This is a genomic window from Desulfovibrio oxyclinae DSM 11498, from assembly GCF_000375485.1.
Classification (GTDB): domain Bacteria; phylum Desulfobacterota; class Desulfovibrionia; order Desulfovibrionales; family Desulfovibrionaceae; genus Pseudodesulfovibrio; species Pseudodesulfovibrio oxyclinae.
Genome location: NZ_AQXE01000006.1, coordinates 1 through 57,671 on the forward strand (window position 1 = coordinate 1; position 57,671 = coordinate 57,671).

The 57,671-nt window shown below is 57.2% G+C and carries 50 protein-coding genes and 1 tRNA gene (1 of these 51 running past the window's edge); 35 read left to right on the forward strand and 16 right to left on the reverse strand.

Features of this window, described 5'->3' with window-relative positions:
• Positions 1-593: 593 nt before the first annotated feature.
• The 3 genes from B149_RS0107460 to B149_RS0107470 all read right to left on the reverse strand — a co-directional run bounded on the left by B149_RS0107460 (position 594) and on the right by B149_RS0107470 (position 2,932).
• Complete coding sequence (locus B149_RS0107460; RefSeq protein WP_018124561.1) at positions 594-1,241, reverse strand: CBS domain-containing protein; 648 nt, start codon at positions 1,239-1,241, stop codon at positions 594-596.
• A gap of 84 nt (positions 1,242-1,325) precedes the next feature.
• The gene (locus B149_RS16725; RefSeq protein WP_018124562.1) at positions 1,326-1,826 is read right to left on the reverse strand and encodes a hypothetical protein; all 501 of its coding nucleotides are present in this window, start codon (positions 1,824-1,826) and stop codon (positions 1,326-1,328) included.
• A gap of 65 nt (positions 1,827-1,891) precedes the next feature.
• Positions 1,892-2,932, reverse strand: a complete 1,041-nt coding sequence (locus B149_RS0107470; RefSeq protein WP_018124563.1) for an OmpA family protein — start codon at positions 2,930-2,932, stop codon at positions 1,892-1,894.
• A 229-nt stretch (positions 2,933-3,161) separates the two neighbouring features.
• Between B149_RS0107470 and rfaD the strand changes: the two genes are divergently transcribed.
• From rfaD to amrB, 10 genes are all read left to right on the forward strand, one after another.
• Positions 3,162-4,139 carry an ADP-glyceromanno-heptose 6-epimerase gene (rfaD, locus tag B149_RS0107475; protein ID WP_018124564.1) on the forward strand — a complete coding sequence of 326 codons (978 nt, stop codon included), beginning with the start codon at positions 3,162-3,164 and terminating at the stop codon, positions 4,137-4,139.
• Between the two features lie 45 nt (positions 4,140-4,184).
• Positions 4,185-6,539: an LPS-assembly protein LptD gene (locus B149_RS0107480; protein WP_018124565.1), complete on the forward strand. Its 2,355-nt coding sequence runs from the start codon at positions 4,185-4,187 to the stop codon at positions 6,537-6,539.
• A gap of 1 nt (position 6,540) precedes the next feature.
• Positions 6,541-8,433 carry a DNA mismatch repair endonuclease MutL gene (mutL, locus tag B149_RS0107485; RefSeq protein WP_018124566.1) on the forward strand — a complete coding sequence of 631 codons (1,893 nt, stop codon included), beginning with the start codon at positions 6,541-6,543 and terminating at the stop codon, positions 8,431-8,433.
• Between the two features lie 8 nt (positions 8,434-8,441).
• Entirely contained in the window at positions 8,442-9,575 is a 1,134-nt protein-coding gene (gene alr / locus B149_RS0107490) for an alanine racemase (RefSeq protein WP_018124567.1), read from the forward strand.
• A 13-nt stretch (positions 9,576-9,588) separates the two neighbouring features.
• Positions 9,589-9,795: a hypothetical protein gene (locus tag B149_RS0107495; protein ID WP_018124568.1), complete on the forward strand. Its 207-nt coding sequence runs from the start codon at positions 9,589-9,591 to the stop codon at positions 9,793-9,795.
• A 201-nt stretch (positions 9,796-9,996) separates the two neighbouring features.
• Positions 9,997-11,397, forward strand: coding sequence for an NAD(P)/FAD-dependent oxidoreductase (locus B149_RS0107500; protein ID WP_018124569.1), 1,401 nt, complete (start codon positions 9,997-9,999; stop codon positions 11,395-11,397).
• A 73-nt stretch (positions 11,398-11,470) separates the two neighbouring features.
• A complete protein-coding gene (locus B149_RS0107505) occupies positions 11,471-12,223 on the forward strand; it encodes a substrate-binding periplasmic protein (protein WP_026167506.1) in 753 nt (250 codons plus the stop codon).
• 224 nt (positions 12,224-12,447) lie between these two features.
• Positions 12,448-13,473 (forward strand): sigma-54 interaction domain-containing protein, encoded by a 1,026-nt coding sequence (locus tag B149_RS0107510; protein WP_018124571.1) that lies wholly within the window; start codon positions 12,448-12,450, stop codon positions 13,471-13,473.
• 51 nt (positions 13,474-13,524) lie between these two features.
• On the forward strand, positions 13,525-16,866 hold the full coding sequence (locus tag B149_RS0107515) for a tetratricopeptide repeat protein (RefSeq protein ID WP_018124572.1): 3,342 nt from the start codon (positions 13,525-13,527) through the stop codon (positions 16,864-16,866).
• A gap of 13 nt (positions 16,867-16,879) precedes the next feature.
• Positions 16,880-17,689: an AmmeMemoRadiSam system protein B gene (gene amrB, locus B149_RS0107520; protein ID WP_018124573.1), complete on the forward strand. Its 810-nt coding sequence runs from the start codon at positions 16,880-16,882 to the stop codon at positions 17,687-17,689.
• A gap of 279 nt (positions 17,690-17,968) precedes the next feature.
• Here amrB and B149_RS0107525 read toward each other — a convergent pair whose 3' ends face one another.
• Positions 17,969-18,187: a hypothetical protein gene (locus tag B149_RS0107525; protein WP_018124574.1), complete on the reverse strand. Its 219-nt coding sequence runs from the start codon at positions 18,185-18,187 to the stop codon at positions 17,969-17,971.
• A 484-nt stretch (positions 18,188-18,671) separates the two neighbouring features.
• On the reverse strand, positions 18,672-19,601 hold the full coding sequence (locus B149_RS0107530; RefSeq protein ID WP_018124575.1) for a hypothetical protein: 930 nt from the start codon (positions 19,599-19,601) through the stop codon (positions 18,672-18,674).
• A 177-nt stretch (positions 19,602-19,778) separates the two neighbouring features.
• Here B149_RS0107530 and ybgF point away from each other — a divergent pair, with 177 nt between their 5' ends.
• The 4 genes from ybgF to B149_RS0107550 all read left to right on the forward strand — a co-directional run bounded on the left by ybgF (position 19,779) and on the right by B149_RS0107550 (position 23,209).
• Positions 19,779-20,645: a tol-pal system protein YbgF gene (gene ybgF, locus B149_RS17900; RefSeq protein WP_018124576.1), complete on the forward strand. Its 867-nt coding sequence runs from the start codon at positions 19,779-19,781 to the stop codon at positions 20,643-20,645.
• Between the two features lie 6 nt (positions 20,646-20,651).
• Positions 20,652-21,866 (forward strand): DNA-processing protein DprA, encoded by a 1,215-nt coding sequence (gene dprA, locus B149_RS0107540; protein WP_018124577.1) that lies wholly within the window; start codon positions 20,652-20,654, stop codon positions 21,864-21,866.
• Positions 21,867-21,965: 99 nt separating this feature from the next.
• The gene (locus B149_RS0107545; RefSeq protein ID WP_018124578.1) at positions 21,966-22,373 is read left to right on the forward strand and encodes a hypothetical protein; all 408 of its coding nucleotides are present in this window, start codon (positions 21,966-21,968) and stop codon (positions 22,371-22,373) included.
• A 2-nt stretch (positions 22,374-22,375) separates the two neighbouring features.
• Positions 22,376-23,209, forward strand: coding sequence for an HDOD domain-containing protein (locus B149_RS0107550; protein ID WP_018124579.1), 834 nt, complete (start codon positions 22,376-22,378; stop codon positions 23,207-23,209).
• Between the two features lie 3 nt (positions 23,210-23,212).
• On the opposite strand, the gene B149_RS0107555 is transcribed toward B149_RS0107550, so the two are convergent.
• From B149_RS0107555 to B149_RS0107565, 3 genes are all read right to left on the reverse strand, one after another.
• Positions 23,213-23,698, reverse strand: coding sequence for a hypothetical protein (locus B149_RS0107555; RefSeq protein ID WP_018124580.1), 486 nt, complete (start codon positions 23,696-23,698; stop codon positions 23,213-23,215).
• 13 nt (positions 23,699-23,711) lie between these two features.
• Complete coding sequence (locus B149_RS0107560; protein WP_018124581.1) at positions 23,712-23,933, reverse strand: hypothetical protein; 222 nt, start codon at positions 23,931-23,933, stop codon at positions 23,712-23,714.
• An 87-nt stretch (positions 23,934-24,020) separates the two neighbouring features.
• Positions 24,021-24,287, reverse strand: a complete 267-nt coding sequence (locus tag B149_RS0107565) for a GIY-YIG nuclease family protein (protein WP_018124582.1) — start codon at positions 24,285-24,287, stop codon at positions 24,021-24,023.
• Positions 24,288-24,379: 92 nt separating this feature from the next.
• Between B149_RS0107565 and B149_RS0107570 the strand changes: the two genes are divergently transcribed.
• From B149_RS0107570 to B149_RS0107590, 5 genes are all read left to right on the forward strand, one after another.
• Positions 24,380-26,401: an ABC-F family ATP-binding cassette domain-containing protein gene (locus B149_RS0107570; protein WP_018124583.1), complete on the forward strand. Its 2,022-nt coding sequence runs from the start codon at positions 24,380-24,382 to the stop codon at positions 26,399-26,401.
• 2 nt (positions 26,402-26,403) lie between these two features.
• Positions 26,404-26,808 (forward strand): NUDIX domain-containing protein, encoded by a 405-nt coding sequence (locus B149_RS0107575; protein WP_018124584.1) that lies wholly within the window; start codon positions 26,404-26,406, stop codon positions 26,806-26,808.
• 116 nt (positions 26,809-26,924) lie between these two features.
• Complete coding sequence (metF, locus tag B149_RS0107580) at positions 26,925-27,797, forward strand: methylenetetrahydrofolate reductase [NAD(P)H] (protein WP_018124585.1); 873 nt, start codon at positions 26,925-26,927, stop codon at positions 27,795-27,797.
• 19 nt (positions 27,798-27,816) lie between these two features.
• A complete protein-coding gene (locus tag B149_RS0107585) occupies positions 27,817-28,845 on the forward strand; it encodes an aspartate-semialdehyde dehydrogenase (RefSeq protein WP_018124586.1) in 1,029 nt (342 codons plus the stop codon).
• Positions 28,846-28,915: 70 nt separating this feature from the next.
• Positions 28,916-29,860, forward strand: a complete 945-nt coding sequence (locus B149_RS0107590) for an aminotransferase class IV (RefSeq protein WP_018124587.1) — start codon at positions 28,916-28,918, stop codon at positions 29,858-29,860.
• Positions 29,861-29,956: 96 nt separating this feature from the next.
• Here B149_RS0107590 and B149_RS17905 read toward each other — a convergent pair whose 3' ends face one another.
• Positions 29,957-32,263 carry a sensor histidine kinase gene (locus B149_RS17905; RefSeq protein ID WP_083909179.1) on the reverse strand — a complete coding sequence of 769 codons (2,307 nt, stop codon included), beginning with the start codon at positions 32,261-32,263 and terminating at the stop codon, positions 29,957-29,959.
• 178 nt (positions 32,264-32,441) lie between these two features.
• Here B149_RS17905 and B149_RS16740 point away from each other — a divergent pair, with 178 nt between their 5' ends.
• Positions 32,442-33,692, forward strand: coding sequence for an EAL and HDOD domain-containing protein (locus B149_RS16740; protein WP_018124589.1), 1,251 nt, complete (start codon positions 32,442-32,444; stop codon positions 33,690-33,692).
• Here the strand turns inward: B149_RS16740 and B149_RS0107605 are convergent.
• Genes B149_RS0107605 through B149_RS0107615 form a run of 3 tightly spaced genes read right to left on the reverse strand, consistent with a single transcriptional unit; the run spans position 33,686 to position 37,595 of the window.
• A complete protein-coding gene (locus B149_RS0107605) occupies positions 33,686-34,372 on the reverse strand; it encodes a response regulator (RefSeq protein WP_018124590.1) in 687 nt (228 codons plus the stop codon). The genes B149_RS16740 and B149_RS0107605 overlap by 7 nt on opposite strands.
• Positions 34,369-36,375 (reverse strand): ATP-binding protein, encoded by a 2,007-nt coding sequence (locus tag B149_RS0107610; protein ID WP_018124591.1) that lies wholly within the window; start codon positions 36,373-36,375, stop codon positions 34,369-34,371. The genes B149_RS0107605 and B149_RS0107610 overlap by 4 nt, the downstream gene beginning before the upstream one ends.
• Entirely contained in the window at positions 36,372-37,595 is a 1,224-nt protein-coding gene (locus tag B149_RS0107615; protein WP_018124592.1) for an ABC transporter substrate-binding protein, read from the reverse strand. Before B149_RS0107615 ends, B149_RS0107610 begins: the two co-directional genes overlap by 4 nt.
• A gap of 156 nt (positions 37,596-37,751) precedes the next feature.
• Between B149_RS0107615 and B149_RS0107620 the strand changes: the two genes are divergently transcribed.
• The 6 genes from B149_RS0107620 to B149_RS0107645 all read left to right on the forward strand — a co-directional run bounded on the left by B149_RS0107620 (position 37,752) and on the right by B149_RS0107645 (position 46,089).
• Positions 37,752-37,827 (forward strand) — tRNA-Thr (locus tag B149_RS0107620).
• 254 nt (positions 37,828-38,081) lie between these two features.
• On the forward strand, positions 38,082-41,111 hold the full coding sequence (locus B149_RS0107625; protein WP_018124593.1) for a type I restriction endonuclease subunit R: 3,030 nt from the start codon (positions 38,082-38,084) through the stop codon (positions 41,109-41,111).
• The gene (locus tag B149_RS0107630; protein WP_026167508.1) at positions 41,101-42,387 is read left to right on the forward strand and encodes a restriction endonuclease subunit S; all 1,287 of its coding nucleotides are present in this window, start codon (positions 41,101-41,103) and stop codon (positions 42,385-42,387) included. Before B149_RS0107625 ends, B149_RS0107630 begins: the two co-directional genes overlap by 11 nt.
• The gene (locus B149_RS0107635) at positions 42,384-43,556 is read left to right on the forward strand and encodes an ATP-binding protein (RefSeq protein WP_018124595.1); all 1,173 of its coding nucleotides are present in this window, start codon (positions 42,384-42,386) and stop codon (positions 43,554-43,556) included. The genes B149_RS0107630 and B149_RS0107635 overlap by 4 nt, the downstream gene beginning before the upstream one ends.
• Positions 43,557-43,598: 42 nt before the next feature.
• A complete protein-coding gene (locus tag B149_RS0107640; protein WP_018124596.1) occupies positions 43,599-45,218 on the forward strand; it encodes a type I restriction-modification system subunit M in 1,620 nt (539 codons plus the stop codon).
• A 16-nt stretch (positions 45,219-45,234) separates the two neighbouring features.
• Positions 45,235-46,089: a GIY-YIG nuclease family protein gene (locus tag B149_RS0107645; RefSeq protein WP_018124597.1), complete on the forward strand. Its 855-nt coding sequence runs from the start codon at positions 45,235-45,237 to the stop codon at positions 46,087-46,089.
• 116 nt (positions 46,090-46,205) lie between these two features.
• Here B149_RS0107645 and B149_RS0107650 read toward each other — a convergent pair whose 3' ends face one another.
• Positions 46,206-46,529 carry a DUF2958 domain-containing protein gene (locus B149_RS0107650; protein WP_018124598.1) on the reverse strand — a complete coding sequence of 108 codons (324 nt, stop codon included), beginning with the start codon at positions 46,527-46,529 and terminating at the stop codon, positions 46,206-46,208.
• A gap of 136 nt (positions 46,530-46,665) precedes the next feature.
• Positions 46,666-47,109, reverse strand: coding sequence for a Ros/MucR family transcriptional regulator (locus B149_RS0107655; RefSeq protein ID WP_018124599.1), 444 nt, complete (start codon positions 47,107-47,109; stop codon positions 46,666-46,668).
• Between the two features lie 383 nt (positions 47,110-47,492).
• Between B149_RS0107655 and B149_RS0107660 the strand changes: the two genes are divergently transcribed.
• A complete protein-coding gene (locus tag B149_RS0107660) occupies positions 47,493-49,202 on the forward strand; it encodes a primase-helicase family protein (RefSeq protein ID WP_018124600.1) in 1,710 nt (569 codons plus the stop codon).
• Between the two features lie 61 nt (positions 49,203-49,263).
• Here B149_RS0107660 and B149_RS0107665 read toward each other — a convergent pair whose 3' ends face one another.
• Together B149_RS0107665 and B149_RS0107670 are read right to left on the reverse strand one after the other, a co-directional pair.
• Positions 49,264-51,000, reverse strand: coding sequence for a hypothetical protein (locus B149_RS0107665; RefSeq protein ID WP_018124601.1), 1,737 nt, complete (start codon positions 50,998-51,000; stop codon positions 49,264-49,266).
• A gap of 121 nt (positions 51,001-51,121) precedes the next feature.
• Entirely contained in the window at positions 51,122-51,334 is a 213-nt protein-coding gene (locus B149_RS0107670) for a TM2 domain-containing protein (protein ID WP_026167509.1), read from the reverse strand.
• Between the two features lie 220 nt (positions 51,335-51,554).
• Between B149_RS0107670 and B149_RS0107675 the strand changes: the two genes are divergently transcribed.
• The 8 genes from B149_RS0107675 to B149_RS0107710 form a co-directional block, all read left to right on the forward strand.
• Positions 51,555-51,881: a helix-turn-helix domain-containing protein gene (locus B149_RS0107675; protein ID WP_018124603.1), complete on the forward strand. Its 327-nt coding sequence runs from the start codon at positions 51,555-51,557 to the stop codon at positions 51,879-51,881.
• Positions 51,882-51,980: 99 nt separating this feature from the next.
• Positions 51,981-52,571: a hypothetical protein gene (locus B149_RS0107680; RefSeq protein WP_018124604.1), complete on the forward strand. Its 591-nt coding sequence runs from the start codon at positions 51,981-51,983 to the stop codon at positions 52,569-52,571.
• A 611-nt stretch (positions 52,572-53,182) separates the two neighbouring features.
• Entirely contained in the window at positions 53,183-53,782 is a 600-nt protein-coding gene (locus B149_RS0107685) for a tyrosine-type recombinase/integrase (protein WP_018124605.1), read from the forward strand.
• A 105-nt stretch (positions 53,783-53,887) separates the two neighbouring features.
• Positions 53,888-54,124 (forward strand): helix-turn-helix domain-containing protein, encoded by a 237-nt coding sequence (locus B149_RS0107690; protein WP_018124606.1) that lies wholly within the window; start codon positions 53,888-53,890, stop codon positions 54,122-54,124.
• 140 nt (positions 54,125-54,264) lie between these two features.
• Positions 54,265-55,146 carry a tyrosine-type recombinase/integrase gene (locus B149_RS0107695; RefSeq protein ID WP_245533205.1) on the forward strand — a complete coding sequence of 294 codons (882 nt, stop codon included), beginning with the start codon at positions 54,265-54,267 and terminating at the stop codon, positions 55,144-55,146.
• A gap of 65 nt (positions 55,147-55,211) precedes the next feature.
• Positions 55,212-56,420, forward strand: coding sequence for a hypothetical protein (locus B149_RS0107700; RefSeq protein WP_018124608.1), 1,209 nt, complete (start codon positions 55,212-55,214; stop codon positions 56,418-56,420).
• A 133-nt stretch (positions 56,421-56,553) separates the two neighbouring features.
• The gene (locus B149_RS18530) at positions 56,554-57,450 is read left to right on the forward strand and encodes a hypothetical protein (RefSeq protein WP_156816777.1); all 897 of its coding nucleotides are present in this window, start codon (positions 56,554-56,556) and stop codon (positions 57,448-57,450) included.
• Between the two features lie 130 nt (positions 57,451-57,580).
• A protein-coding gene (locus B149_RS0107710; protein WP_018124609.1) for an ATP-binding protein crosses the window boundary here: on the forward strand, positions 57,581-57,671 show its start. The gene runs 1,136 nt beyond the window's last position; only the first 91 of its 1,227 coding nucleotides appear in the window; it begins with the start codon at positions 57,581-57,583; its stop codon lies off the right edge, out of view.

The following is a 57,671-nucleotide window of genomic DNA, read 5'->3' on the forward strand; positions in this document are numbered from 1 at the left end:
CCGCCTGAAGGGCCCGCCGGAGGCATTGTCGTTTATACCAGTTGCAGGTTTCGGCCTGTTGGCCGACCTTCTTTTTTGCTTGCGCAGAAAAAAGAAGGCAAAAACTGCGCTTTTGTGGGTGCTCCGCCGCTCTCGGCGAGAGGCTCTATGACGCGGTCACTGCTCCGGGAGAAATGTTTGTGCCTACAAACATCACCCGGACCTGCGTGACCGGTCAAAAGAGCCTCTATGCCTCGATCGGCATTGCTGCGGTACTTGGTTGGCGGGAGTGGATGGTCCGTTGGAGTTTCTAGTGGGGAGCTTGTGCACCGAAAAAGCTCTTCGGGATGTAGTTTGGTTAACAGAGTTCGTCAGCCAAGAACCACAGAACATAGATTCCCGTCAGCGGGGTTGCAGCTGGGACGCGGGTTGTGCGGCCGCATGGAACCGGCAGCTGCAACCCCGCTGACAACCCAGGGATTCCAAAGGGGGCCCGCCCCTTTGGTCCCCCTGAAAGGGGCCGCCTGAAAGGCCCGCCGGAGGCGTCTCTCATCAAAAAAAGGCCGGGCCGCATTGTTGTGCGGTCCGGCCTTTGGGGTGTCTTGGAGGTGGAATCAGACTTCTAGCAGGTCTTNGGGGCCGACGAGCTTGTAGCCTCTTTCCTTGAGTACGTTGTTGATTTCGGTGGGGTCTTCGGTGGCGACGCGGACGACGATGATTCTGCGCGGTCCGTGGAAGAAGGTGGAGGTGGAGATGATGGAATATTTCATGTTGGCGATGATGCCGGCCACTTCATAGAGGACGCCGAAGCGGTCTTCGGTTTCTATGGTGATTCGGCTTCCGCCTTCGCGGTACCCCATTTCTTCCACGAGTACTTCGAGCATGCTGGAGCGGTTGATGTATCCGATGAGTTTGCCGTGGTCGTCGATGACGGCGAGACCGGCGAGGTTCATTTCGTACATCATGTCGGCGGCGGCTTCGATGTCGGTCTGCGGGGTGACGGTCCGGATGTCTTCGCGGACCACTTCGCTGATCGTGAGCTGGCTCATGAGGTAGTTGAGCTCGTGTTTATCGAGCGAGTTGACGACGCTTGGCATGGCGGCGCAGAGGTCTTCCTTGCGCACGTAGCCTACGAGATCGTCACCATCGACGACCAGCAGCATCCAGAGCTTGCTGGCTTCGATCATTTTCTGAGCGTCCTTGACCAGCGTGTCCGGAGTGACCGTGACGAAATCCTTGAGCATTTTCAGCCCGACAAACATGCGAAATCCTCCTTGAAAGACAGAAACCGTGCAACACGACCTTCCACGGGAAGGCCTGCTTGAAAACTATAGTATAAGGGAGTTCTACTTCCAGGAGCCGTTCTGGAACCTGAAGATGACGTAGTTGGGTTTGCGTTCGACAACGCTGAAATCGCCGGTCCTGCATTCTGTGCGGGTTTCGGCGACGGATTCGTAGACGCGTTCTTCGAGGATCATGGTCCCGGTGTAGGGGACCTGCTTGCTCGACTTCTTGCGGACGCGGCAACGCTCGGTGTTGGTGGCGTATTCGTGGTAGCGTGCCCGCCAGTGTCCGTTGGGCATCTGCTCCACTTTCATGCGGGAGCGGGAATGGAGATGGTTTCTGTTGAGTGATGCGATGCGTTTCTTGGCGAAGCGCTTGAAGTGGGCGTGCATCTTGACGAGTTCGTCCTTGACGCGCGGCTGGAGCGCCTCGCCCTGTGCTTTCCCGGGGTCTGCGGCGGCTACGTCGAGCGTAGCGGTCTTCCCCTCGTCCGCGTGTGCGGTGGGAACCAGAAGAATCGCAACCAGAATTGCGGCGAATGCCATGCCAGCCGTGGATTTCATACCAACTCCGCGAAATGAAAAGCCTTGCCGGGAGCGACGTGCACCCGGCAAGGCCCACAATACGGTTATTTGCTCAGGAGATCAACCCTACGGTTGAGCCTGCGGCCTTCGCGGGTGCCGTTGTCGTACTTGGGATTGAGCTCTCCGTAGCCCTTGGTGGTCAGGCGGTCGGAATCGATGCCGTTTTCCACGAGCCAGTCATGAACGGAACCGGCGCGGCGTTCGGAAAGACCCTGGTTGTACGCTTCGGTACCGATGGAGTCGGTGTGACCGGCGATCTCGAATTCGAGGGACTTGTTCTCATCGAGCAGCATCTTCACTTCTTCAAGCACGGGGACCATCTCGTCGGTGATCTTGTACTTGTCGAAGCCGAAGTGCAGGTCGAAGGAAATGGTCATGGCTGCGGGCGCGGGCATGGGTTCGGGCTTCTTCTCTTCCTGCACTTCCTTGTAGAAGACGTTGTTGGCGTAGTTACTGAGGAAGGCGGGCTCGAAGAACTGGGTCACCTCGGCATTGACGGAGCAGCCGTCAAGGGCGCGGATCTGGTCGATGACCATGCGCCCGTGGTCGTTGGTGGCCAGGCTCACGATGTGCAGGCACAGGTTGGAACCGTACTTGGCGTACAGCGCCTTGGCCTGCATGACCGGGTCGGCGCCGATGTTGGAGTTGCCGTCGGTGAACATGATCACCGCGGTCTTCCCGGAAAGTCCGGAGAGCACGGGATCAAGGTCCATGAAGCCGTTGCCCATAGGGGTGTTGCGGTCGAAGATGTCGAAGTCGTCCGGCAACGCAGCGATGCCGTCGGCAAACGCGCCGGTGCTGTAGCCCGTGGGCTGGATGCGCGCTTCAAACGGGGCAAAGCAGAAGATCGCGGCGGTATAGTCCAGATCGGGCACCTCATCGTTCATGGCGGCAGCGGCCTTCTTGGCGAGGTCGATCTTGGTTTTGCCCATTGCGGTGTACTGCTGGGCCATGGAGCCGGACTGGTCCATGAAGATGATGAAGTTGTCCACCTTCTTGACCATCTTCGCATTGGCGATGCCGACGCCGAGGAGCATGGTTGCGGCCATGGCGAGGCACAGGGCGATGATACGGGTCTGTTTCATGACGATCTCCTTGTATCCGGTTGAAACGGTAAATTATTCGACACAGTTTTCAGTCAAGCCAAACGTTAGAACAGAAAATGCGATGAATCAAGCGGGTGTTCGAAAAAATCACATTCAGTATGCGGTTTCTGCATGAGGCCCGCGGTTGCGCCCCGGAGCATAACAAAGTATAAAACCGTGTTTTGCCTTGAACGGCAGTAAATGAAAATCGCTTTCCGGGAGTTGCGGAATGTACATAGTGACCGGCGGCGCGGGCTTCATCGGCAGCGCCATGATTTGGAAGCTCAATACCATGGGCATCACGGATATCCTCGTGGTGGACAACCTCTCCACTTCTGAAAAGTGGAAGAATCTCGTCAACCTGAGGTATGAAGACTACCTGCATCGCGATCAATTCCTCAAGATGATCATCAGCGGCGAGGACCCGTTCGAGACCGAAGGGGTCATCCACATGGGCGCCTGCTCGGCCACCACGGAACTGGATGCGGATTTCCTCATGGAAAACAACTACCGCTACACCCAGCACCTGTGCCGCTTCAGCCTCTCGGCCGGGGCGCGATTCATCAACGCTTCCAGCGCGGCCACCTATGGCGGCGGCGAGCACGGCTTCTCGGACGACGAGGACGGCATCGACGTGCTGCGGCCGTTGAACATGTACGGCTACTCCAAGCAGCTGTTCGACCTCTGGGCCAAGCGCGCCGGGGTTCTGGATCACCTCGCGAGCCTGAAATTCTTCAACGTCTTCGGTCCCAACGAATACCACAAGGGCGACATGATGAGCGTGGTCTGCAAGGCGTTTTCGCAGATCGGCGAGAACGGCAAGCTCAAGCTGTTCCGTTCCCACAGGCCCGACTACGAGCATGGCGGCCAGTCGCGTGACTTCGTTTACATCAAGGACTGCGTGGACATCATGGGCTGGCTGCTGGAGAACCCGGACGTGGGCGGCATCTTCAACGTGGGCACCGGCCAGGCGCGGTCCTTCCGTGATCTGGGACTGGCCACGTTCGCCGCCATGGAGCGCGAGCCGAACATCGAATTCATAGACATGCCCGAGGCAATTCGGGAAAAGTACCAGTATTTCACGCAGGCGGAGATGGGCAAGCTGCGCGAGGCGGGCTATGACGCCCCCATGACGCCGCTGGAGGATGCGGTGAAGGATTACGTGCAGAATTATCTCGCACAGGAAGACCCGCACCTGAAACCCTAAGCTCCAGAGATCGGAGAGACTTTGAAGCCGTTTTCGCGAAATGCAATGCTGTCGGCCGCCGGTGCGGCCTTACTCATCCTGCTTCTGCTGCCCGCCGTGCTCATGGGCAAGGACAGGGTGCTCAGCGGCATTCGCGCTTATGTGCCCCAAATGCCGGAAAAGGCCGAGGAAGACCCCGACAGGTGGACCTTTTCCGCCGACAAGGTTTCGGCCCAGCATACCAGCGAATATATCGAGGCCACCGGAAACTGCACCCTCGCCATGGGCGGCAACCTGATCCGGGCCGACTTCGCCCGCTACTACCGCGAGACCGGCTGGGTGCTTCTTCGCGGCAACGTCCGCGCCCGGTGGGAAGGCGATTTCCTTGAAGCCGACGAGGCCGAGTTCGACCTGAACAACATGCTCGGCTGGCTCAAGAACGGTCGCGCATTCATGGCCAAGTCTCACGTCTACGTGGATTCCGAGCGCATTGAGCGCAAGCACGGGGGCATGTACTCCTTCGAGAACGCCCGCGTCACGCGCTGCTCGGGCGAGAATCCGGCATGGTCGGTGACTTCCGCCCGCGGCGACGTGACGCTCGACGGCAAGGTGCGGCTGTATCACACCGCGTTTCGGGTCAAAAATCTTCCCGTGGCCTATCTGCCTTACGCTTCGCTGCCCGCCACCGGCGAGCGGCAAAGCGGCTTCCTTTTTCCGGAAATAGGATCGAGTTCCCGGCTCGGATTCAATGTCAACGCCGCCTATTACTGGGCCGTGAGCGACGAGATGGACGTCACGGTCTCCGAATATTTCATGAGCAAACGCGGCCTGATGCACGGCCTTGAGCTCAGACACACCGAGGACGAAAATTCCAGAGGCCTCTGGAAAGGCGACTGGCTCGTGGACAACACCCGGGCCACCAAGGAAGCCGACGAGGACGATTCCTTTGACGACGACGGTCTGACGCGGCCCAACCGCAACCGCTGGTGGGTGCGCGGCAAATACGACGGTTGGCTCTTCAGTCCCGAGTGGAAGACGCTGGTGGACCTCGATCTCGTCTCGGATCAGAACTATCTGCGCGAATTCAATCACGGCCGCTCCGGCTTCGAGGCCAGCCGCGACGAGTTCGTGGACAAGTTCGGCCGCGACATCGACGACGCCGACTCCGAGGTCCGCACCAGCAGCGTCTACATGTCCCGCAGCTGGGACCGCGTCGGCGTGGCGGGCAAGATCGAGTACAACCAGAATCTCGCCTACCGCAACGGCAACGGGGACGACAGCAAGAACCCCTCGGTGCATTCGCTTCCCGAATTGGACGCCTTTGCCTGGAAGGATTCTATCCCGGGCACGCCGCTGGAATTCGAAGGTTCCGCCAAGTTCGACCACTTCGTTCGCCGTTATGGCGATGCGGGACAACGGCTTGACCTGCGACCCGCCATCAGCCTGCCGCTGGCGAGCAAGTTCGTGACCGTGATCCCGCGTGCCCGCGTGTTCGCCACTTTCTACAACACCACCAAGCACGAGGACACCGGCAAGCGCACCATCTCCCGCTTCAATGTGGAGAACAACAGCACCGAAGGCGGCAAACAGAGCCGCATCGGCTACGAGACGGGCGTTTCGGCCTTCTCCGAGGTGGACCGGGTCTACCAGCTCGACGGGGCGCTCGACGCCACGCGCGAAAACGCCGGCAAGAGCGAGTGGACCAGCCTGCGTCATTCCGTGATCCCGCGTGTGGACTACAACTATCGCCACAGCATGGGCGACCAGTCCAAGCTGCCGTACTACGACTCGCGCGACAGGCTGGAGCCGGAAGACCTCGTAACGTATTCGCTGACCAACGTGTTCACCCGCAAGCGCCAGTCCGTCAAGCTGCGTCCCGGCGGCGACGACGGCCCGCAGGCGTTCATGAAGACGGATTATCTCGACTTCGCCACCGTGCGTTTCGAGCAGAGCTACGACCGCAACGAGGCCCAGCGTGATGACCGCCGCGACAAGTACGAACGCAGGCCGTTCTCGGATTTCCTTGCTGAGGTGGTTGTCCGGCCCGACGATTACGTTGATGTGGTCATGCGCACGTGGTGGTCGCCCTACATTCAGAAGATTACCCAGCACGAGGGAACGGTCCGGGTGCACAACGACATCGGCGAAGTGTGGGCGGGCTACGACCTGCGCGCTGAAGTGGACGAGTACAAGCGTCTGCGCGAGGATGAAATGTCCATCGGCAAGATCGGCGGCTCGTTGCGTGTGGCAAAGAACGTGACCCTCGGCGTGGAATACCGTCGCGACTTCGAGGCCAGCGAAGATCTGGAAAAGACCGTGCGCATGACTTTCGAGGGCGAATGCTACGACGTGTACCTCCATTATTCCAGAACGCCGGACGACAGCCGCTACGGCATAAGCTTCGACATCCTGAAATTCTGATATGACCAGACGTGCCAACATCAGACCGCTGCCGCAGGGCCTGCGCAACCAGATTGCCGCCGGTGAGGTGGTGGAGCGCCCCTCCAGCGTGGTCAAGGAGCTGGTGGAGAACAGTCTCGACGCCGGGGCCACCCGCGTCGATGTCACCGTGGAACAGGGCGGACGCACGCTCATCGTGGTGCAGGACGACGGCTGGGGCATCCCGGCCGAGGAACTGGAACTGGCGGTCACCCGTCACGCCACCAGCAAGATTCACGAACTGGGCGATCTTGCGGCCATCGGCTCCTTCGGCTTCCGCGGCGAGGCCCTGCCGAGCATCGCTTCGGTGTCTCATTTCAAGATGACCTCCAAAGCCGAGGACCACGACGAGGCCTCGCATGTGGAGGTCCGCGCGGGCGAGGTGGAGTCCTCCGGCCCGGCGGCCCTTGCCGCGGGAACGCGCGTCGAAGTGCGCGGGCTCTTCTCCAACGTCCCGGCACGGCTGAAATTTCTCAAGACCGACACCACCGAGCACAAGCGCATCACCGACATCCTTTCGCGCATTTCGCTGGCGCATCTGCATGCGGGCTTCTCGCTGACCGTCAACGGACGCGAGAGCTTTCGGCTGCCGCCCCGGCAAAAGCTGGCCGATCGACTCGCGGCGTTCTGGCCGCCGCAGGTCTGCGAAAAGCTGCTGCCGTTCGACGCGGAGCGCGATGGATACCGCGCCCATGGCGTGGCGGGGCATCCGAGTCAGGCACAGGGCCGCGGAGACCGGATATTCCTGTACGTCAACGGGCGGGCCGTGGCGGACAAGGTCATGCTGCGCGCCGTGCGGCAGGCCTACGCCGGAATGCTCCTCTCGCGCGAATTTCCGCAGGCGTGCCTTTTTCTGGATATGCCCGCCGATCAGGTGGACGTGAACGTGCATCCCGCCAAGATGGAGGTGCGGTTCATCGACGAAAAGGCGGTGTTTTCTGCCATCCGGCGAGGGGTTGTACAGGCGCTGACTTCACAGCAGTCCGCCCCCGACGCCAGCCCCGCCACCGAAGCGGCGGCCCGTTCCAGCTACAGCGGCGAAATGCCGGATCGTCCCTGGAGCCCACCATCCGGCTCCGCCGAGCCTGCCAAACGTTCGCACACGCCCGGCGGCGACGCGCCCAAGTTTTCCTCCTACCGCGAGTACCGCGCCACCTACGGCGCGCCGTCCACCATGGATGTCCCTCTCCCGGTCACGCCATCGCGTAAGCCGGAAGCGGAGGAAGCAGGGGAAGACTCAAGGCCGGAAGAAGACGCATCCCTTTCAGCCCACCCCGGAATGACCGACCGCGATTCTGAGGTTTCCCGCCGGGCGGAACGGCCGCTTTCCGGCACCGGCATGGAATACCTCGGACAGGTGGCGGACACGTATCTGGTGATCCGCGAGGGGGGACGGCTGGTGCTCGTGGATCAGCATGCCGCGCATGAGCGGGTCATCCTCGAAGCCATGCGCCGGGACCGGACGCGCGGGGACTCCCAGCCACTGGGCATCCCGCTGGAGATGGCCCTGCACCCGGCAGAGGCCGAAGTGCTTGAAGAGCTGTGGGACGGCCTGCGCTCCATGGGTTTTCTGCTTGAGATGGACGGCCCGAACCGCGTGTTGGTCAAAGGCATCCCCCCCACGCTTGAAACGGCCAAGGCGCGTGAATATCTTTCCGCCGCGCTAGGCGAACGCTCCCGCGGCCTCGATGAACTGTGGACCATGCTCGCCTGCAAATCCGCCATCAAGGCCGGGCAGCCACTGGCGGACGACGAGGCGCTGGCCCTGCTGGACGAATGGATGCGCTGCCCCGAGCGTGAATATTGCCCTCACGGAAGGCCCGCCGTGCTGCGCTGGAGCGCGGCCGACATGGAAAAACTCTTCAAGCGCAAGTAGAATCAGCCATGAGCATCACCTATTCCAAAGTTCGCTGCATCGTCGATCTCGAAGCCATCCGCCACAACTACAGGCTCATGAAGAAGGATGCCGGGAACGTGGTTCCTGTCATCAAATCAGACGCCTACGGCCACGGCCTTGAACAGGTCGCCCGAGCCCTTGAGGACGAAGGCGCCGCCAATTTCGCGGTAGGATACGTGCGGGAAGCCGTGGACCTGCGCAAGGCGGGCATCTCCGGCGACATCATTTCCCTTCTCGGCCCTGTGGACATGGACGACTGTGAAGCCATCATCGAACACGACATCGTTGGCTTCGTGGGGCATTTCGAGACGCTGGCGCGGCTGGCCTACAAGGCTGACGGACGGCCCGTCCGCATCAGCCTCAAGTTCGACACCGGCATGTCCCGGCTGGGATTCACCCGTGAGGAACTGCCGAAACTCAAGGCGTTTCTGCGCGGTCGTCCGAACATCGTGCCGGTGATGGCCAGTTCGCACCTTGCGGTGGCGGACGATCCGGCTTCCCGCGAGATTACCGCGGCGCAAGCCCAAGTCTTTTGCGAGATAGTCGAGGATCTTCGCGCCTCGGGCTTTGCGGTACAGGCGAGCCTTGCCAACTCCGCAGCCATAATGGGGCACGAGGGCTGCCGTCTCGATGTTCAGCGCGCGGGCATTTCCCTGTACGGCGGCAATCCCTACGCGGGAACCGAGTGGGAGTCGCTGGGCGATGATCTGCGGCCGGCCATGCAGGTGGCGGCCCCGGTGCTGCACGTGCACACGCTGGACAAGGGCCGCGGCATCAGCTACGGCCATACCTTCACCGCGGACAGGGACATGACCGTGGCCGTGGTCGGCGCAGGCTATGCCGACTGCTATAGTCGCGGACTCTCCAACACGGGCTGGGTTAATGTGGGCGGCGTGCGCTGCCCTATCGTGGGCCGGGTCTGCATGCAGATGACCGCCGTGGACATCTCTCCGGCAGAGGCCGCCGGAGTACAGGTGAAGACCGGAGACGATGCGTGGCTGCTGGGCGGTCCCGGCGACGGGCGAATTTCACCCCAGGACCTTGCGGACTGGTGGGGAACCATTACATATGAAGTGTTCTGCGTGCTGGGCATGAACCGGCGCGAATATCCGGACACATAAAAGGAGCGACACGATGAGCGAATGGGTCATTGCTGAAAACTACCCCAAGGAAGAGCTGGAAAAAGAAGGCGTCACCCCCGAATGGCTGCTGGGCAAGTGGCTGGACGTGGCCGAGGATATGGCGCTGATCCCCGAGCGCAACGTTCGCGTGGAAGAGCGCGGCGGCGTCGTCTTCGTCGAAGTCAGCGAAGAACTGATGTCCTGCATGCGCGGCATGTAGCATTTTCCGTCCATAGGGACGATGAAACGGGAACCGTGCACTGCGGTTCCCGTTTTTGTTTGTCTTGCCGGGCTGTTCGGGCCTGCGCTTTTCCGCTTGACGCGTTGTTGAAACCGGTTATACGGTAGATCATGGCCCGTCTGCGCGCGGTCCCCCGCGCAAGTCGGGCCATACTTGCGTCCAATATACGGAGGAGAAGCAATGGCACCTTCAAAGCCAGCAAAAACGAAATTCGACGTCATCATCGTGGGTGGCGGCCCTGCAGGACTTTTCGCAGCCTATTACCTCGGCGAGCACACCGATCTCGACGTGCTCGTCATCGAACGCGGAAAATCCTCCCTCAAACGCAAATGCCCCATCGCCGGCGACGAGTGGTGCATCAAGTGCCGCCCGTGCAACATCCTGTGCGGCGTGGGCGGAGCCGGGCTGTTTTCCGACGGCAAGCTCAACTTCATCCCGAAGCTCGGCAAGACCGACCTGACCCAGTTCATGCCCATGTCCGAAGCGAACAAACTCATCGACGAAACCGAAGAGATTTTCAACCGTTTCGGCATGGACGGCAAAGTCTACCCGACCAACATGGACAGCGCCAAGTCCGTGCGCAAGGAAGCCAAGCGCAACGGCATCGACCTGCTGCTCATCAAGCAGAAGCATCTCGGTTCCGACAACCTGCCCGGACACATCGCGGGCATGGCTGAACATATCAAGGAAAAAGGTGTGGTGTTCCAGACTTCCGAGGAAGTGAAGGACGTCACCGTGGATAACGGCAAAGTCACCGGCGTAATCACCAGTCGCGGCGAGTACGAGGCCGACAACGTCATACTCGCCCCCGGCCGAGTGGGCGCCGAGTGGGTCGCTTCCGTCGTCAAGGGACACGGCATCAACGTCTCCCAGCGCGGCATCGAAGTGGGCGTACGGGTGGAAGTCGCCAACGAGATCATGCAGGACCTCTGCGACGTGATCTATGATCCGACCTTCTTCGTGCGCACCACCAAGTACGACGATCAGACCCGGACGTTCTGCACCAACTACGGCGGGTTCGTGGCGCTGGAGAACTATCAGGACTTCGTCTGCGTCAACGGTCACGCCTACATGGACAAGAAGTCCGACAACGCCAACTTCGCCTTCCTGTCCAAGGTGGTACTCACCGACCCGGTGGAGAACAACACCGCGTACGGAGAGTCCATCGGTCGCCTTGCAACCATCATCGGGGGCGGCAAACCCATCCTGCAACGGTTCGGCGACCTCAAGCGCGGCCGCCGCTCCACGTGGAACCGCGTGCGCAACAGCTCCATCGAGCCTACGCTCAAGGACGTGGTCTGTGGCGACATCGCCATGGCCCTGCCGGAGCGCATCGTGACCAACCTCGTGGACGGGCTGGAACAGCTCAACGAAGTAGTTCCGGGCGTCTCCAACGACGAGACCCTGCTGTACGCGCCGGAGATCAAGTTCTTCGCCACGCAGGTGGACACCACCAACTCGCTGGAAACCTCAATCCGGGGACTGTTCGTGGCCGGTGACGGCCCGGGCGTTGCGGGGAACATTGTCTCCGCTGCGGCAACGGCACTGGTTCCCGCCAAAGAGATTGTCAAAAGGTCTTAGAAATGTGTCCCGGCAGCCCGTAACAGGGCTGCCGGGCCTTGCCGTACCCCTCCGATTCTTGTAGAAAAAAGGGGTGCGAATCATTCATTTTCAGGCTGCTTTAGCCATTCTTCTGCTTATGGTCTGCTCCGCCCCGGCGCAGGAGCTCGATGTGGCCTATCTGGAGTATCCGCCCTACATGTATACCGAGGACGGGCGTTTCGAAGGCATTCTTGCCGATGCCACCCGTCAGGTGATGGACGAGGCCGGTATCGACGCCGACTACAAGGTACTCCCTGCCAAGCGGATTCTCACCCTCATGATGGCCGGAGAAAAACTCTGTGCCATCGGGGCCTTCCGTACTCCGGGCCGGGAATCCTACGCGTGGTTCTCGGACGTCACCTACCAGAACTCGCCCCTTGCGGTGATCCACCGCAGTTCCGATGAGCGGTTCGCTGAAAAGCGCAGCCTCATAGGCATTCTCGATGATCCCGATCTGGTCATGGGTAAGATGTATGGCTATTCGCTGGGCAGCATGCTCGACCACGAGATCAACATGCGGGTGCGCCGGGTTCGTGAAGTCACTGCGGACCTGCAGCAGTTCATGCGAATGATCGAAATAGGCCGGGTGGACTACGCCTTCTTTTCTCCCGAAGGCATCCGCGGCCTCATGGCCACCAGCGGTACCGAACCGGGCAGCCTCGAATGGTTCATCCCGGAAGGAATGCCCGAAGGGCAGACCCGGCACATCATCTGCTCCCTTTCCGTGCCCGAGGACGTGCGCAGGCGCATCAACGAGGCCGTGAACAAGGTGGAGTTCCCCCGCTGGCAGGACGTCATCAACTGACCCTCCTTCGTTTTCTCCCGGGTTTTATCGAACTACGCCCCGCTCCCGACCGGGATGGCGGGGTTTCGTTTTGTGATGTGGAAAAACAGCTTCGCATGTTTAGAAATTTTTTAAAAAAATCGGATACCGCTTGACACAGTGTCATTAGATTGACAGAGAGTGTAGAGCGTACGGTGAATCGCGTCATGTTGCACGCGGTTTGCGAGTTCTGAAGCGGAGGATAAATGGCGCTGAAACTTGACGGTATCATCGGGGGCAGTCCGGCTCTGGCCGAAGTCTTCAAGGTTCTGGAGAAGGTTGCCCCCACAGAGAGTACGGTGCTGGTCAGCGGGGAGTCCGGGACAGGCAAAGAGCTTCTGGTCCGGGCGCTGCATCGCAACAGTGATCGGCGCGACAAGCCTTTTGTCCCCATCAACTGCGGCGCCATCCCCAAGGAACTGCTGGAATCGGAGCTTTTCGGCCACGAGAAGGGCGCCTTCACCCATGCTGTGCGCTCCCGGCCCGGCCGTTTCGAGCTGGCAGACGGCGGAACCATCTTCCTTGATGAAATAGGGGAAATGGACCTGAGCCTGCAGGTGAAGATTCTGCGTGCACTTCAGGAAAAGGAAATCGAACGCGTTGGCGGGACGCAGGTAAAGAGCGTTGACGTCAGAGTTGTCGCTGCCACCAACCGTGATCTCGAAGAAGAGGTCGCGGCCGGCCGTTTCCGAGAAGACCTGTTCTACCGCCTCAACGTCATCCCCATGCACCTGCCGCCACTTCGTGAGCGGGGAGCCGACATCCTCGAACTCGCCCGCCATTTTCTGGGCGGTTTCTGCCGGGACAAGGGGCGCAAGCGCCTCAAGCTGACGCAGGATGCCCGGGAGATGTTTCTGACCTACACCTGGCCGGGCAACGTGCGCGAGCTGGAAAATTTCATGGAACGCCTCTCCATCCTCTGTGACGGAGAAGAGGTACTGCCCGAAGATCTGCCGGACAAGATGTGGCAGGACATCGGGGAAAAGCCCCGCAGAAAGGAAGAGGAAGTCATGGTCCGGCCCGCCGGGTTCGCATGGCCGACTCTGAGTGATATGAACGACAAGGCCGGTGACCTCAAAGCCTTTCTGGAGTCTGTGGAGGACAGGCTTCTTCTTGAAGCTCTGGATGAGGCGGAAGGGGTCAAGAACCGGGCTGCCGAACTGTTGGGAATCAAGCGGACAACGCTCATTGAGAAGCTCAAAAAGCGCAAATTGCTGGACAACAAGCAATAGCGGCCCCGGTGCGTCCGGGGTTGCAGCACGGAACTTGCAAAGGCAACCCTCGTGACCGAGATACGTCTGCACCGAATCGTCTGGCTGCTGGCCGCCCTGATGTCCGGGTTGCTTCTGGCAACACCGGCCAAGGCCTTGCGCGTTGCCTATTCCCCGCGCGGCGATTCCGACCGTTTTACCTTCACCTTCGACGGTTCCCGCCCCGAGTTTTCGGTCAAACGCACCGGAAGACAACAGATTACCGTTCAGTTTCCGCCCGGCTTCTGGGATGATGAACAGCGTCCGACCACATCGGTATTTCGGGGCGCCAAACTCGTCGACTCGGTAAATATTTCCGGCAATTCGCTCCTCATACGCACCGGCACCGACGCTTTCGGTTATCTCAGGCTCAATGTTCCGGGACGTCCGGAGTTCGTTTTGCAGGTGTTCCGCGACCCCATCGGCGCCAAATGGAAACCCGAGTCGGAACGCAGGGTCGCTCCCGCTCCCCGACCTGAGCCGGAACCGCAGCCCACGCCGCCGCCCGAACCAGAGCCTCAACCTGAGCCGCAACCTGCGTCTGAACCCGCGCCCGAGCCGGCCCCGGAAGTGACAGAGCAGCCGCAGTCCGCCAGCGATATCGCCGCCAGACTGGATGAAGTTCAGCCCACTCCTGTGCAGCAAGCACCGGAGTCCGAACCGGCGCCGCAGACTGAAGAGCAACCCGTTCCTCAGCCGCAGCCCGAACAGGCTCCGGCAGAAGCCGCACCTCAATCGCCAGCTCCGGTCAATCAGGCCGCGCCCGGTCCGGACCAGCCATTTTATTCGGTGCCATATTCCGTCCGCAGTCAGGTCGTAGCTCCACCGGCTCCGGGTGAGGAGCCGGCACCTCCGCAGTCCGTACAGTCCACTGTCGCAGACACTGCCCCCACCGCCAGCGGTGAGGTTCGTTTTCAGGCGCAGGACCGCGACGCTGAGGACGTCAAGCTTTCCGAACTCGACGGCGAAGCTCCCTCGCAGCCTGTTGCCCCGGCACCGGAACAGCAGGCTGGCGGTCAGGTTTCGCCGCCTCCGACACAGGAAAGCGCGCCCGCTCCTGTCGAGCCTGCACAGCGTCCCGTACCCGAGCCGTTGGCGCAAGACATGGCCGAGGCCGACGCCTCTACTGCGCCCGGCGCTGTTTCCGGAGCCGTGGTGCCCCCGCCCTCGCAGAACACCGCGGCCGAAGCCGCACCTCCGATGGCAGAAGAAGTTGCCGAACCCAGCGTGCAGGAGCAGGTGGAAGCCCCGGCGGTGACCGAACCCGCTTCCGAACCGGAAGCCGCTCCCGAGCCCGACGCGGAAACGCAAGCTCCCGCTGCCGAATCTGCAGAGCCTGCCAACGCCACACAGGATGAGGAGCCCGTGACGCTCCCCGAGGGGGTGCCCGAGAAGGACCTCACTCCCGCGCAGAAACAGTTGCTGGTCCAGAACAAGATGTATGACGCCCAGTCCATGATGTTCAACGGTGAGCTTCAGGAGGCGCTGGCAGCGTATGAAGAACTGCTGAAGAAGTCGTATCTGCCCGAAGACATGCGCGAAGAGATCCTCTACGCCGTGGCAGACATCAAGATGCAGCTTTATCGCAATGATCCTGAAAGATTTTATGCCGAGGTCAACGATGCCTACCAGAAGGCGCTCAACGCCAACCTTGAATCCAAGCGCGTGCCGCGGGCGCTTCTTAATCTGGGACTGGTGAACCTCAGGGCGGGCAACGTGCCCGAGGCCAAGGCCTATTTCAACATCCTGCGCAACAAGTATCCTGACGATCCGAACATCCCGGCCATCAGCTACTATTGGGGAGATTACTACTTCAAGCGCGGCGATTATCAGGAAGCGGCCGACCAACTCCAGTACATGATCCAGAAGTATCCGGAGCACGAGCTGGTCAAGTCGGCAGCCTATCTGCTGGCGCAGGCCCTTGAACGCACGGGCTACGACAAGCAGGCGTTTCAGGTGGTGGACTACATCGACAAACGCTGGCCCGATTTCTACATGCAACGCCCGGAATTCCTGATGCTCGCAGGCGGCATCGAGGAGCGGGTGGGCAAGCTCCGTCAGGCCAAGGAGCATTATTTCACCTATTACAACCTGAATCCAGCCGCGGACCGGGCCGACATCGCCCTCGCCAAGATTGGCGACCTGTATCTCCAGATGGACCTTCAGGATCCCGCCAAGGAAATCTACCAGAAGGCCGCCAAGGAGTTCCCGGACAAGGAGGGCGGGCTCATCGCCAAGATGCGCCTGGCCGAAGAGGGCATCTACGACGACCCCACGCTGGTGCAGATGGGCAGCGTCTTCGATCGCCCCTACAACCTCCAGCCGGTGAACATCTACAAGGAAATTGTCGAGAAGCACCCGGAAAGCCCGCTGGCCCCGGTGGCCCAGCTCAAGCTCGCCATGTGGTACGCCTTTCACAACAAGAATGCGGATGCCCTTGCCGCCGCACAGGACTTCCTTGACCTATTCCCGGAAAGTCAGCTCGCCACAAGGGCCAGAGAGCTTGGCGACAGCGTGTTTTTCAAGGCCGTGCCGGGCCTCATGGAACAGGAACACTACAAACGCATCGTCCGCTACTGGGAAGACTACGATTTCATCGGCGAAGGCGAGACCAAGGTGGACGACGACACCAAGCTCATGGTTGCCACTTCCTACTGGAAACTCGGTCAGCCAGCCAAAGCCCTTGCGCTGCTGGAACCGTATCTTGACGAGCAGATTCCCGGCGTTTCGGAAAAGGCGCTCGACCTCGCGGTGAACGTCTACCTCGGCGAATACAACTGGAACGGCATCAACCGTCTGGTCAAGCACGCCGAAGAAAACTGGGATCTGGGCGAGAAGCAGCTGCGTCAGTTGAACTACGCTCGCGCCATGGCCCTGCAGAACATGGGCGAGGACATCCGCGCGGTGCCGCTCTGGGCCGAGCTGGCCAAGAATCCAGAGGTGGACCCGTCCTTCCGCGGCTACGCCATGTATTATCTGGCCAAGAACGCCATGCGCAAACAGGATCTGCGGCGCGTCTTCCTCTATTCGCAGGAAGCACTCTCCCTGCTGCTCCAAACCGACGGCGATCCCGAGAAGATCAAGGATGCCGTGCTCATGTCCATCAACGCCACCGAACGCTCAGGTCGCTACGAAGAGGCCCTGCGCTGGGTTCGCGAGTACGACAAATACATCACCCCCGACCACCCCGAGTGGGCGCCCACGCGTCTGAAGCTGGCCCGCATCTACAGAAAGGCCGGGGCCATGGACGAGTGGAAATCTTTATTGCAGGATATAGTGGACAGGAAACCCGGTTCCCTGCAGGCGGACCTCGCCCGGTCCGAACTGGAAACATGGGAGCTGGAACAACGGGCGCAGGAGTACGCGCCCCAATAAACGGGAGGTGCGAATGAACAGGCAACCCTGCGTCGCCGGACGCTTCTACCCCGGCGAACCCTCAGCCCTTCAGGCTGAGCTGGACACCTACCTCGACGACGGCGGAGAACGCCGTCAGGCCCCGACACGCCTCGCCATGGTTCCACACGCGGGGTACATGTTTTCCGGTCCGCTCTGCGGCAAAACCCTCGCCCGGGCCAGACTCGCCAAAACCATCCTGATGCTCGGCCCCAACCACACCGGCATGGGAACACCCATGAGCCTGTGGGACAGCGGCCAATGGGAATTCCCCGGCGGAGCAGTTGCAGTGGAGACCGAGCTTGCCCAGAGCCTGCTCGCTGAAGTGGACGAGTTTCAATCCGACACCCGCGCCCACCTCAACGAACATTCCCTCGAAGTGGTCGTGCCCTTCCTGCATCGCCTGAATCCCGACGTGCGCATCATCCCCGTCGCCATTGCCGAACAGGATCCCGAAGCCCTCGCCGAAGCAGGAAGACAGATCGCCTCGGTCCTGAAGAATCACCATGAAGACGTATCCATCGTCGTCAGCTCCGACATGAGCCACTTCATCACGGAAGATCAGGCCGCCAGACAGGACAAGCTCGCTCTGGACGCAGCCCTCGAAATCGACCCCGAAGCCCTCTGGCAGACCGTACGCACCAACCGAATCTCCATGTGCGGCGTCATGCCCATGACTCTGGGCCTCACCGCAGCAAGAAGACTCGGCGCATCATCCGCCGTCCTCACCGGATACACCTCGTCCGCAACAGTTACCGGAGACCGCCAACAGGTCGTCGGCTATGCGGGGATTATCGTAGAATAGGCAAAGAGCTTCCGACGGGCCCTTCAGGCGGCCCCTTTCAGGGGGACCAAAGGGACGGGCCCCCTTTGGAATCCCTGGGTTGTCAGCGGGGTTGCAGCTGCCGGTTCCATGCGGCCGCACAACCCGCGTCCCAGCTGCAACCCCGCTGACGGGGATCTTTGTTCTGTGGTTCTTGGCTGACGAACTCTGTTAACCAAACTACATCCCGAAGAACTTTTTCGGTGCACAAGCTCCCCATTAGAAACTCCAACGGACCATCCACTCGCGTCAACCAAGTACTTAAGCAATGCCGATCGAGGCATAGAGGCTCTTTTGACCGGTCACGCAGGTCCGGGTGATGTTTGTAGGCACAAACATTTCTCCCGGAGCAATGACCGCGTCATAGAGCCTCTCGCCGAAAGCGGAGGCGTACCCCAACAAGCGCAGTTTTTGCCTTCTTTTTTCTGCGCAAGCAAAAAAGAAGGTCGGCCGACAGGCCGAAACCTGCAACTGGTGCAAAACGGCAATGCCTCCGGCGGGCCCTTCAGGCGGACCAAAGGGGCGGGCCCCCTTTGGAATCCCTGAGTTGTCAGCGGGGTTGCAGCTGCCGGGTTCATGCGGCCGCACAACCCGCGTCCCAGCTGCAACCCCGCTGACGGGGATTTGGGAGCTGGGGGGCTTGGTTGACGGGCTTCTGTTGCAAGGAGAATTCGTCAAGGAGAGCTTCCTCAACTCACAAGCTTATCATCAGAACTCCCCCTGCATTCCCACTCCCCCGCCAGCTCAACAACCGCCATCAGCCTCCCGCCAAGCCGCCTATACGCCTCAGCTTTCGAAAAGCCTCGTGCGGCTTGGCAACACAAAAGGTTTTAGGAGATTCTTAAGAACCCTTTTGCAAAAGGGTTCTTAAGCCCCCGGAGGGCCGTCGGAGACCCGCCGGAGGTACAAAAAAAGGCCGGTACCAGCGAGTTGGTACCGGCCTTTTGCGATAGCGGGAGAGCTGTTAGACCAATGCCGTGAGGTTGAGAAACAACATGGTATTGGCGGTATGCATGATCCAGAGCAGCAGTGCTCCGAGGAAGGCTGCCCATTTGAGGCGCAGCGGCGAGTCGCTTTTCCACATGGGCGCCCACAGGGCGATGCAGAGGACAGAAGCGGCAAGAGCCGTGGCCCAGAGGATGCCGAGTGGGCCTTGGGTGATCATGGTTCTGGTCTGTTCGGGCAGAGTGGAGAAAAGCCAGCCTTGCGTGCCGAGTTGCAGAACCATGGGGACGAAGGCCCAGAGGGCGGCGCGGCTGAGTCCGAAGCGGTAGTAGTCGCGGCCGAAGTCGTCCTTGTTGCGACGCATGACAAGGTAGGCAAGGCTCAGTCCGGCGCCGGAAGCCATGGCGACCAGCAGATACTGGACAGTCATGGCGGCGGTGAAGGGATCGAGTGCCGTGGGCCACTGCGGTGCGTTTTCAGCGCGCAGGGCGGGAAGCAGCTGGATGGCGCCAATGGTGCCGGCGGCGATGGTCGCGAAGGATGCTACGGCGGCCAGCAGTCCGAGGGCGGAGTGTGCGCCTTTTTGCTTGCGCATCTTCTTCCAGAGCGGTGCCCAGAGGACAAGCAACAGGACGGTGGCTGCGCAGAGAATGAAAACGTGGGTCACGGGTGAGGCCGGGTGTGCCAGCCATTGTTTCAGTCCGGGGAACCGTTGCAGGGCGGGAAAGGCGCTCATGCCGGCGCCGAGAATGGCGAGAAAGGCGAGCTTGAGGGCCATGGTCGCGGTCTGCTGGGCGTATTTGTCGAGCAGGACACGTTTGCCGATGCGTGCGGTCCATTCGCAGATCGCGGCGACAACGATGGCGCCGAGAGCCGCGAGACCGATGAGGTCGGCGAGCGCCGGCAGGCTCATCTTTGCGGCTGTAGCCATGAGTTCGGTAGCGTTCATGTCGATGGTCTCCGTGGGGATGAAATGGGCGGCGGTCGTACGAGCGTCCCCCGCGACGGTGTTGTGCCTCAAATCCGCAGCAGAGGCAAGGCGGGGGCACGCGGCATTCCTTGCAAAATAATCCCGTATCAACTAAAGATTGAAAAACCTTTGCCTGTTATTCAAACGGAGCCCCGGATGAAACACCGTATCCTTGCCCTTGCGATCCTTCTGAGCATATGCCTCGCCGGATGCGTGACCACCGCCACCTCGTCTCGGACGGACAACGCCAGCATGGAGTGGCGCATGCGCAGCCTTGAGGAAAGTTTTCTCGATTTTCGTGAGAACCAGAAGGAACAGATGCGCAGCCAGCAACAGTTTCAGGCGCGCATGGAAAACCGGCTCAACGATCTTGAGGACCGTCTGACCAGAGTGGCGGGCGGTGCGGAGCCCGATGAAAGCGCGGCGGTTTCCGATCAGGGACAGGGCCAGAAAGCGCAGGACGAAGGCTGGGTGACGGATCTGGAGCCGGAAGAGGACGGCAAGGGGTGGACCAGCGTGACTCCCAAGGGCAAGGCTCAGGCCCCTGAGGAAGGTGACGTTGCCCAAGAGGCTCAAAAGGAAGAGGCTGTGGCCGAAAGCGCCGAGCCCAAGCCGTGGGCGGAGGTCCCCGGACCGAAGATGCCGGATACGGCTCAGGGATTGTATGATCTCTCCCTCGACATGTACCGTGACAAAAAGTTTCCGGCAGCGCGCGAAGGGTTCGATGCATTTCTTTCCAAATACCCGGACAATAAATTGGCCGGGAACGCCATGTACTGGAAAGGCGAGACCTATTACTCCGAAAAGGATTTCGCTCAGGCTATCCTGACGTTCAAGGAAGTGGCCATCAAGTATCCGCAGCACTCCAAGGTTCCGGCGGCCATGCTGAAAACCGGCATGTCCTATGAAAAGACCGGCGACCGGGACAATGCGGTTTTTTACATGCAGACCCTTGTTCAGGAATACCCCGACTCCTCCGCGGCCGACGTCGCCCGCAGGCGTCTTCGCGCACTCGGCGCGTGATGAGCCATGGACCACCAGCGGGAGTATTTCGCCTGTCTCGCCCTGCGCCATACTCCCGGCGTGGGGGCCCGCACGTGGAAATCCGTTCTCCAGTCCTACCCCACCGCTTATGATGCGGTTCAGGATGCCGCAAACTGGCCCGGGCGCGGCGTGGCGGGTAAGCGTCCGGCCAAGGCCTGTGCCGAAGAGTCGTGGCGGGAAGCGGCTGAAAATGAATACCGCGACGCTCGGCACCGCAGGCTCGGGGTCATCTCATGGCATGATCCGCGCTATCCGCAGCGCCTCAAAGACATCCCCGCCCCCCCGGCATATTTCTATTATCGTGGCGATCCGTCGCTGCTGAAGGCGCCCGCCGTAGCCGTGGTCGGCGCGCGCGAGTGCACCCGTTTCGGCCTGGAGGCTGCCGACCGCATATCGCGGGATCTGTCGCAGGCGGGCGTGACGGTGGTCTCCGGATTGGCCGCAGGCATCGACAGACAGGCGCATCAGGCGGCGCTGCAGGGTGTGGGCTCCACCGTGGCGGTACTGGGTACCGGCATTGATGTTCCCTATCCCGCCAGCAATGTGGAACTGCTCAAGGCTGTAAGCCGCAAGGGCTGCGCGGTTTCGGAGTTCGCCCCCGGCACCCGCCCCGAATCCAGAAATTTTCCGACTCGCAACCGTATCATCAGCGGCCTGAGCCTCGGCGTGCTTGTTGCCGAAGCGTCCGGCAAAAGCGGCAGTCTGATAACGGCCCGACTCGCCGCGGAGCAGGGGCGCGAAGTCTTTGCCCTGCCGGGTCCGGTGGGACACGCCACCTTTACCGGCTGCCACCGGCTGATCCGTCAGGGCGCGACGCTGGTCGAGGGCGCGGAAGACATTGTAAATGAACTGCGCTATCAGTTCAGCCTTGAGCTGGCCTCCGCAGATTCGGAAAAGCGGGAGAATTCGGGAAAGAACGGCGCGGAAAGTGCGCCTGACGAGCCCTCGTTTGCCGAGCAGGTTCGCAAGGAAGCCCGGAAACAATCAAGGCATCTTCCCGAGGAACAGCTTCCCGAGCTTGAAGGCGACGAACTGGTGCTCTTTGAGCGGCTTGTGGGCACGGACAGGCTGCACGTGGACGAGATAGCGCGTGCGCTCCAGTGGGAGAGCTCGCGCGTGAGTACCGGGCTGATCATGCTGGAGATGAAGGGATTGCTGCGCCAGCTGCCGGGCATGTGGTACACTGCGCGGGAGGCATGAGCCCCGGCCGTGTCCTTTCAATACGCTCGCGTGCGGGCTTGAGCGCAATCCGCCATGCGTGTAGAATATTTCCTATCCATTGAGCAAGGAGCCTCGTGAATGCAGAAGATACCCACCGATCTGGCAAAACCGGGCATGAAGCTGGCCCGTCCCGTGGTCAAAGACGGCGGCATCACCGTCATGGCCGAGGGCATGGAGCTGACCGAGGCGCTCATCGACCGGCTGTCCAGCATGAAGATCGACAAGATCGTGGTGCACGGCAACCCCGTGGACATGGCCGGATCGGGCGGAGGAACCGCATTTGACGAGCGGCTAGCGCGCATGGATCACCTTTTTCGTCATTATTCCAATGATAAATGGATGTCCCGCGTGCACGACCGCATGAAGGAATATTTTCGGTTCAAGGCCGCGCAGCAGGCGGCCCGACAGCGCGCAGAGCAGGAGCGCGACAAGCTCGTTGAGGAACCCGGCACTGCCGGTGAAGCCGTCAACGGCGAGGAGGCATAGGCATGGAAGACCTTCGCACCACGGTCAAGGGAGAGATCCTCTCCATTCAGGACCTGCCCACGCTTCCCGGCGTTCTCGACGAAGTTTCCAAACTGGTGGAAGACCCGGACGCGTCCACCGAGGCCATCGCCAAGGTCATCTCACGCGACCAAGTGCTCTCCGCGAAGGTCCTGAAGATGGTCAACTCACCCATCTACGGCTTTCCCGGTCGCATCGGGACCATTCAACACGCGCTGGTCCTGCTGGGGTTCAACGTCATCCGCGGCATCATCATTTCCACTTCGGTGTTCGATATGATGGTGGCGGCCATGAAGGGGCTCTGGGAACACAGCCTCGGGGTGGCCACGGCCTCGAACATCGTGGCCCGCAACGCCGGATTCGAGGACCCGGAGGAATACGCGGTGGCCGGGTTGCTGCATGATCTGGGCAAGGTTGTCACGGCTGTGCAGCTGCCGGAACTGCATGACACCATCCTTGAGACGGTGCGCGAGCGCGACCTGACCTATCTCCGCGCGGAAAAGGCCGTGCTCGGCTTCGGGCATGACCGCATCAACGCATGGCTGGCGCGCCACTGGCATCTTCCCGGCAATATCCGGGAGGCCATGAGCCGTCATCACAGCCCGCATCTGGCGGAGTTCTACAAGCCAGTGGCCTGCGTGGTGCACATTGGGGATTTCATGGTCAGACTGTTCGAGTTCGGCACGTCCGGGGACGATCAGACGGCCTATCTCCGGCCCGAGGCCATGAAGGAGCTCGGGTTCAAGATGAGCGATCTGGAGCGGTGCCTAGACGAATTGTCCGAACAGATGATCGACATCGCGGATCTGAGTCTGTAACGGCTAGTCCGCCGAAAGCGTCGAGTGGTGGAGGCCGATGGCCTTGACCACGCCTTTGGCCGCTTCCATTTCAACGTATCCGAGCGTGATACACACCCCCAGATAATCCATGTTCATGGCTTCCATCTTGTTGATGGCGCGTTCGCTCTGGTCGATGGTGATCAGGCCCTTGTTGATCATGTACTCGGCGGCCCGTTGCAGGTCGGGATCGTTCCTGTCCTGCGGCGTGTCCTTGATGGGTTCCCTGTCTTCGGCCTGATGCTCGGCCAGACTGATGTCCTTGCGGGCGAGAACGGCCCTGTTCTTGAGATCCTTGAGTTCCCGTTGCAGAGTTTTCTTTCGGCGGCTCAAATGCAGGTAGCGCTCCTCGGCCTCCCGTTCCTCGCTTACGAGCGCACGAATGCGATTGCGCATGGAATTCATCATGGACCGGTAGATCCATACCGTGAGCAACAGCGAGATTCCGAATATGATCAGGGGGAGTACCATGGAAGCCCTCGGTCTAGGAGTCCACGAGGTAGCGGATGTTGGTGACCTGCGTCTCCAGCCGTTCGATCTCCTGCTCAAGCACGTCGGACTTGAGCTCCAGTTTGTTCTTCTTGGCTCGCACCGATGTCCGCTTGCGACGCACATGGTCGGAACAGCTCTGGAACTGAACGAGCAACACACCCAGCTCGACAAACAAGAGCAGCGCGAGAAGCATGTATAATGTTGCGTCGTCCATCGAGGAGTCTCCTTTTCAAACGTGCACTACATACTCTCTGCGGAGTAAATGTTCAAGCAAAATAGGCTTCTCGGAAAAAGGTGAGGCTTATTCGACCACTGATGCATCGTGTGCGGCAAGAAACGCAGTCTTTTCCCGGCGCGGGCGTTTCTTTACGGCCATCTCCAGTCGCAGCGCCGCGCTTTTCCCCTGCACTTCCACGCTCTGGACCAGTTCCACGGGAAGCCGCGAGCGCGTGTAGCGGGCTCCCGAGCCGTCGTTGTGCGCGGCGAGCCGCCTTGCCAGGTCGGTGGTGATGCCGCAGTAGAGAGTCTGATCGGCGCAGCGGACCAGATAGACGTGCCATGTTCGCATGGCCTACCGAATACCCTCGGGATGCGCGCTAGTCAAAGCCGCTCTTGCCTTCGCGCGCCTGCCGTTATATCCCCCTTGCGGAAGGTAAACACATGTCGAAAATCACCGTCAATTCACTCGCAATGCACTTTGGCGGAGAAGAAGTCTTCTCCGACGTCTCCTTTGAAGCCGGACCGGGCGTGCGCATGGCCGTTACCGGCCCCAACGGCTGCGGCAAGTCCACGCTGCTGCGCATCCTTGCCGGGGTCACGGACCACGACGCGGGCACGGTCAGCATCGACCGCGGCGCGCAGATCGGCTACGTGGCGCAGGAACTCTCGGGAGCCGACCTCGAACGCAACCTGCTGGCATGGGTCATGGACGCCCTGCCTTCATGGAGCGGCTTCTGGGAACGCTGGGAAAAGGCCGTGGCCGACGGCGATCAGGCGCGCATCACGGAGCTTTCCCACGAGCAGGCCGAATTCGAGGAGAAATACGGCTACAGCCCGGAACACAAGGCCAGAGCCATCCTCACCGGCCTCGGTTTTTCCGAGGACGACCTGTTCAAGCGTCTCGCGGAGCTCTCCGGCGGCTGGCGCGAACGCTCCAAGCTCGCCCGCGTGCTGCTTCAGGGCGCGGACGTGCTGCTTCTGGACGAACCCACCAACCACCTTGATCTGGAAGCCGTGGAATGGCTGGAGCAGTACCTGCTCAACTTCCGGGGCGCGTTGGTCTTCGTGGCGCACGACAGGGTCTTCCTGAACCGCGTGGGCACCCACGTGCTGTTCCTCGGCGGCAAACGCAGCGTCCTGCGCAAGGGGAACTTCGACGAATTTCTGGAATGGCAGGAAGAGGACGCCCGCCAGCGCGAAAAGGAGATGGAGAAGCTCTCCGCGCGCATCGAGCACGAGCAGAACTACATCAGCCGCTTCCGGGTCAAGGCCCGCAAGGCCGCCCAGGCCCAGAGCAAGATCAAGAAGGTCGAGAAAATGGCCGAGGAACTTGATCAGATGAAGAAGCAGGGCTCTTCCACGCGGGTCAAGGGCCGCTCCCTCGCTTTCAAGCTTCCGGCTCCGGCGCGGGGTGACAAGGTCGCCATCGCCGGGGTGGATCTGCGCTTCGCCTACGACAAGAGCAACCCCTCCGTCTGGGACGGGCTGAATTTTCAGCTCTACCGCGGGCACAAGGTGGCGCTGATGGCACCCAACGGCGCGGGCAAGACCACGCTTCTCAAGCTCATCACCGGCGATCTGACACCGGACGAGGGGCACGTGAAGATCGGCAACAAGACCAAGCCCGGTTACTTCAGCCAGCATCAGCACGAAATCCTGAACCTCGACGGCACCGCCCTGTCCGAGATTCGCCGCCTGAGCGACCCGAATCTCACCGAGGAACAGCTCATGGGCGTGCTGGGCCTTTTCCTGCTGGGCGAAGACTTCTTCGATCGCAAGGTCTCCGGGCTTTCCGGCGGTGAAAAGAGCCGACTGCTGCTTGCCAGCCTCTTTCTGGCCCACCCGAACCTGCTCATCCTCGACGAACCCACCAACCACCTCGACATCGAATCCCGCGAGGGACTCATCGCCGCGCTCAAGGACTACGAGGGCACACTCCTTTTCGTGGCGCACGACCGTTACCTGCTCTCGGAAGTGGCTGAAGAAGTGTGGGAACTCTCACCTTCGGGCATCGAGCAGTACCTCGGCGGCTTCGCGGATTACGACGAAAAACGTCGCCAGCGGTTGGCCGAAGCCGCACGCGCAGGCAGCGGCAAATCCTCTGCAAAACAGGAGGAAGCTCCGGCTCTCGATGAGAAGCCTGCGGAGAAGCGGCGTCTGACCAAGGAAGAAAAACGGCGTCAGGCTGAACGGCGCAACGCCCTGTACCGTGAGCTCAAGCCGCTCAAGAAGGATTACGCCAAGCTTGAGCGCGACCTTGAAAAGGCCATGGAGGACCACGGCCGCCTTGAGGAAGCCCTCAACGACCCTGCAACCTACGAAAAGCCCGAGCTGGCCGTGAAGTCCCAGTCGGAGTACACCGAGGTCAGTGACTGGGTGGACACTCTCATGGCCCGCATGGCCGAGCTTGAGGAACGCATCGCCGATATCGAACGGCAACGCGGCGAGCTGGAGGAAGGCTGATCGTGCCGCGCATCATCGACGTGGCCGCAGGCATTCTCTGGCGTGACGGGCTCTACCTGGCCGTTGATCGCCCCAAGGGCGAGTGGGCCGGATGGTGGGAATTCCCCGGCGGCAAGGTGGAGGAAGGCGAGGCTCCGGAAGCCGCGCTGGTGCGGGAGCTTCGCGAGGAGCTCGGCGTGCAGGTCGGCGATTTCGAGTTCTGGTGCGAAAAGGTCCACCATTATCCCCGGATTTCCGTGCGCCTGCTGTTCTACCACGTCACCGCCTTCGAGGGCGATCCCCGCGGGCTGGAGGGGCAGAGCTTCGCATGGGTGCACCCCGCCCGGCCAGAGGGCATCCGCTTTCTTCCCGCGGACGACGACATCGTGGCAGCACTCGCCGAAGGGGCCGGTCCGACGGGGAAATAACCTCGCCGGAAACAGCCGGTTGAAGCCTGACGGGAAAAGGAGTATCTTCATTGGCCCTTCCCGCGCCATGGTCAGTGCGCGGAAAGGGATACACCGTCAAGCAAAGGAGTGATGCATTGCGGATCTGCGATTCGATTCGTCCGAATTCCCCGTTCATTTCCCTTGAGTTCTTCCCGCCCAAAGAGCGGGACGCGTGGCCGAAGTTTTTCAACGTGGTTGACAAGCTCAAGACCCTCGACCCGCTGTTTGCCTCGGTCACCTACGGAGCGGGCGGCGGCACGCAGGACAACACGCTGGAAATCGCGCGGCGCATCAAGGCCGACCACGGCATTGAGCCGCTGACCCACCTCACCTGCGTGGGCGCGTGCGATGATGCGCTCAAGGATTACGTGGGCGCACTTGAGGACGCCGGAATTGAGAACATTCTCGCCCTGCGGGGAGACCCGCCCAAAGGCGAGGAAAATTTCGATTTCAACAAGCAGGAATACAAGCACGCCACCGACCTGGTGGGCTTCCTGCGTCAGCACTACAAGAAAATGTGCGTTGGCGTGGCCTGTTATCCCGAGCCGCACCCCGAATCCCCGAGCGTGAGCTTCGACCTTGCCATGAGCAAACACAAGGTGGAGCAGGGCGGCGAATTCATGGTCACCCAGCTGTTCTTCGACAATCGCGTTTATTTCGATTTCGTGGACCGGATGAAGGCCATGGGTGTGGACGTCCCGGTGATTCCGGGCGTACTGCCCATCATGAACATCCGCTCGGCCAAGTTCATTCTCGGCCTCTGCGGCGCCAGCATCCCGGGCAATTTCCTGCACGAACTGGAAAAAGCCAATGACGAGGGCGGTGACGACAAGGTATACGAGGTCGGCATGGCCTACGCCCAGCGGCAGGCACAGGACCTCATCGACAAGGGCGCGCCCGGTGTGCATCTGTACACCCTCAACAGCGCCAAGGCCTGCCTTGAACTGGGCAGCAGCCTGAAGTTGTAAGCTTTTGGAGAGTGAAGCTATGAGTAAGAAGGAATTTCGCGTCGCGGTATGCGGCGCAACGGGTGCCGTCGGTCAGGAGATGCTGGCCACGTTGGCCCAGCGCGACTTCCCGGCATCGGAAGTCATCCCCATGGCCTCGGCCCGCAGCGCCGGAAAGACCGTGCAATACAAAGGACAGGATCTTACGGTCGTGGAAATGACCGAGGACTCCTTCACCGGAATCGACGTGGCCCTGTTCTCCGCAGGCGGCGGCCCGTCCGAGAAGTTCGCTCCGGCGGCCGCCAAGGCCGGCTGTGTGGTGGTGGACAACTCTAGCGCGTGGCGCATGGATCCCGAATGTCCGCTTGTGGTGCCCGAGGTGAACCCTCAGGACCTCGACTGGCACAAGGGCATCATCGCCAACCCCAACTGCTCCACCATCCAGATGGTCGTGGCCCTTCAGCCGCTGCATCTGGAAGCGGGCATCAAGCGTGTGGTGGTCTCCACCTATCAGGCCGTATCCGGCTCCGGTCAGGAAGCCATCGACGAACTTGAAGAGCAGACCCGCCGTCTCATGAACGGCAAGCCCATCGTGGCCGAAGTCTACCCGCACCAGATCGCGTTCAACTGTCTGCCGCAGATCGACGCGTTCCTCGACGATGGCTACACCAAGGAAGAAATGAAGATGGTCAACGAGACCGTCAAGATCATGGGCGATTCCAACATCAAGGTCACCGCCACCACCGTGCGAGTACCTGTGTTCTACGGCCACTCCGAGTCCGTGAACATCGAGACCAGGGAAAAACTTACCGCCGAAGACGTGCGCACCCTGCTGGCTGCAGCCCCGGGCGTGACCGTGGTGGATTATCCCGAAAAACTGGCCTACCCCATGGCTATCGACTCCGCGGGCGAAGATGACGTGTTCGTCGGCCGCATTCGCGAAGACAATACCATCGAAAACGGCCTGAACATGTGGATCGTTGCCGACAATATCCGCAAGGGCGCCGCCCTGAACACCGTGCAGATCGCCGAGACTCTCATCGAGCGCGACCTGCTGCGCGTGCCCTAGCAAGCCAAACAATTCATCCGGTCCGGGGGCGTGCCGCGTCCCCGGACCGTCACCCGCTGAGGAAACCGCCGTGAAGAAAATCGTGGACAGCCGGGAATACCTCGACCGCATGCTCGCCGCACCCCGTCCCGGAACGGAAAAGGTGCGCGCCTTCTATGAACAGCGCGTGGGCGTCATCTGCAAAGACCCCAAACTCATGCTCATGCCGTGGGATGACCACCTCGTCCACCGCGGCGACGGCGTGTTCGAGGCCATGAAGTGGGTGAACGGCAAACTCTACCAACTCGGCGCACACCTGGAGCGCATGAAGCGCTCCGCCAAGGCTATTCACCTGACCCCACCGTGCTCGTGGGACGAACTTTCCCAAACCATCCTCGATGTGGCCCGCGCCGCCGAGAGTGATAGCGGCATGATCCGCGTGTTGCTCGGCCGAGGGCCCGGCGGCTTCGGCATCGACCCGGCCGAATGCCCGGTTGCCAGCCTGTACGTGGCAGCCTTTGATTTTCAGCCCAAGCCGGACAGCTTCTACGAAAAAGGCTCCACCGCCTTCAAGACCTCTGTCCCGGCCAAACAGCCGTACCTCGCCGCCATCAAAAGCATCGACTACCTGCCGAACGTGCTCATGAAACGCGAGGCCGCCGAAAAGGGCTACGACTATCCCTTCTGCTTTGACGAACACGGCCTGCTCGCCGAAGGAGCCACCGAGAACGTCTGCATCGTGGACAAAAACGGCAAGGTGCATATCCCCGAATTCACCAATGCCCTTGCCGGAACCACCCTCATGCGCGTCGTGGACCTGATCAAGGACGAAATGGACATCATCTTCCGAGGCATCACCGAGCACGAAATTCTCGAAGCCAAGGAAGTAATCATCGTCGGCACCACCGGCGACGCCATCCCCGTGGTCCGCTTCAACGGCAAACCCATCCACGACGTTCGCCCCGGCCCCGTCGCCAAGCGCATCCGCGAACTGATTCGTCAGGACATCGAGGCAAACGGAATTCCCGTCAGCTAGTTTTCAGGGCATCGCCCGCCAAAAAGCCCCCGCCGGAATATTCCGGCGGGGGCTTTTTGGGTCTTCGAGGGAGCTCAAAGACCCGCCTGCGGCTTGTTAAACAGGCAACCTAACCGTGAAGGTACTGCCCCTGCCGAGGGTGGAACTCACTTCCATGGTTCCATTGTAGTGGTCCACGATCTCACGGCAGATGGCGAGACCGAGGCCGCTGCCTCTGCGGGTGCGGCGTAGGGTATCCCCCTGCTCCACTCGGTGGAATCGTTCGAAAATACGTTCTTTTTCGTCTTCGGGAACGCCGCGGCCGGTATCGCGCACCTGAATGACGAGTTGATCGTCTTCGGAGGATGCCTTGAGCTGGACTTGGCCCTTTTCAGTGAATTTGGCCGCGTTGCCGATGAGATTATTAAGCACCTGTTCCAGGCGCTTGGGGTCGGCGTTCATGGTCGGCAGCGATTCGGGGATGTCCCACGTGAACTCCACCTGCCCGTCTTCGGCAAAGAGCCGTTCGCCGCGGCGGGCGGCCACCATCAGCGTTTCTACGGGGTCAATGGCGGAATCGTCCCATTCAAGGCCGCCGGTTTCGAGCTTGGAGAGATCAAGGAAATCACCGACAAGCCGGGTAAGGTGGTTGCCCTCGTCTTCTATGATATCGAGATTCTTGAGAACGCGTTCGGTCAGGGTTCCGTGTTCGTCACAGACGGCTTCGTCCTTTCGCATGCTCAGGATGTCCTTGCGCAGCAGCTTGGTGAAGCCGATGACAGAGGTCAGCGGTGTGCGCAGGTCGTGCGAGACCGTGGTCAGCATGCTGGATTTCATCTTGTCGAGCTGCAGAAGTCTGGCATTGGCCTTTTCCAGCTCGCGGCTTTTGTCCACGAGGGAGGCTGTTCTGGCCTGAACGAGTGCTTCAAGCTCGTTGCTCGTCTTGGCAGCCTTCTGTTCCAGTTCGCGACGACGGGTGATATCCATGAGCATTATCAGGTCAGCGGGCTGGCCGTCCTGCATGACCGTCAGGGAGTGTATCTCCACCCATCCTTCGGAGCCGTCCTTTCTGAGGTGTCGGAAGGTGTAGTTCTCCACGGCGTTGCCTGCCGCACCCTGCTTGACGGCCATCTGTTCCGAAACGAGCCTGCGGTCATCGTCATGCACAAGGGCGAGGATGTCCTCACGATCGAAGGTGAGCATCTCTTTCGATTCGTATCCGAATATTTCGGCAAAGGCATGGTTCACATACTGAAAACGGTTGTCCTGAAGCACGGCAATGCCCAGAGGAGCCTGATCTGTATATATCCGAAAGCGTTCTTCGCTTTCATTCAGATCCTGCCTGGTCTGAAGACGATTGATGGCGTCGCTCAGACGCCTGACCATCTCCTTGAAGAGACTCATTTCGGCCGGTTTCCATATTTTGTCGTGGCTGCACTGATGCAGTCCCACGGCCCACAGATGCCCGTCCGAGGAGCGGAAACACATGACCAGCATACTCCGCACGGAGAAATTTCGCTTGAGCAGCTTGGGGACATCCCATTCCGTGGTAGGATCGGCCGCGAGAGGGCCATCTATGTCCATGAGCTTTTTCTGCATGGCGCTCATGGTGTTGTCCATCACCAGCTTGCGATCAAGCGCCTTGAGGCCGGGAAATTCCATGCTCGTGCGTTCGGCCACGCTTTCCCATTCCACGAGGCTGTCTCCGGCCTGAGCCAGCAGCCATGCGCGGTCTACTCCGAAATACCGTCGCATGTCTTCCATGGCGGAATCCATGACTTTCTCTATGGAACTGGCGGAATGAAGGCTTCGATCCAGCTCTTCCAGTCCCTTGTCGAGCCACTTGCGCTGATTATTGTCCTTTTCCGCCCTTTTCCGGTCCATTATGTCCACCAGCACGGAATCGATTCGGGTCCCGGACTCCATCTCGAACAGCCTGCCCCGCTCCTGCACCCAGCGAACAACACCGTCAGCATGCATTATCCGGTATTCCGCCACGAACTCTCTGGCTTCGGCAGCCGCCTCCTGTATGCGGGCGGCGACTCGATGACGGTCATCAGGCAGTATTATGGAAACGAAATCCCTGCCATTTTTGAGAAATGACTCAGGAGCGTAACCCGCCAGCTTCTGAATGTGTTCGCTCACATAATCCACTGGGCGGCGCTCGTCATATGCCGTGCGCAATATGGCGGCTGGGAGGTTGTCGCTGACGGAATGAAAACCGTGCGCCAACGATTCGGAGCTCGCGAGCTCCTGGCTTTTTCCGGTTCTTGAATAGAAAAGCAACAGCACCAGACAGCATACGAGCAGCAAGAGAAGCATCATGCTGAAGGCCATCGGCCGTCCCGGCAACAGCACCCAAGCAAGCACCGCGAGGAACGCGCACGCTACCGCCGGAAGAAGCCATCGCATCGCTGTATTCATGTCTTCTCACTCCTCTTCGATTCCAGTGCATCATTCATAACAATCTCCAAGGGAAAAGGCTACCTGGAGACTGTTTCATTTTACGATATCAATACATGGACGGACAACCGGCAATCGTGCTACGGGTGAATAGGGACATAGTCCATATGCCAATTCAACTTCATTGGGGAGTCCTGCCGTGAATGATTCCGCTTCGCTAAACGATCACAACATTCTCATGAATCGCGCCCCAGTATTCGATCGGGAAAGCAACATTCAGGGCTATGAGCTGAGTCTGCATGAAGATGACTCCACGCCTACGGGCGCTGCGGAACAACTCTCCGAATTGCTTCGGACATTCGAAGAAGAGCTTTCACAGGACAAGCAGATTCTGCTGGGTATAGACGGGCGACTGGGCGCCATGGCGCTTTCGAACGCAACCGAGCGTCATGTCATCGCGCTTCGTCCGGACGCCTCAACCGAAGAACTGGCAGCGGCCAAAAGATTGCGCGACAGCGGGGCGAAGATCATGGTGCATTACCGGCCGGGATTTCACGAGGCCGACTCCCTGCTTGCAGATGCGGACATCATTCGCCTGTCCATCCGCAACCGCAGCCCCAGAGAGGTCATGGCAGCACAAAAGAATCTCAAGGATGTTCCGGGGATGAGGATGGCTGCGGATATAGACTCATGGGAAGCGTTCGAGGGCACCCGGGCGCTGGGTTTTCAATGGTTCCACGGGCCGTTTTTCACGCGCCCCTACTTCAGCCCCGGCGAACCGGTCAAAACCGGTGCAGTTGCCAAGCTGCAGGTCCTGCGCGAACTCAACATGCCGGACTGCGACCTGATACGGCTTTCCGAAGCCATCTCAACGGATGTGGGCCTGAGCTACAGGCTGTTGTCCTACATCAACTCGGCCGCCTTCAGCCTGCCGAACAAGATCAAGTCAATACAACAGGCCGTTGCACTGCTGGGGCTTGAGGAAACCAAAAAATGGGCCATGGTCGTTTTGATGTCCGGACTGGACGAGAGCGACAAGGGAAGCGAACTCGCCTTCATGGCCCTGCAGCACGCGCGTTTCCTTGAAGACATGGCGTCACTGGAGTCGGTTCCGCACTCTCCCGGAACCATGTTCCTGCTGGGACTTTTTTCGAGACTTGACGCCCTTCTCTCGCACCCCATGCCACAACTGCTGGAGAGGCTTCCGCTGGATGACGAGATAAAACTCGCCCTGTGCGGACGCGAATCGCCTCTGCGCAGCTGGCTGCGGATGCTGGACGCGGTTCAAAGGGAAGACTGGAAAAAGGCCAACGAAATTCTCTGCGGATACGGGGCATGTCTGCCGCAGGCCGCGGCAAGCTATCTACGAGCCTCCACGTGGGCGAATCGCCAATGCTCGGCCATGTCCTGCGCACACGCCCCTGAAGAGGAAAGCGACACGACTCACTGACGCAGCTGCGCCAGACGGAAGATTCCCATCATCTCGAAGACAGCCCGAAAGTTTTCGGAAAGCCCCGAAATATAGATGTGCCTGCCGTCCTCAACGCATTTGGACATTCGCCCCGCCAGCGAGGAAAGCCCTGCCCCGTTGATGGAGGTGTTTTCATCGAAGCTCAGCAGGATATCCCCGTTCGTCGAGCAGGCCTCGTCGAAGGCGCGGTTGAGAACCGGCCCGCTCAGGGCGGTGACGTTGCCGCGCACACGGATATGCGTCTGATGATCCTCGGGTTCCACCGACACCAGACTTTCTTCGTTGCGCGACAGGGCAATGCGCTCTTCCGCCCGTTTCAGCGCCTGCACGAGGGCCTCGCGCTGCACCGGTTTGTTGATGAAGTCCGTGGCGTCGAGGTTCAGGGCCTCCATGGCCAGATCCATATCGCCATGCCCGGTGATGACGATCACCTCCGCCAGCGGCGAAAGCTCTTTCACCCGGCGCAGCACTTCAATGCCGTCCATGACGGGCATCTTGATGTCCGTCAACACGATGTCCGGCCGTTCGCGGTCGAACATCTCGACGCCCTGCTGTCCGTCCGATGCAGCAAGCGTCTCGTAACCCATGGCGCCAAGCAATAGCTTGAACATGTTCAGCGTGGGTTTTTCGTCATCTATGACCAGTATTCTGCGGCTCATTGCTTTCGTCCCCTCTCAGGCGCGGCCGGAAGATCGAGGGTGAATCTCGTGCCCACCCCGGCCTCGCTCTCAATGTCCATGGTTCCGCCGTAATCTTTTACTATACCGTAGGAAATGGCAAGTCCAAGCCCCATCCCCTGCCCCGTTTCCTTGGTGGTAAAGAACGGTTCGAAAACCTTATCGCGAACGTCCTCGGGTATACCGCCTCCGGTATCTGTCACGGATATCAGCACCCTGCCGTCTTCCTGCCGGGTCTCTATGCCGATGCGCCGCTGATAATCGTCGGTGCTCTCATTGATGGCATCGCGCGCGTTGGTGACCAGATTGAACAGCACCTGCTGCAACCTGTTGCTGTGCCCCAGCACTTCCAGCCCGTTCTCGGCCATGGACAGATCGAAACGGATATTGTCCAGCTCGAACTGCCTCTTAAGGATGGACAGCACGTCGTTGACCACCGCATTCATGGACACCCTTTCGCGCACGAGGTCCGACTTTCTGCCGAAAGAACGCAGCGTATTGATGATCTCGGAGGCCCGGTCCACCTGCGTGCTCATCTCGCGCACCACATCGCGGTACTGATCCGGCCCGACCGGCACCTCGCTTTCGTCCATCATAATGAGATATTCGCTGCCCATCTTGATGGCATTGAGCGGCTGATTCAACTCATGGGCGATGCCAGCGGACATTTCGCCGAGGGACTTCATCTTGCCCGCCTGAATAAGCTGAGCATCCTTTTCGATCATTTCGGTTATGTCCGTGGCAGAAACAACCACCGCCCTGCGCCCCTTATACGAAATGGAACAGGCGTGCACGTTCACATAGAAAGGCTCGCCGCCCGACTTGTAATGCAACACCTTGGGACGATAGAGGCATTCACTTCCCGGATTATTGGATTCGAGACTGCCCGGCACGTACTCCGGCCAGAGCGTCTTGAATTCCATCCCCACCACTTCCTGACGGGAGTACCCGTACAACTCCTCCACCCTCGGATTCGCATCCAGAATCCGGCCCGTGTCGCAGTCGAGCACGAACACCGGGTCCGGGCCTGAATCGAACAGGGAACGGTATTTTTCCTCGGACTCCCGAAGCCGGCGACGGTAGAGCTTGATGCTCCAGACCATGTTGCGAAACGAGTTCCCCAGTTGCAGGACCTCGTCCCCTTCGCGCGTGCCGTAGAAAAGACAGCTGCCGCAGTTCTTGTAGACTTCCGTCTTTTCCAAATCCGCCTGCTCGCGCGCGGAAAGGTCGAAATGCCAGCACGGAAGGTTCGAGTCACGATACGCCGGACACTCATCGGGATTCCAGTCCTTCCCGGCGCTTTGCAGCAAGGGTACGTCAAAGTTGCCGCGGCTCACGTCGTCGGCAATCCGCGTCAGGTTACTGATGGGTCTGGTGATGTAGTGTGAGAGTCGATTGGAAAGATAAACCGCGATGAGCACGATGCCGGAGATGAATCCCAGAAAGGCCACGCGCAATTTGGATACGAGGTTGTCGATGTGACTCTTGCTCAGCCCCACGTGCACGGTGCCGATGCGGTACAACCCCTCGTTGATGGGCACCGCGATGTCGATCACCGGGGTCTCGCCGAAATTGATGAGTTTGACGCTACGGATGGCTCCGTCCGGAACGGAGTTGTCCTTGAAGCCTTCCGGCACGGGCCGCGTCAGGGTGTGGGCGACGATTTCGTTGTTCTGATCTTCGATGAAGATATAGGAAACAAGCCGCCTGCGCTCATGCAGCCGCACCTCGTCGAAAATCAGCGCCAGCAACCTCGGATGATCGTGATCGAGAATGAAGCCGCCGCCGCGCTCGGCAATGGAGTGCGCGATGGCGCTGCCGCGCATCTCCAACTCGCTGGTGAGCGAGGAAACGAGAATCCAGCGGGCGATGAACGCGATGGCCACGCTGATGAACATCACGCCGGCCAGCATGGACAGCACCAGTTTGTTCTTGAGGCTCATGGCCTCGAAGCGCTGTCTCGCCCTCCTGAAAAAATCCATCATCTCGGCACCCCGAACGTATGGCAGGCCCGGAGCTTGTCCCAGGAATTGAACGGAATGAACCGCCCGTCCTGCAGGCGCGTGAAAAAGACCCGGTCCATGCCCTGATGATCCTTCGGGCCGAACGAAATCCGCGTGGATTCCCCGATGCGCAGGTCGCGTATGGATTCAATGGCGTCGATAAAGCCCTCACGCGTCAGGTCTCTTCCGGCACGGCGCAGCCCCTCCACGAGCACCCGGGCGTTAAGATACCCTTCAAGTCCCACAAAGCTTGGCGGTTCGCCCGGATAATAACGGTTCAAAAGCGCAATGTAATCCAACGCGGCCTCGGCAGGCCGATGCTGGCTGTCTCCAAACGGAGTCGGCACCACCTGAGACATGACAACGGGAGCCTCGGGGTCACGTCCCAGCCTGCGAGCGAGCTCTTCCGCACCGACGAAGGACACCGTGTAATACAACGGATGATAATCGTCCCGAGCGGCCTTCATGATGAACTCTGCACACGCGCCGTAAGTACCTATCATGACCACGGCCTGAGCCCCGGAGCCCTTGATTCGATTGAGCCCCTCTTCCACGTTCAGGGTGCCGCGAATGTACGAGCCGCGGGCCACCGGTTCGAGTCCGAACCGCTTCAGGGCCAGTTCGGTGCCCACCAGCCCGTCAAAGCCGTAGGCGTCGAACTGATAAAAGACGGCGATTTTTCGCAGCCCCATGTCCTGAACCATATGCCGGACTGCGGCCTCGGTCTCCTGATAATAGGATGCACGGATGTTAATGACGTATCGATTGAACGGCGTTCGCAGGGCATTGGCGCCGGTGAAAACGCCGAGCAGCGGCACCTTGGCCTCCTCGACCATGGGCAGCACCCTTACGGTGGTCGGGGTCCCCACGTAGCTGAAGAGGGCGAAGACCTTGTCTTCGATGAGCAGTTTCTGGGTATTGGCGAGGCATTTCGGCGGGTCATAGGCATCATCCAGAGCCAGAATCCGGATTTTTCTTCCGTGCACGCCGCCGCTTTCATTGACATGACGAAGATAACTCATCGCCCCACGCAGGGTCTGGGTTCCCAGATATCCCGCATGTCCGGTCAGCGCGAGCGAAGACCCAAGCAGGATCTCGCCATCGGATACTCCCGGAACCTCGGCTCGCGTCCCGCCTTCCCCCTGCGAGGGCGAGCACGCGGCCAGCGCCAAAACGAGTAGGGACAACAGCAACCGGACCATGACACCCCTCATTTCACCAACTTATGAAAATAATGCCGACAGTACTTTTCTTAAACGGAAAATACAAGACCATACCGAAATGGCCAGTATAGCCACATTCCACCCAGTTTTTGACTTGACTCCCCACCACACTATCGATTATTTTCTCCCTCCTTCGCCAGAGTAGCTCAGTTGGTAGAGCAACTGATTCGTAATCAGTAGGTCGTCAGTTCGATTCTGATCTCTGGCTCCAATGAAATTAAGCACTTACGACAAGTCGTAAGTGCTTTTTTTGTGCTCTGGTATACAGGCTGGTATACATTTTGGGACAGGGGGAGCCCCTGGGGTAGCCGGGGTGTATACCCTCCGCTCAAAGAACGAAGCTTAACATATGGGCTTGATTTGAACGGATAATCGTTAACTCTTGACTGGATTTACAAAGCACGCTTAAAGTTTTCGATCTGATCTAGGATGACCATTAAGGTATAGCCGCAATTAGGATTTCAAATGACAGAACAGCAGCTTGAGCAGAGTTTAATCAACACTCTAACTGACCTAAAATACATTTATCGTGACGACATTCGCGACCGCACTGCCTTGGAAAACAACTTTCGTCAGAAATTCCAAGAGCTAAATCGCGTCCAGCTCACTGATGGCGAATTTAAACGCCTCCTTGATGAGATCACCACCCCCGACGTTTTCACCGCTGCAACTCTGCTGCGTGAGATCAATGGTTTCACCCGTGACGATGGCACTCCGCTCAACTACACCCTTGTCAACATTAAGGACTGGTGTAAAAACACTTTTGAGGTCGTCAACCAACTCCGCATCAACACGGATAACAGCTTCCAGCGCTATGATGTGATGCTGCTGATCAACGGCATTCCCGCCGTTCAAATAGAGCTCAAAACCCTCGGCATCAGCCCCCGCCGAGCAATGCAGCAGATAGTCGACTACAAAAAAGACCCGGGCAACGGCTACACCAAAACTTTGCTTTGCTTCGTTCAGCTTTTCATCGTGTCCAACCAGACCGAGACCTATTACTTCGCCAACAACAACGACCGCCATTTTGCCTTCGACGCCAATGAAAACTTCCTACCCATTTATCAGCACGCCGCCGAAGACAACACTAAAATCACTCACATCGACGATTTCGCTGAGTCTTTCTTACCTAAATGCATCCTCGCCACAACGATCAGCCGCTACATGGTACTCGTTGCCTCCGAGCAGAAAATGCTCATGATGCGCCCCTACCAGATATACGCTGTCGAGGCCATTGACCAATGTATCCGGGAAAACCGTGGCAACGGCTACGTCTGGCACACCACTGGATCGGGCAAAACTCTTACTTCCTTCAAGGCTTCCACGCTCCTCAAGCTCAATCCCGATATCCATAAGTGTCTTTTCGTTGTTGACCGCAAGGACCTTGACCGCCAGACCCGCGAAGAGTTTAACCGCTTCCAGGAGGGTTGCGTCGAGGAAAACACAAACACCGCCGCGCTTGTCCGTCGCCTTGCCTCCGAGGACTACTCGGACAAGGTCATCGTCACCACCATCCAGAAACTCGGTCTCGCCCTCGACGAAACCAGTAAATACAACAAGCCCGACAAAAAGAACGGCAGGCCCACTTTCAAAGAACATCTTGAGCCGCTCAAAGACAAACGCATGGTCTTCATTTTTGACGAGTGCCACCGCTCCCAGTTCGGGCAAACTCACCAGACCATCAAGAACTTTTTCCCCAATGCACAACTCTTCGGTTTCACCGGTACGCCGATATTCCCTGAAAATGCCACGACCCGACAAATCGAAGGTGATGTCCAGACGCTCCGCACCACTCAGGACCTTTTTCAGAGCGAACTCCACGCGTACACCATCACACACGCTATCGAAGACGAAAACGTCCTACGCTTCCACGTTGACTACTTTAAGCCCGACGGTGAAAACTTGCCCAAGCCTGGCGCTCCGCTCGCCAAACGAGCCATTGTCGAGGCAATTCTCGACAAGCACGACGCCGCCACCGGCGAACGCTGCTTTAACGCACTCTTCGCCACAGCCTCGATCAATGACGCCATCGAATATTATGAGCTTTTCAAGAAGATTCAGGCCGAGCGTCAGGCAGGAGAACCTGATTTCGTCCCCCTCAAGGTTACCGCCGTCTTCTCCCCTCCCGCAGAGGGCAACCCTGACGTCAGGCAGCTTCAGGAAGATCTGCCTCAGGAGCTCGAAGACAACCAGCAAGAACCGGAGAAGAAAAAGGAAGCCCTCAAGAGAATTATTGCCGACTACAACACGAACTACGGAACGAACCATTCCATAGGCGAATTTGACGCTTACTATCAGGACGTCCAAAAACGCGTAAAAGACCAGCAATACCCAAACCGCGACCTCCCGCGAAAAGGCGCGGAAAAAATCGACATAACCATCGTCGTCGATATGCTTCTGACCGGCTTCGATGCGAAATACCTCAACACCCTCTATGTTGACAAAAAACTCAAGCACCATGGCCTTATCCAAGCCTTCTCTCGCACCAACCGCGTCCTCAATGCTGCGAAGCCTTACGGTCATATCCTCGATTTTCGCGGACAGCAGGACAATGTAGATGAGGCCATCAGCTTGTTTTCCGGCGCAAAAGGTGAACAGGCCAAGGAAATCTGGCTCGTGGACAAGGCTCCTGTTGTCATCGAACAACTCAAGACCGCCCGTCAGAGGCTGGACAAATTCCTCAAGTCCGAGGGCCTTGATCCACGCCCCGAAGCCGTCCCCAACCTTAAGGGCGACGACGCCCGTGCCGCCTTCGTCAAACAGTTCAAGGAGGTCCAGCGCCTCACTACCCAGCTGGACCAGTACACTGACCTCACCGACGAACAACGGCAGGAGATCGAGCAGACGCTTCCCAAGGACGAAGCCCGTGCTTTTCGTGGCGTCTACCTGGAAACGGCCAAACGCCTCAAAGCCAAACAGGATAAGACCGGTAGCGGCGAGACCGCAGGGGACAATGACAAGGCAACGCAGGATGTGGTTGACCAGCTCGATTTTGAATTCGTGTTATTTGCTTCGGCCGACATCGACTACGACTACATCATGAATCTTATTTCTCGCTTCAGCGGGCAAACGGCTGTCCAGCAGGAGATGGGACGTGATCAACTCATCCGACTCATTCGGTCCGATGCCAAGTTCATTGATGAGCTCGACGAAATTACCGAATATGTGCGAACGCTCGAAACCGGACAGGCGCTGACTGAAGAAGAGGTCCGAAACGGCTACCAACGTTTCAAGGACAAACACCACGCCGCAGAACTCGCCTCCATCGCTGACAAGCACGGCCTGACGAATGAGGCTTTGCAAACCTTTGTCGATACCATCCTCGACCGCATGATTTTCGACGGCGACTTGCTCACCGATCTCATGGAGCCGCTCGACCTTGGCTGGAAGGAACGCCGGGAGAAGGAACTGGCGCTGATGGACGATCTGGTTCCGCTCCTGAAAAAACGCGCCGATGGTCGAAGCATCTCTGGGCTAAACGCATATGAACAATAAGACTGATACAATGAAGAATGACAGCACACGCACATTGACGCCGAAACTGCGGTTCCCAGAGTTTCGAAACGATCCGGAGTGGACGGAGGTTCCGTTGGAGCAGATTGCTGACCGAGCCACAACAAAAAACCATGATGGAAGCATTGCCCGCGTTCTGACCAACTCTGCGGAACATGGTGTCGTTGATCAGAGAGACTACTTCGACAAAGACATCGCTAAGGCTGGTAATACTGGCGGATACTACATTGTTGACCTTGACGATTTTGTCTACAATCCACGAACATCCAGCCTTGCCCCTGTCGGCCCTATTTCAAAAAACGATCTCGGCAAAGGGGTCATGTCACCTTTATACACCGTCTTTCGATTTAAAGATGAAAACACGGACTTCTATCAATGCTACTTCAAGAGCGCATCATGGCACTCTTACCTGAGACGAGTGTCGAGCATGGGGGCCCGACACGATCGAATGAACATTTCGAGCGGTGACTTCATGGCAATGCCAGTCCCAAGACCGCAAGCAAAAGAACAACAAAAAATCTCCGATTGCCTGAACTCACTGGACGAGCTGATCACCGTTGAGGATCGCAAACTAAAGGCCCTGCGTAATCACAAACGGGGTCTCATGCAGCAACTCTTCCCTCAGCCTGGTCAGAGCCAACCGCGACTGCGGTTTCCGGAGTTTCGGGATAAAGGGGAGTGGGAGAGGTTGCCATTTGCTCGAGTCATCAAAATTGCATCCGGGCAAGTTGATCCCACAAAATCGCCATATTGCAATTGGGCACACATTGGCGGTGAAAACATCCAGAGCCACACCGGTATTATTGAAAACATAAAGACAGCAAAAGAACTCCAGCTCATAAGCGGTAAGTATGTCTTTGATGAAAAAGACGTTCTCTATTCAAAGATTCGTCCCGCTTTGAACAAGATTGCCACCCCCAACTTTAAAGGTCTTTGCAGCGCTGACATTTACCCGATCCGCCCGTCTAGCCGTAAACTGCGCCGGGACTTCTTGGGTTATCTACTCCTATCTGACACCTTTTTGGAGCATGCAATTATGCACTCCGACCGAGGCAAAATCCCCAAAATCAATCGCGAGACTCTGCTGGCGTTTAAGTCCTCACTCCCATCCCCTAGCGAGCAGAAAAAAATCGTCAATGTTTTCAAAGCAATTGACAGCCAGATAACTACACAGACGGAAAATATTAAAACCCTCAAGCAGCACAAGCGCGGCCTGTTACAGCAACTCTTTCCCACACCGGAGGAGAGTGAAGCATGAGCGGAATACGTTCTTACAACAATTTAAGAAACATAGTACGACGACTGCGCGACGATCTCAACCAACGTGAGATCGTAACCAAAAAGAAGATCGTAAAACATCCAGCAACGATCCTTCTTCTTTATGCTTACAATCGTACCGGAAAGACGAGACTTTCCATGGAGTTCAAGGATGAAGGCAAGCATAGATCCAGAAGAAATCCTGAGAGCAAAGCGGATACCCTTTACTTCAACGCGTTCACTGAGGACCTGTTTACCTGGGAAAACGACCTGGAAGGCGACAGTGTGCGCTATCTCCAGATCAACCAGGCGTCAGAATTCTTAAAAGCCCTCACCGAACTTGCTTTGGACGAAACCATTGCAAGTTACCTCGGTCGTTATGCCGACTTTGAATTCGATATCGACTATGATGAATGGATAATTACTTTCCGAAAGGATAAAGAGGAGAATATCAAGATATCACGTGGCGAACAAAATATCTTCATCTGGTGCATTTTCATGGCTATCTGCGAGCGCATGCTCGACGGTCACGACTCGTATCAATGGGTGAAATATCTTTACATCGACGATCCCATTTCCTCCCTTGATGACAACAACGCCATTTCGATGGCCTGCGATCTCGCCAAGCTTTTACGCCGCGCAGCCAGCCGCAAGGACAATAACGGCGAGCCCGCGCCCATCAAAATTATTTTTTCTTCTCACCATGCTCTCTTCTTCAACGTGATGTGCAATGAAATTGGCAGGCCAAAAGAGGGGGAGCCTAGAGTCACACACAGGCGCTACTTCCTCCACCGCCCGAATGGAGATGGAGTCTATACCCTTAGAGCGACCGACGACACTCCGTTTTTCCATCACGTCGCGACTCTCGCCGAACTCCAGCAAGCAGCAGATCCCGTTAACGGAAAGCTCTACACCTTTCATTTCAACGCTCTACGTAGCATTATGGAAAAGACGGCCTGTTTCTTCGGGCATTCAGGCATTTCCTTCTGTCTCAAAGCTCTCGACAAAGAGGAGGATATGGCTCTCTACAACCGGGCGCTTAATCTCCTTAGCCACGGTAAATATGCCATCTATGAGCCAACCGAAATGGTTGAGGATAACAAGGACCTTTTTCGCCGTATTCTCAACGATTTCGTTACTGAATTTCAATTCAACCTGCCTGTTATATAAATTAACTTCTACCGAAACAACACGCGCAAAGGCAACTATATCATGACTGAAAGCAACCAGATACAACTTGGCAAAACTCTCTGGAACATCGCAGACCGACTGCGAGGCGCGATGAACGCGGACGATTTCCGTGATTACATGCTCGCCTTTCTCTTCCTGCGCTATCTCTCTGACAATTACGAGAAAGCGGCAAAGAAAGAATTGGGGCGTGACTACCCGGATCCGAACGCCGTTGGCAACGGTGGCCGCACTCCTCTGTCGGTATGGTACGACGATAATCCCGGCTACATCGACGCATTTGAAAAACAGATGCGCCGCAAGACCCATTACGTCATAAAGCCAAAGCATTTGTGGACAAACATTGCCCACTTGGCTCGGACACAGGACGCGGACCTGCTGAACACCCTTCAAGAAGGTTTCAAGTACATCGAGAACGAGTCGTTCGATAGCACTTTCTCAGGACTGTTCTCGGAGATTAACCTCAGCTCGGAAAAACTGGGCAAATCTTACTCGGATCGCAACGAAAAGCTCTGCAAGATCGTCAAGGAGATTGGCGAAGGGTTGGCCGAGTTTTCCACAGATTCCGACACAATGGGTGATGCCTATGAATACCTGATCGGCCAATTTGCCGCCGGGTCCGGGAAGAAAGCTGGAGAATTCTATACGCCTCAGCGCATCAGCGACATCCTGTCCGCCATCGTCACACTCGACGGGCAAGACCCCGAAACCGGTCCCCGAAAAAAACTGTCAAGCGTAATGGACTTTGCATGCGGCTCCGGATCGTTGTTGCTGAATGTTCGCCAACGCATGCTCAATGCGGGAGGCAGCGTCGGGAAAATTTATGGGCAGGAGAAGAATATCACAACCTACAACCTCTGTCGCATGAACATGCTGTTGCACGGGGTGAAGGATTCTGAGTTCGAAATTTACCACGGTGATGCGCTGACCAACGATTGGGACATGCTCCGTGAACAAAACCCCGCAAAGAAGCCGACCTTCGACGCGGTCGTCGCCAATCCGCCCTTCAGCTATCGCTGGGACCCAACCGAGGCTCTTGGCGAAGATATGCGCTTCAAAAATCACGGACTGGCCCCCAAAAGCGCAGCGGACTTCAGCTTTTTGCTACACGGGTTTCATTACCTTAAAAATGACGGCGTAATGGCGATTATCCTCCCCCACGGAGTCCTGTTCCGTGGCGGCAAAGAAGCTGCAATACGCAGAAAACTGCTCGAAGACGGACACATCGACACGGTAATCGGACTACCGGCGAACCTGTTCTACTCCACGGGCATACCCGTGTGCATTCTCGTGCTCAAGAAATGCAAGAAAAGCGATGACGTTTTGATCATCAATGCCTCCGAGGACTTTGAAAAAGGCAAGCGACAAAACTTCATGAACGCCGATCAAATCGCCAAGATCATTGATACCTACCAGCATCGCAAGGAAGAGAAGCGGTATTCTAAGCGGGTCGGAATGGAGAAGATCGAAGAAAATGACTACAACCTCAACATCTCGCGCTATGTCAGTACAGCCAAGCCAGAACCAGAGATCGACTTGAAAGCGACCCATGCCCAACTGGTTAAGGCTGAGAAGGATATCAAGACGGCCAAGGAGAAACACAACGCATTCCTCAAAGAACTGGGACTGCCGCCGTTACCATAAATGACCGGAGCAACTCATGTCGATTCCGTATTCCATACGAATGTTCCTTCCCGATGGTGATCCTGATGGCCTGCGTTTGATCGAGAAGTCTAACTGGACAGGCATGGGGGTGGTATTTTCTCGTTCCGGCTACAAAGAAGCCCTTACGCGAGAAGAGTTCCAGCGCACCGGCGTATATGTGCTCGTCGGGACTTCAGAAGAAAGCAGTTTGCCGACCATCTACATCGGCGAAGGCGATCCGGTACGGCCTCGGCTGGACAGCCATTACGCCAAAAAGGATTTCTGGAACTGGGGGGTGTTCTTCGTCACGAGCAACCAGAGCCTCAACAAAGCGCACGTTAAATACATGGAGAGCCGTCTAATCCAGCTGGCAAAGGATGCCAAGCAGTGCAACCTGGACAACTCCAACGACTCAGGCAGGCCTACTCTCTCTGAAGCAGACGTCGCTGACATGGAAAGCTTTATTCACGACATGCTTAAGGTCTTCCCACTCGTCGGCCTCTCTGTCTTCGAAAAGCCGAACCAGACCCAAAGTCAAAGAGAGATGCTTTTCATCAAGGCGAAGGGGATCAAGGCTAAAGGCTACGAAACCAGCAGAGGCTTTGTCGTCGTTGAAGGCTCCGAGGCTGTGACGGCTGAAGTGCCATCTATCCACCAATATCTCACCAATCTGCGGAATGATCTGGTCCAAAAAGGCGTACTTCAAGAGCAGAACGGGCATTACGTTTTCGCAGAAGATTATGCGTTTTCATCACCAAGCACCGCTGCCGGGGTTGTCTTAGGAAGGAGCTCGAACGGCAGAACATGCTGGAAAAACGCCAAAGGCAAAGACTTAAAGGCTATTCAGGCTGCAAATACGATGGATGCATGATATTTGACAGCGTACTGTAAAACCCGGTCCCTCATCCTTTCCAGCAGCACATGCATGAAGCGGTTCCAACAACTCTTTGTTCTCGTAAAGGATGCCATTTCTGCAGGCCGAACCTGCTAGCCATTCGTTCTATCGAACTGTTCATCCATGACCTCTCTGAACTCACGCACCCGCCACCCTTCCTCGACGCAGACCACGAACGGCCCCACCCTGAGCTCGGTCAGCTCGGCCAGCGAGAAGTATCCCCACTCCGAGTTCATTATGTCGCCGTTCAGGACCGCGTATCCGAAGAACGTGTCCTTGCCGTCGAACTCGGCGGCGTACCAGTGAGAGTCGCCGAGGAAGAAGTGCGCCCAGATCAGCTTCTCGTAGGCGGGCGTGTCCTCGGTTTCGTGGAGCCGGGGCATTCTGGGGACCCGGCTATTAGCCTTATTCGTCATATATAATGTTCCTGCTGTGCCGCCTGGACGCGGCTGCTTCGCGAGTTGGTGAATCATGCCGGGCGACGATTAGACACGCCCAGGCCCGGCCCTAGGAAACGAGAAGGCCCGCCGTGATCACGGCGGGCCTCCCAATCTAAGCATCCTTTGCGGCGTCCTTGGCTTTGCCCTTGGTGGGCTTATCCTTGTCATCGGGCTCCTTTCCCGTCCGCGTCCAGAGCTTCATCTCCTTCATCCGATCGGCCCTCGCCTTGGCCGTCTCCCGGCACGAAAGCGGAGCCCGTTTCCTATAGCCCCACTTGGCGCGGTACTCGTCCGGCGTCAGCCCGTGCGACTCCAGGTGCTTTTTCGAAAGGGTCTTGAAGGTCCGACCACACTCCAGGCACACGATCGACTTGTTCCTGATCGCCCGCTTTGGATCGCAAGGCGGCTCCTGCTTGGGCGGATCGGCCTCACCTTGGGCGATCTTCTGGAGCCCATCGCTCAGGCTCTTGACCATCTCGCAAGCCTCGTCGGCGGTCATCTGCCTGACACCAGCCTGCGCCTCCACGATCTTGAGGGCATTGTCCATGTGACTCATGCTCATCTCCCTGTTTTATCTTGAGATTCAGGGAGACGTCATTATCTCGCCCTGTGGGTTTCGTACATACCGAAATCCACGAGAAAACCCTCAGCTGCTCAGGTTTCTCCCGAGTGTTTAAACAGTTTCAGAATCAGAAATCACAGGCGAGATTTTAGCCCGGAATGCTCATAAAGATGAGAGAAACCTAAAAGTCTAGACTTTATTATTCAAGCAAGTCTCTATTTTAATTACACTTTAAAAAAAAGATGCAACTATTTTCCTGAAGTTAAGTTCACGTAGCTGCCGGGCTCAGGCATAATGGGGAAATCTTTCAGTCGACGGAAGAATGTCAGAGGATCTAACCAAACTAAAACTAAAATAAAACTAAAGGATTTAAAAAAATGAAAAGCCATAACGGACTGACGTACAGGAAGGAAGATATCTCTAGCAAGAACAAACCGCTTTTACCGACTTTACCAACTTCCAGATTAGCCGAGGAGAACGCTTCTCTTGTCGCTACTACGATTTCGTCCGGACCTGGTAATCTGGGTCCGGTCAGTGATGAAGCTATCGAGTTCGTGCAAAACGTCATCGACGATGGCCTCACCCACCCTAACGACATCATAAAGCTTGTGCAGATGAACCACGAATTTTTCGTCGCACGCCACAACGGAAAGGTCAGCGTACTCCAGGAAACCACGAACGAAAACGGACAGACAGAAATCGTTGCGCTGACGGACCGCGAGTTGATGCTGCTCAAGTCTCACGAGACAATCAGGCAGATCAAGAGTTATGACAAAAATCACCAGCCTCAGTACAAAAATGTTAGAATTGCCGATGCATGGCTAACCTGGAAGTTCAGACGGACGTACGAAGCAACGGTATTCCGTCCCGGCGGCTTAAACGAGGATGACGCCAAGCGTTTCTATAACTTGTTTCAAGGCTTTGAGGTAACCCCGGCAGCAGGGCAGTTCCCTAGGATTGAGTACCACCTTAAGGAAGTCTGGTGTAGGGGAAATTGGAGACATTACAGGTTCCTGACGAACTGGTGGGCACATCTACTCCAGTACCCCAATGAAAAGGCTAAGGTCGCTCTCGTGATCAAGGGCGGCAAGGGCGCGGGCAAGTCCACGATTTTTGAAGGCATATTCGAACGCATCTTGGGGGCCGCATATTGCAAGGTCGATAGGCCTGAGCAGGTCACTGGCAAATTCAACGCTCACCAGCGAGGTAAGCTCCTCCTGGTTCTCGAAGAGGCTGTCTGGGCCGGAGACAAAGCCGCAGAAGGGGCACTCAAGAGCATGATCACCGACAGGAAGACCATGATCGAACCCAAATGCGTGGACGCCTACCAAGAAGACTCTTACTTCCGTCTGGCGTTCGTCTCCAACGAGCGTAGGGCTGTCCCCGCCACCGCAGACGAAAGGCGATATTTCGCGCTGTCCGTTTCCAGTGACAAGGCCATGAACATTGACTACTTCCGCGCCCTGTGGGAGGAGATCGAAAACGGCGGCGTAGAAGCCTTCATGCACCATCTGATCAACTGGAAAGTGGACAGAACAGAGCTGTTCAACCCGCCCCTGACTGAAGCCCTGTTCGAGGACATCTACGAATCATTCAGCGCATTCGAAAAATGGGTGTACGAGTTGCTCCACGACGAAGACGCCATCGACTGGGGAAAACCCGTTCGGACCAAGGACCTCTTCGACCACTACAAGGCGTGGTACGAGGAAGCCCGGGGGCTTGGCAGCTACCTCAAGGGAGGGCAGATCACCAGCCAAGGTAAGATGAAGTCAATGGCCGAAGCGTTCTTCTCTGCCCCTCACAGGAAAATCGGCGGGCAGTCACACCTGGAGATGCCGACTATGAAGAATGCTCGCAAGATTTTTGAATCCAAGGTCAAGGCCGTGGTCATGTGGCGTGACGAAATGAGCAATGAGCGCATCCCCGGCAACCGTTTGGCCCCATCTGCCAGTCAGGTCCACGACAAGGACGCCGTTGATTGGTTCTTTGAGGACGAAATGAGCCCTGAGCCAAGCGAACACTTCAACATTCGCAGCAATGATCCATTTTTTCAGGATGAGATAGCGGCTGCATGCACTGACGACTAGCAACAGACAGGGCGTCCTGGTCACATCAGGACGCCCTACTTGTTTCAGATACCAAAGAAAACTATTGCTCCATCCTTGCCTTGATAACCTCCGGAGCTGCCTTAATCATATAGCTTAGCCCAGTTGTCTCGGACACCTTGGGGCCTACGTCAAACCAGTACCCATGCCAGATCTTTTTTGAAAAGAATGAAACCCTGTCCTTTGCATGGAACCCAAACGTGCTTTCCTGCCCTCCCGCTGTAGAGGAAAACGAAACATGCACCCCGTTGAATTCAGCCAAGTCTTTAGAAGATACCATTTTCATTTTTCTGGCTTCATCCGCAAGAGAGATCGCACTGCCAAGCAACCGTATGAGTTCTTGTGTGTCTTCAGCCGAAAGGATGTACTCATACTCTCTGGGAGACTTGCCGTCCTTCGAAAGGCTCACGGAATACGATAGCTCCCCGTCTACGCTGACGCATAACTTTCGGTAAGCAAATGCAACGGAACTCATGTCATTATTCAACGGATACATTTCTGGCTCTGAAGGCTTGTCCTGGAAGAGGACAAGGCCGCGGTCACTCATCGGATTATTGCGAATGGCATAGGCAGCCTCGTCTATGAGCTTACGCTCAAAATTGACGTCATTAATAACAATGATGGTCGCGTCATCAACCACGAGAGATACGCCACCATGTCGCGCTCCAGATGTGTGTAATTGTGACAGCCTGTCATACGCCTCTTGGTTCATCGCGTTGCGCTTGAGCATAAACAAATACATGTTGTCGTTATTCGTTTTAAAATAAATTGCGCCCTTGTCACCGACATACGTCCGCCCGCCCCAGTCAGCCACCTCCGTAACCTTGAACGCGTTTGAGATGTCGCCGATTGCGTTCCAGCGTATTCCTCCCACGCCCTTCACCCAATCACCTTGAGCAGAGGAGGAAATGGCAGCATACACCGTGTCGAACTGATCCCTTTCGTAAGCCATGCGCTGAGAAAGCAGATCTTCCGCCTGGGTAGCCTTCGCAAATGCATCCTTGTATGGGCCAATGGCTTTGAACGTGTAAACGAGAGACTCAAGGCTTCTCGTATCAGCTTTCTCCATCGGCACTGTTAGTTTTTTCGCTGCTGATGAGTATATTTCGCCCAACCTCGCCATGAACTTTTCAATCTTGCGAATATTTGACTTGCTGGTCCTGTCGCTAATGCCACTTTCGTCGGCTAATCTTTTCGCTTCAATGAAGGCGTAAATCCCCATGAAATCGCCTGCCTCCATCTTCTGTCTCATGTCTGATGGCGTCATTTGTTTGCTGTCGGCCACGACATCAAGCAGTTCCATTGCACCACGAATATGGTCGTATATGAAATCGCCATACCCAAAACCCGGGTTGACGCCTCTGACCCTTTCACCCCTAGCGAATTTCAAAAGCTTCGAATAATGCTCTTTGGACCAATCTTTGGCATCGCCTGCCACTGCCAAAAACATGTTTTCCTTTGGAAGGAGTGATGTTGACGACGCTTGTGCGGTCTTCTGCTTCGTCCCCGGCAACTCTGGGGCATCAATACAAAAGCCCCAGATCGGGCTGTCTATGACGGCCCCCTCAATCTCGGCGCGCTTCCCCACATTGTTAGCGAGGTAGCTACGCACATCCTCGCTCAGCATGGAATCATCGCCGCACCCGACCAAGAATTGCATGCCTGGATCGTAGAGCCGATAGAATGTCTCGCTGCCGCTCTCCGATCGCTCGACCACGCCCGTCACCGACTCGGCAGTAGCATTCACACACATCGTCGTGAGTACAAAGGCCAACGCCATCAGCAATCTCCTCATAAAAATCCGCCTCCGTGGTCCAGGGGATACCCTGTGTAAGCTTTAGTTTCACAAAAAAGCCGGGGGCTGCGCCCCCGGCTCATCCTTTCGCGCGGAAAGTCCACTTTTACCACTCCCTAAGCGGAGCCCCTGCATTATCCTTGAACCCGCCACTCCAGATGGCAATGAGGTCCATGGTCGCCCCTATGCAGAACAGCCCGCCAGTAAGGGCATACAGGACACCCTTGCCGATCCTGCCCACGTAGAAAAGGTGTGCGCCTACGATGCCCCCGATCAGGCATGCGATAAGTGCGGTCTTCCTGCTCTTCTCGGACGACATCGTCGTATACCTGCCCCCGCCAGCATTCACATTAACGTTGATGCTCTGGCCGCAGCCTGTTCGGTGGTCCCTTGAGTCATGTGAGTTCTCCTTGTCTTCAGTTTGGACGTTACAAATATCAAGACTGAACACCGATATATCCACCCTCTTGCTAAAAGTAAATGTATATCAGGTCCACATTAAGGGATGTCAGATATATCCATGGACGGTGGAGGCGAACATGGAAGACATCCTGTTTACGGTTGGTAGGCGGATTCGAGAGCTACGAAAGAGAAAAAGGCTGTCGCAAAGCAAGCTGGCCGAGAAGGCTGGCCTGAACGACAAGTACCTCGGCGAGGTCGAGAGAGGGTCGAACAACATTTCGATTAGGAACCTCGGACAGATCGCCATAGCCCTAGAGGTAGAGACGGCAGAACTGCTCGACGACTCACACCAGCGCGAGATCGACAGGAAAGAGATCGCATTGAAGCTCCAGAAAATCATCGAATCGGCATCTGACGAGGACCTCTGCGCCATCTACGGCTTCGCCTCAAGCATCATCGGCTGAACATCCTTTCCGCCCATATAAATAGAAACGTGAAAGGCTTGCGGACCGACCGCCTGCCTCGCTCACACGTTTTCACTATATGTAACACGGGAGGATGTGATGACCGAATCCATCAATTTTAAAGACCTTTTTGTCGAGCTCGGGCTCGACCCAATGACCAAGGGCGGCAACCATATTTGCCCACTCTGTGGCAAGACGGCATTCACGCCATACAGCGATAACGGCGTTGCCCGATGTCATGCCTGCGGCTGGGCTGGCAACGCAATAAACCTCTATGCCAAGATAAAAGACGTGGACACTCAGGAGGCGTTCGCGGAGCTCTTGAAGCTGTACGGCCAGGATCGCATCAGGCTGAAGGCGAAGACACGCAGTGAGGCCATCAGCAAGCTCGCTGGTGACCTTGAGTTCCTCGCCTGGGTCCGTGCCTACTTCGCCTTCTACAAGTCCGAGCGCATGGGCGCTGCCCACTACCAGCGAAAGTCCGGCTACAGCCGATCGCACTTCACCAAGGTACTGAACGGCCAACCCGACAAGGTCTCGCGAAAGGCCTGGAACGAGATCGTGCTGCTCCTGAGACAGTCAATCAACCTCGGCCAGCTTAAGAATGACATGGGGATGGGGGACAAATACTGGAAAGACCGCATCAAGGGCGACGACCAGCTTAAGGAGTGTGTGGCCAGATACCAATAGGGCTTATCGGCGGATAAATCGGACCGGGTATTTACGGGCATGGCCTGTGAATGCCCCTTTTTGCGTCTTGGTAGGCAAAGGTCTGCTTGTTTATTGGCTTAGGCTTGCACAGGTTGAGCTCACATCGGCATAACCTTTTTCCATAAGTTCATCACGGCCACATCACAATTTTTCATCTTCAGAATCTTCATCCACACATGTTCAAATCAAATTTCAAATTCAGTGGATGAACCATTGTGCGCGAAGCGCATGACCACACTCACCGGAAGAGGTGGGCAAGGCCCACCCATCCGATGAGCGTTGCTCATTGTTGCATTTCTTGAAAGAAATCCACCAGGCTGAATCGCTCCCGCCGCTTCACCTCTGCTTGCTATTATTTATCAGAACAATGTTTCCGAAATCAGGCTTCTCCGTGTTTTTTTTCCCAAAATACCCACTTTTCCGCGACCCTTCAGTTTACGATAACAGTCCGGAAATGTTAAGTTTTTATCAAAAGTTAACATTCTCCGAAAAGTGACTGTTATTATGAAGACTTATCGACGACTCGAAATCGCCCGTCCTGAGAATGTTAAAAAAGCACGCAAAACCAAGCAGATACTTAACATTAGAAAATGAGCCCCAGAAACGACAATCATCCCCTCAGAGGAAGTTCCATCACCGTCGAGCCCATCCGCTCCCTGGAAGCGATCTCGGCCATCAAGGACATGCTCCACGACAAGCCGCGTGACCTGTTGCTCTTCGTGATCGCGACCAACAACGGCATCCGTTGCGGAGACCTCCTGCGGCTCATGGTCGGAGACCTGCGCGGCAAGAACGTCGACGACACCATCGCCGTCAAGGAGTCGAAGACGGGCAAGACCAATGTCCTCGCCGTCAACGATTCCGTCCACTCAGCACTGACGCGGTTCCTCGCGTCAGGCTCGTTCAGCGACGACGAGTACATGTTCCGATCACAGAAGGGAGACAACAAGCCCCTTACCATCCAGTCCGTCAACCGAATGGTGAAGTCGTGGTGCCGCGAGGCTGGCCTCGACGGCAACTACGGAGCCCACAGCTTGCGAAAGACGTTCGGCTACGTGCAGCGCGTCCACTTCGGCGTCGGCTTCGAGGTCTTGTGCAAGAGATTCAACCACGCCTCGCCAGCCGTCACCATGCGCTATCTCGGCATCAACGATACGGAAGTGGTCAGTATTTTGAAGAATTCGATTTAGTTTGGTTCGTCGAGTTTACTTCAACCCTTGGGTTTTGAGAAATTAATGAAGTCGAGGGAGTTGGTCCCTCATAGGAATCAACCATTTAACAGGAGGATATCAGCAATGGGCAGGCCCATCACAGTCGAAAGACAGTTCTACACACAGAAGGAGGCAGCCGAGTACTGCGGATACTGCGTCGTCACGTTCCGACAGTTCGCCAAGGATTACGAGATTCCCAAGTGCGGACCTAAGCGGGACCGATACCGCAAGGAGGATTTGGACGACTTCATGACCGATCCGGCCAGCTTCCACAACCCCGTGCGCACTCGCAAGTCCGGTTTCGTTCCGGTGGAGGTTTAGTGAGCGTAGGAAAAACCAAGGACGGACGTTTCTACGTCCAATACAGAGTATCGTACCGAAAAAGCCCGAAGCGTGAGTATTTCGGGAGAGGAGCTGAAGCAAAGAAAGCAGCCAGGGAACGCGACGCGGAAGTCAAGCTGATGAAAAGCCGTGAAGAGGAGGTCAGGGAGAGCCATGTCTACCTTGACGAGCTTGCCCAGACGTACCTCGACCACGAGAAGGCTAGAGGGCGTAAGCAGAAGTTCCTCAACGAGGTCCGAAACCGACTCAACAAGTCGTACCTGCCTGCCCTCAACCACGTTCCGATCCACAGGCTCACGGCGAAGGACTTCGACAAGCTGGCGGTGGAGTACTCCGGTCTCTCCAACAGCTCGTTCAACCGCTACATCACGTACCTGAACGTCATCTTCAACTTCGGGGTGGACTTCGAATACATCGAAAAGAACCCGATGGCGGCATGGCGAAAGCGCGTCATGAAACGCGAAAAAACACGAGAGCTTGAGATTACCCTTGAGGACATCCAAGCCATATACGACCACGCCGCGCCGCACGTGCAGAAAGCGATCAAACTGGTCTTCAACACCGGATGCCGCCCTGGTCAGTCCGAGTTGCTCAAGATCAAGTACAGCGATGTGGACTACGCCAACGAGCGTGTCAGGATTCGCGGGACAAAGACGGCCAGGAGCGACCGATACGTTCGCCTGCTGCCGGAATTCCTCAACGAAATCAAAACATGGGAAAAGGAGGCAAAATGCGAGTACATAGTCGAGTTCAGAGGTAAGCCCGTCAAAGGGTATGCCAACGCGTTCAGGAACGCAGTCAAGAAGTCCGGCATCGGCAAGGAGGTCGTTCCGTACCACCTGCGCCACTTCTTTGCTTCCACCCTGATCGCGGGCAAGGCTGACATCAAGGCGGTCTCATCCCTCATGGGTCACTCAGGCCCGGGGATGCTGTTCAAGACATACTACCACCTGATCGGCGAAGGCGAAAAAGAAGCCATAGAGAAACTGCCAAAGATCTAAACCAACCAACAGGTTGGGTGCTGTTTTGTTGCCCCGAGCTCCATCCCCCAATCCTGGACAAGACCATGAAGAATTTCCTTTCCATCGCGGAAGGCAAGCTCGTCAACGACGGAATGCAGCCGACCATGAAGGCCAAGATTGACCTTCTGACAGACTCCGAGGACGTTCAGCCCACGTTCCCGTTCATACTCGAAAGCCTCGGCCTTCACGCCTGCCTGGATGCCATGGATGCCGTGCCTTACCAATACGAAGACTTCATAGAGAAGACGCTCAGGCTGCTCGCCATCGACGCCGCATACCGCGTCATGCCCCTCTGGGAGAACGCCGAAGTCGCCCAGGACGGCCTCAAGGACCTCCTGCGACTGGCGCACCTTTACGCGCACGGCGAGGTAGAGCACGAGGAGTACCAAAAACGCATGTGGGAGGTCGCCCAGCCGATCATGCGCGATGACAAGTCTCATTCCAGCATAACCGCTGCCCAGACGGCAAGGGACTGCGCCCTGCTCTCCGCATCACATAGCCTCATCCCTGCCCTGAGCAAATCCGTCGAGGCCGTGCAGGCCTACCACGGAGACATCGCAAGAGGCTGTGCATACAGCTACAAGGCCAACCAGGAGCACGCCCTGCGCTCCGCTTGGAAGCACGGAGGCCCGATCTCGTTCGGTGCAACGTTCGCCGTCACGTCAAAGCACGTCCTGGCCGCAGTCGAGGCCGAAATTTGGCACGTCGCATACACCATCGCCGACGAGTTACTCGGCTTCATTGAGTACGACAACGTTAGTATCACTGAAAAAGCGATGGAGGACTTCCTCCTGGAAGCCCTGGCGTCAGCGGGCGAGGACATCGCGCACGAAGTGTTGCACAAGAGCGCACGGCTCATGATCGACTCGGCCATGGCTACCGGATCGTTCGATGAAGCAAAAGCGTTGGCGAGTGAAGCCGCTCTGGAAGTGTTCAGGGACGCCTGCTCCGATCCCAACATGTACGAGCAACTAGCGATCGGCAGGACGGCAATCGCAGCAGCCTGCTACGACTTCGAGGACCACGAGGCATTCGCCATCTGCCACGCCCTGCACTACCTTCACGAGGGGAGCTTTTACAAGGCTCATCCGATCAACGCTAAAGCAGATGAGATAGCCAGGGATGTTGCTCTGGATGCCAGGAAGCAGCTTTGCTTGGAGCAGATGGCGTATGCTGCTGCAGGCAGTTACGCAGGAAAGATTGAAATGGGCATTCAAGTAGATGTCCTGGCTCGGCTTTTGTCAGACGCTTAATACCGCTGCCTAATGGCCCAACAAAGCCGCCCTACTTGTACAGTAGACAACACAGTGATTGTAAACAATAATACTCAAACTATATCGTCACGCTTGTAGCTATACACTCACACAGCCTAATCTGGAGAATGATATGGAAATTAGTTTTAATGATGAGATAAGAGCCTTTATTGAACAAAATTGTAGTTCTGGACTGATTACCCACTTCGACTCGGTCCTTCATGTTACCGAAGAAGGCCATAAGCATAACTACTCAACAATTTACTGCCCATTTGGTGCTGGAGAGTATAAAAAAACGACTCCCTTGATCGACTCTTTACTTTTCTTTAACCTGCTAGATATTTCAATCGACTCTATTTCTCACATCAGCGAAGACATTAACTTCTACGACAAATACAAAAGAGGGATTTCAACACACTCTGACAATCCGTTCTTTTTATGTGTATATGAAATATATAGAATTTTTCTTGTTATAAGAAGCACACTTGTTCACCACAACGATGGCTTTTCGCGATCAGGTTCCACATTAAAATTTGAATATATGTTTAAAGACAGAGAGTACAGGTTACACATTACACAAAAAGGTATTGAAAGACTATTTCAAGCAGCATACCTTGTATCTAAATATTTGCCTCTCGATTCGATATACATTCAAGGTATGGTAGTATGGCTTTATGAAGACATATTAAAAGGTGTCAATGCGTTTAGTGATCGAAAATCAAGGACCCTAGAAGCTCCCCCTTCGATCATTAAAATTCGCCCCTTCCATCGGGATATTCTTCGTGATGATCGGCTTATTATCAAAGGTAATGAGATTTCTTTTCCTGAATCACCACACTCTGACTATCCAGAAGGATCATATTCAATGCTTGATCATTTCATCACACAGGGAGACAAATCATATTTAATCCCAAACGAAGCGTTTATGTTTGGTAAAACAGTCCAATATAGCAAGTTGTCCATATGGCAAACACCTCATCACCTTGAAAATTCTGCACAGCGTATGATTTCTCAAATCAAAAACACCTAGGCAATATTCTCTACGCCTCTTGGCAAATAACCCCAGAGCGTACAACCTGCGTCGCGGCCCATTTATTAATTCGGGAATTGACATTAAAACTTAGGTTGAAATTTTACCATTTAGTGGTAAATATTTTACCATGATTAGACGAAATATCACCCAAGAACTCCTTGAAGCACTGGCCGACTCCCCTGTTCTCTTCCTGCGCGGAGCGCGGCAGGTAGGCAAGA

Bases quoted from the DNA above. Each gene is read 5' to 3' on its own strand.
- B149_RS0107680 (WP_018124604.1), top strand. From the start codon at position 51,981: ATGACCGAATCCATCAATTTTAAAGACCTTTTTGTCGAGCTCGGGCTC.
- B149_RS0107500 (WP_018124569.1), top strand. From the start codon at position 9,997: ATGGCACCTTCAAAGCCAGCAAAAACGAAATTCGACGTCATCATCGTG.
- B149_RS0107695 (WP_245533205.1), top strand. From the start codon at position 54,265: ATGAAAAGCCGTGAAGAGGAGGTCAGGGAGAGCCATGTCTACCTTGAC.
- ybgF (WP_018124576.1), top strand. From the start codon at position 19,779: ATGAAACACCGTATCCTTGCCCTTGCGATCCTTCTGAGCATATGCCTC.
- B149_RS0107690 (WP_018124606.1), top strand. From the start codon at position 53,888: ATGGGCAGGCCCATCACAGTCGAAAGACAGTTCTACACACAGAAGGAG.
- B149_RS0107650 (WP_018124598.1), bottom strand. From the start codon at position 46,529: ATGACGAATAAGGCTAATAGCCGGGTCCCCAGAATGCCCCGGCTCCAC.
- B149_RS0107610 (WP_018124591.1), bottom strand. From the start codon at position 36,375: ATGATGGATTTTTTCAGGAGGGCGAGACAGCGCTTCGAGGCCATGAGC.
- B149_RS0107630 (WP_026167508.1), top strand. From the start codon at position 41,101: ATGAACAATAAGACTGATACAATGAAGAATGACAGCACACGCACATTG.
- B149_RS16725 (WP_018124562.1), bottom strand. From the start codon at position 1,826: ATGAAATCCACGGCTGGCATGGCATTCGCCGCAATTCTGGTTGCGATT.
- B149_RS0107635 (WP_018124595.1), top strand. From the start codon at position 42,384: ATGAGCGGAATACGTTCTTACAACAATTTAAGAAACATAGTACGACGA.
- rfaD (WP_018124564.1), top strand. From the start codon at position 3,162: ATGTACATAGTGACCGGCGGCGCGGGCTTCATCGGCAGCGCCATGATT.
- B149_RS0107660 (WP_018124600.1), top strand. From the start codon at position 47,493: ATGAAAAGCCATAACGGACTGACGTACAGGAAGGAAGATATCTCTAGC.
- B149_RS0107495 (WP_018124568.1), top strand. From the start codon at position 9,589: ATGAGCGAATGGGTCATTGCTGAAAACTACCCCAAGGAAGAGCTGGAA.
- B149_RS17905 (WP_083909179.1), bottom strand. From the start codon at position 32,263: ATGAATACAGCGATGCGATGGCTTCTTCCGGCGGTAGCGTGCGCGTTC.
- B149_RS18530 (WP_156816777.1), top strand. From the start codon at position 56,554: ATGGAAATTAGTTTTAATGATGAGATAAGAGCCTTTATTGAACAAAAT.
- B149_RS0107655 (WP_018124599.1), bottom strand. From the start codon at position 47,109: ATGAGTCACATGGACAATGCCCTCAAGATCGTGGAGGCGCAGGCTGGT.
- B149_RS0107700 (WP_018124608.1), top strand. From the start codon at position 55,212: ATGAAGAATTTCCTTTCCATCGCGGAAGGCAAGCTCGTCAACGACGGA.
- B149_RS0107530 (WP_018124575.1), bottom strand. From the start codon at position 19,601: ATGAACGCTACCGAACTCATGGCTACAGCCGCAAAGATGAGCCTGCCG.
- dprA (WP_018124577.1), top strand. From the start codon at position 20,652: ATGGACCACCAGCGGGAGTATTTCGCCTGTCTCGCCCTGCGCCATACT.
- B149_RS0107510 (WP_018124571.1), top strand. From the start codon at position 12,448: ATGGCGCTGAAACTTGACGGTATCATCGGGGGCAGTCCGGCTCTGGCC.
- mutL (WP_018124566.1), top strand. From the start codon at position 6,541: ATGACCAGACGTGCCAACATCAGACCGCTGCCGCAGGGCCTGCGCAAC.
- B149_RS0107545 (WP_018124578.1), top strand. From the start codon at position 21,966: ATGCAGAAGATACCCACCGATCTGGCAAAACCGGGCATGAAGCTGGCC.
- B149_RS0107550 (WP_018124579.1), top strand. From the start codon at position 22,376: ATGGAAGACCTTCGCACCACGGTCAAGGGAGAGATCCTCTCCATTCAG.
- alr (WP_018124567.1), top strand. From the start codon at position 8,442: ATGAGCATCACCTATTCCAAAGTTCGCTGCATCGTCGATCTCGAAGCC.
- B149_RS0107640 (WP_018124596.1), top strand. From the start codon at position 43,599: ATGACTGAAAGCAACCAGATACAACTTGGCAAAACTCTCTGGAACATC.
- B149_RS0107625 (WP_018124593.1), top strand. From the start codon at position 38,082: ATGACAGAACAGCAGCTTGAGCAGAGTTTAATCAACACTCTAACTGAC.
- B149_RS0107605 (WP_018124590.1), bottom strand. From the start codon at position 34,372: ATGAGCCGCAGAATACTGGTCATAGATGACGAAAAACCCACGCTGAAC.
- B149_RS0107685 (WP_018124605.1), top strand. From the start codon at position 53,183: ATGAGCCCCAGAAACGACAATCATCCCCTCAGAGGAAGTTCCATCACC.
- amrB (WP_018124573.1), top strand. From the start codon at position 16,880: ATGAACAGGCAACCCTGCGTCGCCGGACGCTTCTACCCCGGCGAACCC.
- B149_RS0107585 (WP_018124586.1), top strand. From the start codon at position 27,817: ATGAGTAAGAAGGAATTTCGCGTCGCGGTATGCGGCGCAACGGGTGCC.
- B149_RS0107675 (WP_018124603.1), top strand. From the start codon at position 51,555: ATGGAAGACATCCTGTTTACGGTTGGTAGGCGGATTCGAGAGCTACGA.
- B149_RS0107565 (WP_018124582.1), bottom strand. From the start codon at position 24,287: ATGCGAACATGGCACGTCTATCTGGTCCGCTGCGCCGATCAGACTCTC.
- B149_RS0107470 (WP_018124563.1), bottom strand. From the start codon at position 2,932: ATGAAACAGACCCGTATCATCGCCCTGTGCCTCGCCATGGCCGCAACC.
- B149_RS0107665 (WP_018124601.1), bottom strand. From the start codon at position 51,000: ATGGCGTTGGCCTTTGTACTCACGACGATGTGTGTGAATGCTACTGCC.
- B149_RS0107480 (WP_018124565.1), top strand. From the start codon at position 4,185: ATGCTGTCGGCCGCCGGTGCGGCCTTACTCATCCTGCTTCTGCTGCCC.
- B149_RS0107645 (WP_018124597.1), top strand. From the start codon at position 45,235: ATGTCGATTCCGTATTCCATACGAATGTTCCTTCCCGATGGTGATCCT.
- B149_RS0107670 (WP_026167509.1), bottom strand. From the start codon at position 51,334: ATGTCGTCCGAGAAGAGCAGGAAGACCGCACTTATCGCATGCCTGATC.
- B149_RS0107555 (WP_018124580.1), bottom strand. From the start codon at position 23,698: ATGGTACTCCCCCTGATCATATTCGGAATCTCGCTGTTGCTCACGGTA.
- B149_RS0107560 (WP_018124581.1), bottom strand. From the start codon at position 23,933: ATGGACGACGCAACATTATACATGCTTCTCGCGCTGCTCTTGTTTGTC.
- B149_RS0107570 (WP_018124583.1), top strand. From the start codon at position 24,380: ATGTCGAAAATCACCGTCAATTCACTCGCAATGCACTTTGGCGGAGAA.
- B149_RS0107615 (WP_018124592.1), bottom strand. From the start codon at position 37,595: ATGGTCCGGTTGCTGTTGTCCCTACTCGTTTTGGCGCTGGCCGCGTGC.